The 57,671-nt window shown below is 42.5% G+C and carries 52 protein-coding genes, 1 pseudogene and 1 other annotated feature (2 of these 54 only partly in view); of the genes and pseudogenes, 50 read left to right on the top strand and 3 right to left on the bottom strand.

Translation table 11 applies throughout. From position 1 onward, the window contains the following. A protein-coding gene (locus H8R94_RS05945) for a class I SAM-dependent rRNA methyltransferase (RefSeq protein WP_118280408.1) crosses the window boundary here: on the top strand, positions 1-762 show its 3' portion. Its footprint begins 441 nt before the window's first position; only the last 762 of its 1,203 coding nucleotides appear in the window; its start codon lies beyond the left edge, outside the window; its stop codon occupies positions 760-762. Between the two features lie 54 nt (positions 763-816). Here the strand turns inward: H8R94_RS05945 and H8R94_RS05940 are convergent, their stop codons facing one another. Next, positions 817-2,136 carry a methyl-accepting chemotaxis protein gene (locus tag H8R94_RS05940; protein WP_186854144.1) on the bottom strand — a complete coding sequence of 440 codons (1,320 nt, stop codon included), beginning with the start codon at positions 2,134-2,136 and terminating at the stop codon, positions 817-819. Positions 2,137-2,258: 122 nt separating this feature from the next. Here H8R94_RS05940 and H8R94_RS05935 point away from each other — a divergent pair, with 122 nt between their 5' ends. The 7 genes from H8R94_RS05935 to sdaAA all read left to right on the top strand — a co-directional run bounded on the left by H8R94_RS05935 (position 2,259) and on the right by sdaAA (position 7,936). Continuing rightward, a complete protein-coding gene (locus H8R94_RS05935; protein WP_118535080.1) occupies positions 2,259-3,035 on the top strand; it encodes an SDR family NAD(P)-dependent oxidoreductase in 777 nt (258 codons plus the stop codon). A 105-nt stretch (positions 3,036-3,140) separates the two neighbouring features. After that, positions 3,141-3,812: a YoaK family protein gene (locus H8R94_RS05930; RefSeq protein ID WP_118280405.1), complete on the top strand. Its 672-nt coding sequence runs from the start codon at positions 3,141-3,143 to the stop codon at positions 3,810-3,812. Positions 3,813-3,922: 110 nt separating this feature from the next. Then, complete coding sequence (locus H8R94_RS05925) at positions 3,923-5,449, top strand: Y-family DNA polymerase (RefSeq protein WP_186854143.1); 1,527 nt, start codon at positions 3,923-3,925, stop codon at positions 5,447-5,449. After that, entirely contained in the window at positions 5,446-5,880 is a 435-nt protein-coding gene (locus H8R94_RS05920; protein WP_118535083.1) for a hypothetical protein, read from the top strand. Before H8R94_RS05925 ends, H8R94_RS05920 begins: the two co-directional genes overlap by 4 nt. A 77-nt stretch (positions 5,881-5,957) precedes the next feature. After that, the gene (locus H8R94_RS05915; RefSeq protein WP_186854142.1) at positions 5,958-6,398 is read left to right on the top strand and encodes a GatB/YqeY domain-containing protein; all 441 of its coding nucleotides are present in this window, start codon (positions 5,958-5,960) and stop codon (positions 6,396-6,398) included. 10 nt (positions 6,399-6,408) lie between these two features. Continuing rightward, positions 6,409-7,074: an L-serine ammonia-lyase, iron-sulfur-dependent subunit beta gene (sdaAB, locus tag H8R94_RS05910; RefSeq protein WP_118280401.1), complete on the top strand. Its 666-nt coding sequence runs from the start codon at positions 6,409-6,411 to the stop codon at positions 7,072-7,074. Between the two features lie 4 nt (positions 7,075-7,078). After that, a complete protein-coding gene (sdaAA, locus tag H8R94_RS05905) occupies positions 7,079-7,936 on the top strand; it encodes an L-serine ammonia-lyase, iron-sulfur-dependent, subunit alpha (RefSeq protein WP_178009565.1) in 858 nt (285 codons plus the stop codon). A gap of 7 nt (positions 7,937-7,943) precedes the next feature. On the opposite strand, the gene H8R94_RS05900 is transcribed toward sdaAA, so the two are convergent. Beyond that, positions 7,944-9,164, bottom strand: coding sequence for a helix-turn-helix transcriptional regulator (locus H8R94_RS05900; RefSeq protein ID WP_186854141.1), 1,221 nt, complete (start codon positions 9,162-9,164; stop codon positions 7,944-7,946). 226 nt (positions 9,165-9,390) lie between these two features. Here H8R94_RS05900 and H8R94_RS05895 point away from each other — a divergent pair, with 226 nt between their 5' ends. The 33 genes and pseudogenes from H8R94_RS05895 to H8R94_RS12490 all read left to right on the top strand — a co-directional run. Next, positions 9,391-11,658 carry a glycoside hydrolase family 2 protein gene (locus tag H8R94_RS05895; protein WP_186854140.1) on the top strand — a complete coding sequence of 756 codons (2,268 nt, stop codon included), beginning with the start codon at positions 9,391-9,393 and terminating at the stop codon, positions 11,656-11,658. A gap of 29 nt (positions 11,659-11,687) precedes the next feature. Beyond that, the gene (locus H8R94_RS05890) at positions 11,688-13,088 is read left to right on the top strand and encodes an MFS transporter (RefSeq protein WP_118280397.1); all 1,401 of its coding nucleotides are present in this window, start codon (positions 11,688-11,690) and stop codon (positions 13,086-13,088) included. A gap of 195 nt (positions 13,089-13,283) precedes the next feature. After that, entirely contained in the window at positions 13,284-14,816 is a 1,533-nt protein-coding gene (locus H8R94_RS05885; RefSeq protein WP_158572995.1) for a methyl-accepting chemotaxis protein, read from the top strand. Positions 14,817-14,935: 119 nt separating this feature from the next. Continuing rightward, positions 14,936-15,214, top strand: coding sequence for a flagellar biosynthesis anti-sigma factor FlgM (locus tag H8R94_RS05880; protein WP_118280395.1), 279 nt, complete (start codon positions 14,936-14,938; stop codon positions 15,212-15,214). A 12-nt stretch (positions 15,215-15,226) separates the two neighbouring features. Then, complete coding sequence (locus H8R94_RS05875) at positions 15,227-15,739, top strand: flagellar protein FlgN (RefSeq protein WP_118280394.1); 513 nt, start codon at positions 15,227-15,229, stop codon at positions 15,737-15,739. Positions 15,740-15,784: 45 nt separating this feature from the next. Continuing rightward, positions 15,785-17,521, top strand: a complete 1,737-nt coding sequence (gene flgK / locus H8R94_RS05870) for a flagellar hook-associated protein FlgK (RefSeq protein ID WP_118280393.1) — start codon at positions 15,785-15,787, stop codon at positions 17,519-17,521. Positions 17,522-17,540: 19 nt separating this feature from the next. Continuing rightward, on the top strand, positions 17,541-19,406 hold the full coding sequence (gene flgK / locus H8R94_RS05865; RefSeq protein WP_118280392.1) for a flagellar hook-associated protein FlgK: 1,866 nt from the start codon (positions 17,541-17,543) through the stop codon (positions 19,404-19,406). 42 nt (positions 19,407-19,448) lie between these two features. After that, a complete protein-coding gene (gene flgL, locus H8R94_RS05860) occupies positions 19,449-21,077 on the top strand; it encodes a flagellar hook-associated protein FlgL (protein ID WP_186854139.1) in 1,629 nt (542 codons plus the stop codon). Positions 21,078-21,110: 33 nt separating this feature from the next. Further along, the gene (fliW, locus tag H8R94_RS05855) at positions 21,111-21,566 is read left to right on the top strand and encodes a flagellar assembly protein FliW (protein ID WP_118280390.1); all 456 of its coding nucleotides are present in this window, start codon (positions 21,111-21,113) and stop codon (positions 21,564-21,566) included. Between the two features lie 3 nt (positions 21,567-21,569). Continuing rightward, positions 21,570-21,785, top strand: coding sequence for a carbon storage regulator CsrA (gene csrA / locus H8R94_RS05850; protein ID WP_118280389.1), 216 nt, complete (start codon positions 21,570-21,572; stop codon positions 21,783-21,785). Between the two features lie 139 nt (positions 21,786-21,924). Beyond that, the gene (locus H8R94_RS05845; RefSeq protein WP_118280388.1) at positions 21,925-22,341 is read left to right on the top strand and encodes a flagellar protein FlaG; all 417 of its coding nucleotides are present in this window, start codon (positions 21,925-21,927) and stop codon (positions 22,339-22,341) included. Between the two features lie 10 nt (positions 22,342-22,351). After that, positions 22,352-24,823 carry a flagellar filament capping protein FliD gene (gene fliD / locus H8R94_RS05840; protein ID WP_186854138.1) on the top strand — a complete coding sequence of 824 codons (2,472 nt, stop codon included), beginning with the start codon at positions 22,352-22,354 and terminating at the stop codon, positions 24,821-24,823. Between the two features lie 22 nt (positions 24,824-24,845). Next, entirely contained in the window at positions 24,846-25,235 is a 390-nt protein-coding gene (fliS, locus tag H8R94_RS05835) for a flagellar export chaperone FliS (protein WP_118280386.1), read from the top strand. Between the two features lie 11 nt (positions 25,236-25,246). Then, a complete protein-coding gene (flgN, locus tag H8R94_RS05830; RefSeq protein ID WP_186854137.1) occupies positions 25,247-25,726 on the top strand; it encodes a flagellar export chaperone FlgN in 480 nt (159 codons plus the stop codon). Between the two features lie 170 nt (positions 25,727-25,896). Next, the gene (locus tag H8R94_RS05825; RefSeq protein WP_186854136.1) at positions 25,897-26,703 is read left to right on the top strand and encodes a flagellin N-terminal helical domain-containing protein; all 807 of its coding nucleotides are present in this window, start codon (positions 25,897-25,899) and stop codon (positions 26,701-26,703) included. Positions 26,704-26,822: 119 nt separating this feature from the next. Next, positions 26,823-29,177 carry a LicD family protein gene (locus H8R94_RS05820; RefSeq protein ID WP_186854135.1) on the top strand — a complete coding sequence of 785 codons (2,355 nt, stop codon included), beginning with the start codon at positions 26,823-26,825 and terminating at the stop codon, positions 29,175-29,177. Positions 29,178-29,179: 2 nt separating this feature from the next. After that, a complete protein-coding gene (locus tag H8R94_RS05815; protein ID WP_118280382.1) occupies positions 29,180-30,160 on the top strand; it encodes a LicD family protein in 981 nt (326 codons plus the stop codon). Between the two features lie 42 nt (positions 30,161-30,202). Next, positions 30,203-31,555, top strand: a complete 1,353-nt coding sequence (locus H8R94_RS05810) for a Gfo/Idh/MocA family oxidoreductase (RefSeq protein WP_118280381.1) — start codon at positions 30,203-30,205, stop codon at positions 31,553-31,555. Positions 31,556-31,560: 5 nt separating this feature from the next. Beyond that, on the top strand, positions 31,561-32,529 hold the full coding sequence (locus H8R94_RS05805) for a Gfo/Idh/MocA family protein (RefSeq protein WP_186854134.1): 969 nt from the start codon (positions 31,561-31,563) through the stop codon (positions 32,527-32,529). 19 nt (positions 32,530-32,548) lie between these two features. After that, positions 32,549-33,373, top strand: a complete 825-nt coding sequence (locus tag H8R94_RS05800; protein WP_186854133.1) for a LicD family protein — start codon at positions 32,549-32,551, stop codon at positions 33,371-33,373. Between the two features lie 30 nt (positions 33,374-33,403). Further along, on the top strand, positions 33,404-34,477 hold the full coding sequence (locus tag H8R94_RS05795) for a pyridoxal-phosphate-dependent aminotransferase family protein (RefSeq protein WP_118280695.1): 1,074 nt from the start codon (positions 33,404-33,406) through the stop codon (positions 34,475-34,477). 43 nt (positions 34,478-34,520) lie between these two features. Continuing rightward, entirely contained in the window at positions 34,521-35,738 is a 1,218-nt protein-coding gene (locus tag H8R94_RS05790; protein ID WP_186854132.1) for a LicD family protein, read from the top strand. Between the two features lie 27 nt (positions 35,739-35,765). Further along, positions 35,766-36,602 carry a GNAT family N-acetyltransferase gene (locus H8R94_RS05785; protein WP_186854131.1) on the top strand — a complete coding sequence of 279 codons (837 nt, stop codon included), beginning with the start codon at positions 35,766-35,768 and terminating at the stop codon, positions 36,600-36,602. Positions 36,603-36,638: 36 nt separating this feature from the next. Then, positions 36,639-37,406: a formyltransferase family protein gene (locus H8R94_RS05780; RefSeq protein ID WP_186854130.1), complete on the top strand. Its 768-nt coding sequence runs from the start codon at positions 36,639-36,641 to the stop codon at positions 37,404-37,406. 25 nt (positions 37,407-37,431) lie between these two features. Then, entirely contained in the window at positions 37,432-38,622 is a 1,191-nt protein-coding gene (locus H8R94_RS05775; protein WP_118280375.1) for a LicD family protein, read from the top strand. A gap of 61 nt (positions 38,623-38,683) precedes the next feature. Beyond that, a complete protein-coding gene (locus H8R94_RS05770; protein ID WP_186854129.1) occupies positions 38,684-39,868 on the top strand; it encodes an aminotransferase class I/II-fold pyridoxal phosphate-dependent enzyme in 1,185 nt (394 codons plus the stop codon). Positions 39,869-39,879: 11 nt separating this feature from the next. Next, on the top strand, positions 39,880-40,635 hold the full coding sequence (locus H8R94_RS05765) for a phosphocholine cytidylyltransferase family protein (RefSeq protein ID WP_118280373.1): 756 nt from the start codon (positions 39,880-39,882) through the stop codon (positions 40,633-40,635). 17 nt (positions 40,636-40,652) lie between these two features. Beyond that, a complete protein-coding gene (locus H8R94_RS05760; protein WP_186854128.1) occupies positions 40,653-41,711 on the top strand; it encodes an asparagine synthase-related protein in 1,059 nt (352 codons plus the stop codon). After that, positions 41,708-43,003: a phosphoenolpyruvate mutase gene (gene aepX, locus H8R94_RS05755; RefSeq protein ID WP_186854127.1), complete on the top strand. Its 1,296-nt coding sequence runs from the start codon at positions 41,708-41,710 to the stop codon at positions 43,001-43,003. Before H8R94_RS05760 ends, aepX begins: the two co-directional genes overlap by 4 nt. A gap of 72 nt (positions 43,004-43,075) precedes the next feature. Then, complete coding sequence (locus H8R94_RS05750) at positions 43,076-43,834, top strand: flagellin (protein ID WP_186854126.1); 759 nt, start codon at positions 43,076-43,078, stop codon at positions 43,832-43,834. A gap of 199 nt (positions 43,835-44,033) precedes the next feature. Further along, positions 44,034-44,342, top strand: coding sequence for a hypothetical protein (locus tag H8R94_RS05745; protein ID WP_186854125.1), 309 nt, complete (start codon positions 44,034-44,036; stop codon positions 44,340-44,342). Between the two features lie 122 nt (positions 44,343-44,464). Next, positions 44,465-45,091 carry a tetratricopeptide repeat protein gene (locus H8R94_RS05740; protein ID WP_186854124.1) on the top strand — a complete coding sequence of 209 codons (627 nt, stop codon included), beginning with the start codon at positions 44,465-44,467 and terminating at the stop codon, positions 45,089-45,091. Positions 45,092-45,117: 26 nt separating this feature from the next. Next, a pseudogene (locus H8R94_RS12490) lies at positions 45,118-45,234 on the top strand (glycosyltransferase family protein); the annotation flags it as partial. Here H8R94_RS12490 and H8R94_RS05730 read toward each other — a convergent pair. Then, a complete protein-coding gene (locus tag H8R94_RS05730; RefSeq protein WP_186854123.1) occupies positions 45,229-46,515 on the bottom strand; it encodes a flagellar capping protein in 1,287 nt (428 codons plus the stop codon). The pseudogene H8R94_RS12490 and the gene H8R94_RS05730 sit on opposite strands and share 6 nt — an antisense overlap. Before the next feature lie 396 nt (positions 46,516-46,911). Here H8R94_RS05730 and rpmG point away from each other — a divergent pair, with 396 nt between their 5' ends. The 9 genes from rpmG to rpoC form a co-directional block, all read left to right on the top strand. Next, positions 46,912-47,061: a 50S ribosomal protein L33 gene (gene rpmG / locus H8R94_RS05725; protein ID WP_118280366.1), complete on the top strand. Its 150-nt coding sequence runs from the start codon at positions 46,912-46,914 to the stop codon at positions 47,059-47,061. 21 nt (positions 47,062-47,082) lie between these two features. Then, entirely contained in the window at positions 47,083-47,283 is a 201-nt protein-coding gene (gene secE, locus H8R94_RS05720) for a preprotein translocase subunit SecE (protein WP_118535124.1), read from the top strand. Between the two features lie 16 nt (positions 47,284-47,299). Then, positions 47,300-47,818 carry a transcription termination/antitermination protein NusG gene (gene nusG / locus H8R94_RS05715; RefSeq protein WP_118280364.1) on the top strand — a complete coding sequence of 173 codons (519 nt, stop codon included), beginning with the start codon at positions 47,300-47,302 and terminating at the stop codon, positions 47,816-47,818. 14 nt (positions 47,819-47,832) lie between these two features. Beyond that, complete coding sequence (gene rplK, locus H8R94_RS05710) at positions 47,833-48,258, top strand: 50S ribosomal protein L11 (RefSeq protein ID WP_118280363.1); 426 nt, start codon at positions 47,833-47,835, stop codon at positions 48,256-48,258. Between the two features lie 192 nt (positions 48,259-48,450). Further along, complete coding sequence (rplA, locus tag H8R94_RS05705) at positions 48,451-49,146, top strand: 50S ribosomal protein L1 (RefSeq protein WP_186854122.1); 696 nt, start codon at positions 48,451-48,453, stop codon at positions 49,144-49,146. A 28-nt stretch (positions 49,147-49,174) separates the two neighbouring features. Next, positions 49,175-49,321, top strand: a sequence feature (ribosomal protein L10 leader region). A 68-nt stretch (positions 49,322-49,389) separates the two neighbouring features. Further along, on the top strand, positions 49,390-49,896 hold the full coding sequence (rplJ, locus tag H8R94_RS05700; RefSeq protein ID WP_118280361.1) for a 50S ribosomal protein L10: 507 nt from the start codon (positions 49,390-49,392) through the stop codon (positions 49,894-49,896). A gap of 53 nt (positions 49,897-49,949) precedes the next feature. Beyond that, positions 49,950-50,324 carry a 50S ribosomal protein L7/L12 gene (gene rplL, locus H8R94_RS05695; RefSeq protein ID WP_118280360.1) on the top strand — a complete coding sequence of 125 codons (375 nt, stop codon included), beginning with the start codon at positions 49,950-49,952 and terminating at the stop codon, positions 50,322-50,324. Between the two features lie 296 nt (positions 50,325-50,620). Beyond that, positions 50,621-54,502, top strand: coding sequence for a DNA-directed RNA polymerase subunit beta (rpoB, locus tag H8R94_RS05690; RefSeq protein WP_118535125.1), 3,882 nt, complete (start codon positions 50,621-50,623; stop codon positions 54,500-54,502). A gap of 18 nt (positions 54,503-54,520) precedes the next feature. Next, positions 54,521-57,671, top strand: the 5' portion of a protein-coding gene (gene rpoC / locus H8R94_RS05685; RefSeq protein WP_186854121.1) for a DNA-directed RNA polymerase subunit beta'. The gene runs 683 nt beyond the window's last position; only the first 3,151 of its 3,834 coding nucleotides appear in the window; the start codon lies at positions 54,521-54,523; the stop codon falls past the right edge of the window.

Raw genomic sequence — 57,671 nt, 5'->3', positions numbered from 1 at the left:
AAAGACGGAATCATGATCCGCGGTGTCTATGAACGAAGCGATGCCAAGGTGCGGCTCAAAGAAGGGCTTCCGCGTGTCAAGGGCTTTATCGGGGAGCCTTTTGCCACCAATGTGGAAATTGTGGAAAATGGTGTACACTACATGGTGGACCTTGTGGACGGACAAAAGACGGGCTTCTTTTTGGATCAGAAGTACAACCGTCTTGCTATGCAGCGCATCTGTCAGGGCAAGACCGTCTTAGACTGCTTTACCCATATGGGAACTTTTGCCCTGAATGCCGGGATAGCCGGAGCCAAGGAAGTCACAGGGCTGGATATTTCCGAGTTTGCCATAGAACAGGCAAGAGCCAATGCAGTTCTCAATCATCTGGAAGATCGTGTAAAGTTTCGCTGTGCCAATGTCCTGGATGAATTGCCGCGTCTGGCAAATGAGGGGGCAAAGTATGATGTGGTGATCTTGGATCCGCCTGCCTTTACCAAGTCAAGAGAGGCGACAAAGAATGCCATCAAGGGCTATCGTGAGATCAACATGAAAGGCATGAAACTGGTCAAAAATGGCGGTTATCTGGCAACTTGTTCCTGCTCCCACTTTATGACACAGGAACTTCTGGCAAAGACCATCAAGGAGGCAGCCAAGGCAACCCACAAGCGTCTGCGGCAGGTGGAATTTCGCACCCAGAGCCCGGATCATCCGATCCTGTGGGCGGCAGATGAATCTTATTATCTGAAGTTCTTCATCTTCCAAGTTGTAGATGAGAGATAGACATAAAAAGAGTAGGCAATCAAATGCCTACTCTTTTATGGTTCTAAAATAAATTTACTGCTGACCTCTGACACTCTTGATGAGGTTGACGCCTTCTTCCTTTCCCTTGCTGATCTGTGTAGCAAAGGATACCAGTTCGTCGGATACCTTGATGATGCGGTCCGTCTCGCGCTCATTGGCAAGAGCGATATTGTGAAAGTGTTCCATATTCTTGCCGGTAATCTCGGCATTGTTGGCATTTTCCTCTGCGGAGGATGCCAGATTGTTTACAGTGTTTTCGATACGGTTCTTGTGATCGCCTAACTCAGTGATCTCGGTATCAATATCAGAGATAGACTGGGTTACCAGATTGATCTCCTCGTTCAACTGACCAAAGATATCCTTTGTCTCGTTGATCTTTTCGTTTTGCTTTGCAAAGGAATCGGTAACTTTCTCGGTAATCTCTACACTGACATTGGCATTGCTCAAAAGTTCATTGACAATCGTATTGATCTGCTCGGTAGAAGACTTGGATTGATCGGCAAGCGCGCGGATCTCGTCAGCAACAACGGCAAAGCCCTTGCCTGCATCGCCCGCTCTGGCAGCCTCGATACTGGCATTCAGCGCCAAAAGGTTGGTCTGTGCGGAAATATCTGCGATCAGTTCTGTAGCGGTACGAATCTGCTGGGTGGACTGGTTGGTAAGTTCTGTCTGCTGGCGCACCTGCTCAATGGCCTGACCGCTTTCCTCACTGTTGAGGATCAGTTCGCGGATGATGGTCTCTGCGGCTTCGTTGCAGGAACGAACCTTGTCAGCAGAAGCATTGAGGGCAGCGACATTGGCTACGATCTTGTCGATCGCATCGCCGATCGCGTTGATCTTGTCCTGCATATCCAGTGTGCTGTCTGCCTGTGCGCCGGTATTGTCAATGATGGATGTGATGGCTGACTCGGTATCGGTCATGGCATCGGACATCTCACCGGAGATCTGTTTGAAACTCTCGGAAACAGCGGCAAGTTCTTGTGTTGCACTGGAGATCTGTGTTACCATAGTAGCAAGACCAAGGGTATTGCTCTGGATGGTACGGACAGCCTCGCCGAGTGCATCGTCGCGCTGTGCAAATTTTTTAAATTTCTCTTTTTGCTTTTCGGATTCTGCCGGTGCTTCCTTACCATGGATAGCGGCTAAGAAAGGGTGCAGGAGCGAAAGGATAAAAGAGGTCAGCAGTCCGAAGATAGCGGCGATGACGATGATCTGTATGATCATGGCAACCAGTGTATTCAGGAAACCATGAGATAAGAGTTCAAATAAAATAATCTCAAAGGCAAGCATCAGTACTAAAAAGCCTATGAGGGGTTTGAGTAGTTTGGCTATAAGATTTTTTTTGTTGTCCATAGGGAATACTCCTTCATATATAAATATCCATTATTTTAGTTCCTATTATTATAGCGTGAAAAATGTCATTTTTCAACGGAATTGTGATAATAGACAGATGTGGAAAAGAAAGGTGGCTAGGTATGAAAAAAAAGCAGAAAACAGTGTGGATCACGGGTGCAAGTTCCGGTATTGGACTGGCATTTGCCAAAGCATATGCGAAAAAGGGATATCGCCTGATCTTAACAGCAAGAAGACAGGGGCGTCTGGAAAAATTAGCAGAAAATTTAGGGGTTCCCTGTCGGATTGAGACGGCAGATCTTTTCAAAGAGAAAGAGTGCTATCGTGTCTGTGAAATTTTAAAAGAGGAGACCATAGATATTTTTATCAATAATGCCGGATTTGGAAACTGCGGCGATTTTGCAAGGACAGATCTTTCCAAGGATATGGATATGATCCGTGTCAATGTCGAGGCTATGCATATCTTATGTAAGGAAGTCCTGCGCCAGATGCAGGTCAAGGGCAAGGGAACCATCCTCAATGTGGCATCGTCTGCCGGACTTTTGCCGGGGGGCCCTTATATGGCAACCTATTATGCGACCAAGGCATATGTTGTCAGTCTGACAAAAAGTATTGCAGAGGAACAGCGGGAGAAAAAAAGCGGTGTTTATGTCTGCGCGCTCTGTCCGGGACCTGTCGATACAGAGTTTAATGCGCGGGCGAATGTTGTTTTTGCCCTGCCCGGTATCACGGCAGACCAGTGTGTAGCGGAAGCCCTGCGGGGGATGCGCCTGCGCCGTACCATCATCGTGCCGACCTTTATGATACGCATAGGTGCAGTCTTGCAGCGTCTGGTGCCTGATTTTATCATGCTGCCACTGGTGGCAAGCCGACAGAAGTCAAAAATACGCATTCGTTGAGATGGACATCGATGTGGCATTGCAAAAAAAGAAAAAAGGGGTACAATTCTTAGCGAGAAGTATTGTAGAGGGCATATATTTATTTAAAATAGAAGAGGCAGGATGATGGAAGAAAAAAAGAAACAAAAGATGCAGACGTCGGAGACCTTTCTTTTGAGTGCGATCTTAGCGGTGTCGGGAGGCTTTCAGGATGCTTATACCTACAATGTGCGCGGGGAGGTCTTTTCCAATGCACAAACCGGAAACGTGGTACTCATGAGCCAGCACTTTTTGATGGGAGATTGGTATAAGGCACTGCATTATCTATTCCCGATCGTGGCATTTGCCTTTGGTGTGCTGGTGGCAGAGCAGATCGGGCATAAATACAAATATGCCAAACACATCCACTGGCGTCAGATCATTGTTGTGATCGAAATGACCCTGCTTTTTGTTGTGGGATTTATCCCGGCAAAATATAATATGGCGGCGAATATGATCGTTTCCTTTGCCTGCTCCATGCAGGTGCAGACCTTCCGTAAGGTGCACGGATACGGCTATGCCAGCACCATGTGTATTGGTAATCTGCGCAGTGGAACCGAGAGTCTGTCTGTCTATCTGCGTGACCACCAGAAGGGAGCCTTGAAAAAGGCGGCGCATTATTATGGAATCATCCTGATCTTTGCGCTGGGCGCAGGATTGGGCGGTATCTGCTCCCTGCATTGGGGCATGAAAGCCATCTGGGTATCCAGTGCGCTTTTGCTTGGTACCTTCCTTATGATGGTAAAGGAACGTCGATAAAGATATTGAACATATGTTCGAAATGTGTTATCATACATAAAACAAAGAAATTAGGGCATTTGCTATAACAAGTGCCTTTTTTCGTATCAAATTATAAAGGGGGGATAGGCTTGGCTGAGGATAGAATCTATATTGCGATCGATCTGAAATCCTTCTTTGCATCGGTGGAGTGCAGGGAGCGGGATCTGGATCCTTTGAATACCAATCTGGTCGTGGCAGATGCTGCCCGCACGGAAAAGACCATCTGCCTGGCGGTCACACCCTCACTCAAGTCCTATGGTATTCCCGGCAGAGCCCGCCTTTTTGAAGTCGTACAGCGTGTGCGGCAGGAAAATCAAAAGCGGGCAGCGGCAGCACCGGGGCACCGCTTGGAGGGCACTTCCTATTCACATGACGATCTGCAAAAGGATCCATCCCTTGCGATTGATTATCTGATCGCCCCGCCACGGATGGCACTCTACATGGAATACAGCACCCGGATCTACCATATCTATCTGCAATATGTCGCCCCGGAGGATATTCATGTCTACTCCATTGATGAGGTCATGATGGATGTGACTGCCTATCTGCGCACTTATGGCATGAGTGCCAGAGATCTGGCACGCAAGATGATACAGGATGTCTTGGAGGAGACCGGCATTACGGCGACCGCCGGGATCGGCACCAATCTCTATCTCTGCAAGATCGCTATGGATATTGTGGCAAAGCATGTGGAGGCAGATGCGGACGGTGTGCGCATGGCGGAATTGGATGAGATGTCTTACCGCAGGCTTTTATGGGATCACAGACCCCTGACAGACTTCTGGCGGGTCGGCGCGGGTTATGCGCGCAAACTGGAGGCGAGCGGCATCTACACCATGGGGGATGTGGCACGCTGTTCCATCGGGCGGGAGGATAACTTTTATAATGAAGACCTCTTGTACCGGATGTTCGGTATCAATGCGGAACTTCTGATCGACCATGCCTGGGGCTATGAACCCTGCACGATGGACATGATCAAGTCCTACCGTCCGACCACCAACAGCCTTTGTTCGGGACAGGTTCTGCAGTGTCCTTATGATTTTACCAAGACCCGTCTGGTCGTACAGGAAATGATCGATCTGCAGGTCTTGGATCTGGTAGATAAGGGACTGGTGACAGATCAGGTCGTCCTCACGATCGGCTATGATATCGAAAACCTGACAGATCCCAAGCGGCGCAAGGCATATCGCGGAGAGGTCACCATTGACCGCTATGGCAGATTTGTGCCCAAACACGCACACGGTACTGCCAATCTGGGCAGGCACACATCCTCGACCCGGCTGGTGACAGAAAAGGTTTTAGCACTTTATGACCGCATTGTGGATCCGGCACTCCTGGTACGCCGGATCAATCTCTCGGTCAATCATCTGATACCGGAGGCGGATGCCCGGGAAGATCAGACCTACGAGCAGTTGGATCTCTTTACCGATTACCGGCAGAAGGAAGCCGAAGATCAGCAGGAAAAAAAGGATCTGGAACGTGAGAAAAATATCCAGCATGCCATGATCGATATTAAGAAAAAATATGGCAAAAACGCCATCTTAAAAGGCATGAATCTGCGAGAGGGCGCGACGGCAAAAGACCGCAACCGCCAGATCGGAGGGCATAGGGCATGATGCAGAGAAAAAGTAAGGACTACAGTGATATCATAAATCTGCCACATCCGGTATCAAAGAAGCATCCGCAGATGTCTTTATATGATCGGGCGGCACAGTTTTCGCCTTTTTCTGCCCTGACCGGACATGAGGCGGCGATTGCGGAGACCGGGCGTTTGACAGAGGAGAGAACTGAACTTGACGAGGATGCTAAGGAACGTCTGGATGAGAAATTGCAATATCTTTTGTCCCGTTTACAGGTGTGTGGATCTGAGGGACTGCCCATCCGTGTGACCTATTTTGTACCGGATGAGAAGAAAGAGGGTGGCGCTTATCAGGAATATACCGGCAGTCTCAAACGTCTGGATGCCTACGCGCGTGCTCTGATCTTTAGCGATGCTACAGAGATTTCTTTAGACGCCGTCTATGATATTGCCGAAGATACAAAATAAGCATTTGCATGCAGACAGGCTGTGCTATAATAGGTAGCAGTAATGTTTTTATAAAAGCAGGAAAGAAGGAATACAGCATGAGTAAAATGAAAGAATTACAGGACGCGATGATCGCAGCAATGAAAGCAAAGGATAAGTTTCGTAAGGATGCGATCTCTGTTTTGGTATCCGCTGCAAAAAAGAGCGGTATTGATGCAGGATGCCGTGAGGATATCCCGGATGACATGGTAAATACAGCCATCTTAAAAGAGTTAAAGTCTTGCAAGGAACAGATCGACACCTGCCCGGAGAGCAGAGAAGACCTCTTGGAAGAATATAAGAAGCGCTATGAGATCATGAGTGAATTTGCACCAAAGCAGATGGATGCAGAGGAGATCAAGGCATACTTGCAGGAGAAGTTTGCAGACGTGATCGCCACAGGCAACAAGGGACAGATCATGAAGGCGGTCATGGCTGACTTAAGAGGCAAGGCAGATGGCAAGATCATAAATGGCATTGTCGCAGAATTGATGAAGTAGAGGATTGCGTATGAACATCTTTGAGGTGGTGGGACCGGTCATGGTAGGACCGTCAAGTTCTCATACAGCGGGAGCCGTCAAGATCGGCTATATTTCCGGGCGCTTGCTGGGGGAGCCTTTGGTGCGGGCAGAGATCAACCTGCATGGCTCCTTTCTTGCGACCGGGGACGGACATGGTACGAAAAAAGCGCTGGTGGCAGGACTTTTAGGTATGCAGACAGACGATATCCGCATCCCACAGGCACTGGAGATCGCTGAGGAGCGGGGAATTGTCGTCAGTTTTGGACAGGCCATCCTGCGTGAGGCACATCCCAATACCGCGCAGTTGATCTTACATGGCAGATCCGGGCAACGTCTGGAGATCATCGGACAGTCGCTGGGCGGCAGCCGGATCAATATTGCACAGTTGGATGGCATTGAGACCAACTTTTCGGGAGAGTCACCGACGCTTGTGGTCTATAATGAGGATCGTCCGGGGCATGTATCCGAAGTGACGACCATGCTTTCTAACCAGAATATCAATATCGCATCCATGCGCCTGTATCGCTCCAGCCGTGGCGGCGAGGCTGTCATGGTGGTTGAGTGTGATCAGGAAGTGCCAGAGAGCGGCATTGACTGGCTGCGTGGATTTGACGGTATCCGTAAGGTAACCTATCTTGGAATGACGGGAGAATAGATAGATGTATCATTCGATAGCAGATATTATCAGACAAAGTGAAGAGAAATCATGCCCTTTCTGGCAGATCGTCCTGCAGGCGGATATGGAGGAGAGAGGTGTTTCCTATGAGACATCTTTTGCGACCATGCGCCATATGTATCAGGCGATGAAAGATGCGGATGCGGGCTATGATCCGACTATACATTCCGCATCCGGTATGGCTGGCGGTGCAGGGGAGAAACTGCATGTCTACAATGCCAAGGGTGCCAATCTCTGTGGAGGGCTTGTAGGACAGGTCATGGAAAAAGCCATCAAGATGGGCGAGTCCAATGCCTGCATGCATCGTATCGTTGCAGCGCCTACGGCGGGCTCTTGCGGTGTGATCCCGGCAGTTTTTCTGGTGGTAGAGGAGAGGCTTTCTCTGCCTGAGGAGAAAATGGTTGAGGCTATGTTTGTCTCTGCCGGTATCGGTGCTGTCATTGCAGAGAATGCCTCACTTGCCGGAGCATCCGGCGGTTGTCAGGCGGAGATCGGTTCTGCCAGTGCCATGGCGGCAGGCGGACTAGCTTATTTACAGGGAGGTTCTGCCGAGCAGATTGCAGATGCAGCAGCCTTTGCCCTCAAGAATATGTTAGGACTTGCTTGTGATCCGGTCGGGGGACTGGTAGAAGTTCCCTGCATCAAGCGCAACGTGGCAGGCGCAGTGAATGCATTGACTTCAGCCCAACTGGCGATGGCAGGGATCACGTCTGCCATTCCGGTAGATGAGGTCATTGATGCCATGCGCAGGATTGGCAATGAGATGCCGTCTGCGATCAAGGAGACCAGTCTGGGCGGACTTGCCACTTCTCCTACGGCAGTCAGACTGACAGAAAAGTAATGCCGGACTATTTGTCCAGCATTTTCTTGTATTCACGCGGGCTGACGCCGACGTGCTTTTTAAAGAGTTTAGAAAAATAACCGAAATCAGGAATACCGACCGCCTCAGCGACCTCAGCGACGCTCATGTTGGTCGTATTAAAGTAGCGCAGGGAGGATTGGATGCGCTGTTTGCCGATATAAGAAGTCAGCGTCTCGCCGACTTCTTTTTTAAATGCATTTGACAGATAGGAAGGATTTTTGTCAAATTCCTCTGCCAGTACAGAAAGGCTCAAGTCGGTAGCTAAATGTTGGTCGATATAGTTGACGACATTGCGAATCAGATAGGAGTATTTTTCATAGGTGTAGTTTTTGGCAAGCAGGGCATATTTTCTGGTCATCTCAAAAGGCAGATGTGTCAGAGCGCGTTGGGAGTTGAGTTCTGCAATCTTGAGGTCAAAGTTCTGCATTTGGTTAAAGACGTAGTAAGGATGAACTGCGGTCTCCAAAAGCCTTGCCGCGAGAAAGGTATTCATTGCAAATAATTCATGTCTTATCTGTGGCAGAGGACTGGACTGAAAAGGAGCCGCATAGTCTAACAGGGATTTCATATGATCGAGAGCCTGCGACTGATTTCCACTGGTTACAGCCTTGCTGCATGCCTCGATACGCTTGTGCATTTCCTCAATATAATCAGAAGAAAACTTATGAAAGCGTTCTTCGCTGGGATTGAGGGCGTGCTTTTCTGATTTGTAATTGACATATTCTACACGGTGATCCGCGAAGGCAGGAAAAAAGAACGTTATCAGATGCTCTATGGTCAAGATCAGATCGTTCAACTCTACGACCGGCAGGGACAGATAAAAGTGGGACATGGTCGAGGTATGCTGGGGAGCAATGCCGTTTTCTTTCATGATGCGGTTGATATTTGCCTGGTTGATCGGTTCCGTCCGAAATGGCATGATACCGATCAGATCCGGTTCTTCATCTGCGGTCAGGGAAATGATCATATTGTAAAAGCCCAGCGTGCTTTCCAAGACAACGATACGATAGGGAGAGTCCTCTGCTATAGAGAAGATGGGCGAATTGGTAGAGTATTCACCCCAGACCATGCGCCTAAGTCCCATATCCATTTTTTCAAAATCGTGGTAGGGCGCATGCATGAAAAAGGAATCGACCTTAAAACTGTCCGCTAGTGTCTGCTTAAATAATGGGAAAAAATCATCCGTACTGATATTCTCAAATGCCATAAGTGCTCCTTTCGTATATGTTTTTTCTATGTTTGACATATTTTGTTTCTATATATTTCCAGGTATCTGTAATTTTTTTGTCAAGAATACAATTCATGTAAAAATTTTACCAAAATAGCAAAAGTAAGACAAGAGCAATTTATCCTGGATTGCTATACTGGTTTCACAAAGCAAGTGAGAAAGAAAAGAGCCGTGTGCTCATTTTCGAAAAAGGAGGGTAAATGTTATGGCAACAAAGAAGAACATCAATGCATCTTGGAACTTCACAAAAGATGCAGTTTCTGTTGCAGAAGGCACATCCGTTTTATCTCAGGGCAACTGGGAGACATTGGATCTGCCTCACACATGGAATGGTGATGACGGACAGGACGGTGGTAACGATTACTATCGTGGAACATGCTATTATGCAAAGAGCATGAAGCGTGACGAGTTTGGCTCAGATCCGATCGTTTATATGGAATTTGAGGGAGCAAACTCAAGTGCATGGCTTTATGTCAACGGCAAAGAGGCAGGACACCATGACGGTGGTTACTCTACCTGGAGAGTCAATGTCACAGATCTTCTGGCAGAGGACAATGAGATCGTCGTTGCAGTAGACAATGCACCAAACGACCATGTATATCCACAGATGGCAGACTTCACATTCTATGGCGGTCTCTATCGTGATGTTAATGTGATCAGTGTATCTGATGCACACTTTGATCTGGACTATTACGGAACACCGGGCATTGCCGTAACACCGACGGTAGAGGGTGCTAACGCTGAGGTCGAGGTTGAGGTATTTGTTACCGATGCTGCAGAAGGCGACACTTTAGAGTATGTTATCAAAGACGGTGACGCTGTGGTGGCAACCAAGACTACTTCTGCTGATGAGACAAAGGCAACTTTTGAGATTGAAAACGTGCATCTTTGGAACGGACGCAAGGATCCACATCTTTACACCGCAGAAGTTTCTTTAAAGAGAAATGATGCAGTATTAGATGAAAGAAGCACGCGCTTCGGCTGCAGAACGTTCGCTATCGATCCGGAAAAAGGATTTATCTTAAACGGAGAGCGCTATCCACTGCACGGTGTATCCCGTCATCAGGACAGACCACACATTGGTAACGCTTTGACACATAAAGAACACAAAGAGGATATCGACCTTATCCTTGAAATGGGTGCCAATACCATCCGTCTTGCTCATTATCAGCACAATCAGTATTTCTACGATCTGTGCGATGAAGCAGGACTTGTGATCTGGGCAGAGATTCCATATATCTCTAAACATTTACCAAACGGACGTGAAAATACCGTTTCACAGATGAAAGAACTGATTACACAGAATTACAATCATCCATGTATCGTTGTCTGGGGACTTTCAAACGAAATCACTATGGGTGGAGCAGAAGATGCTGATCTGATTGAAAATCACAACATCTTAAATGATTTGTGCCACCAGATGGATCCAACAAGACTTACGACAATGGCTGTTGTATCTATGTGCAGTATTGATGCAAAATATGTACAGATTCCAGATGTGATTTCATACAACCACTATTATGGATGGTACGGTGGAACAACGGATATGAACGGAGAGTTCATGGATGACTTCCACAAGAAATATCCAAATATTCCAATTGGTATGAGTGAGTATGGATGTGAAGCTTTAAACTGGCATACATCAAATCCTGTTCAGGGTGATTATACTGAGGAATATCAGGCATACTATCATGAAGAACTGATTAAGCAGCTCTTTACAAGAGATTTTATCTGGGCTACACATGTATGGAATATGTATGACTTCGCCGCTGATGCAAGAGCAGAAGGTGGAGAGAACGGCATGAACCATAAGGGCTTGGTTACATTTGATAGAAAGTACAAGAAGGATGCTTTTTATGCATATAAGGCATGGTTATCAGATGATCCATTCGTGCATATCTGTGGTAAGCGCTATGTAGACCGTGTAGAAGATACAACAAAGGTTACGGTATACTCTAATCAGCCAGAAGTAGAATTGTTTGTAAATGGTGAAAGCCTTGGCAAGCAGACAAGTGATGTGCATTTCTTCTACTTTGATGTACCAAATGCAGGCGAAAGCACACTTGTTGCAAAAGCAGGTGATTGCAGCGATGAAAGCAAGATTCGCAAGGTAGATACCTTCAATGAAGAATATCGTTTGAAGGAAGAAGGCGAAGTTCTTAACTGGTTTGATATTGATATGCCAGAAGGATACTTCAACATCAATGATCAGATTGGTGATATCATGAAGACCATCAAGGGTAAGATGTTCATTGGCGAATTGATGCTTAAGATTATGAAAGACGCTGATGGCGGCGCAGCAGGAGCAGCAGCTGGTGTTGACCGTGAAGGCATGATGAAGATGCTTGGTGGTTTCTCTGTTAAGCGTATGCTCAACCTTATGGGAACTGCAGGCGGTGGCAAGCAGTTTACAAAAGAAGAACTTCTTGAACTGAACAGAAAACTCAATAAGATTAAGAGAAAAGACAAATAATAAAAAGTGTTTTTTAGGAGGAGTTTATTATGAGTAAAACAAAAGAAGTAAGACCTTTTGGCTTACGAGACAAAATCGGCTACATGTGTGGCGATTTGGCAAATGATTTCTCATTTATCTTTGCAAGTAGTTATGTAATGGTATTTTACACAAAGGTTATGGGTATTTCAGCAGGTATGGTAGGAACGATGTTCCTTGTTGCAAGATGTCTGGATGCATTTACAGATATCGGCATGGGACGTATTGTTGATAATTCAAAGCCGACAAAGAACGGACGTATCCGTCCATGGATTCTTCGTATGTGTGCTTTCGTAGCACTGGCATCCTTTATGATGTATCAGTCATTCCTGGTTGATGCTTCTTATGGTGCTAAAGTAGCATATATGTTTATCACATATATCCTTTGGGGATCTATCTTCTATACATCCATCAATATTCCTTACGGATCTATGGCATCTGTTATTTCAGCAGAGCCTAAGGACAGAAGTTCTCTTTCTGTATTCCGTTCTATGGGTGGTGGTGTTGCCGGTATTATGATTGGTATTATGGCACCGATGCTTGTATATCATACCGATGCACAGGGTAACCAGGTTGTATCTGCATCTCGTATTTCTGTGGTTGCAGGCGTATTCTCTGTCATCGCTATTATTTGTTACTTACTTTGCTATACACTCACAACAGAACGTGTTGCATATGTGCCAAAGCCAGCAAGCGAAAAGAAATCAACAGCAGAGACATTAAAGACTCTTTTTACAAGCAGAGCTTTGTTAGGACTTGTACTTTCAGCTGTATTACTTCTGTTAGCATCTCTTATGGGACAGGGTATTAACACATACTTATTTGCTGATTACTTTAAGAACACAAAGGCGTTGTCTGTATTTGCATTATTGATGCTTCCATGTATGATCGTACTTGCAGGTATTTCTACAAAACTTGCTACAAAATTTGGTAAGAGAGAATGTAGTATGGTTGGTATGTTCGTATCTGGTATTCTCTACTTTATCATTGGATGCTTACACATCAAGAATGTATGGGCATTCGTAGGAATGGTATTCGTAGCTATGCTTGGTATGTACTTCTTCCAGATGCAGTGTTGGGCACTTGTTACAGACGTTATCGATGATATGGAAGTACAGACAAGAAATCGTGACGATGGTACGATTTATGGTATCTACTCATTCTCAAGAAAGATTGGACAGGCAATCGCTGGTGGTCTTTCCGGATGGGCACTTGGATGGATTGGATACGATGAACTTGCAGCAGGACAGACAGAGGCAGTTGCAAATGGTATTTATAACTTGGCTACTTTCTTCCCAGCAGTTATCTATATTCTTTGTGGATTAGTACTTATGTTCATTTTCCCTCTGAATAAGGCAAGAGTAGATGCAAACGTTGCAGAACTCAAGAAGAGAAGAGAAGCAGCAAACTAGTCATATATTAAGAAAAACTCAATTACGAATGAAAATCCACATGTCAGATCAAGGCATGTGGATTTTTTCCTGTGTTTTATTAGGAGTTTCGTAAATTTTCGGTAAAAATGCCGAAAAAGCGTAGATTTTGCAGGGACTCTATGTATATAATAGAAATATGTTTACAAAATGCTGATGAAGGGGGATTTCAATATCATGACAGAGACACAAAAATATCTTTATGCGGATAGTGATCGTCAGACCGAGCATGTGAACCGGTTGGAATGGCAGGTCTTTACGATTTTTTCTATCTGTAATTTTATGATCGTATTTGTTGCTTTTTTGAGGGGATACAGGACAGCGGCATTTACAGGGACGACTTTTCTTATTTCGGCGGTCACGGTGGTGGCTATGCTGATCGCATATCTGCGCAAGCGCGACAGCAGCAAGATCCGTTGGATATCACTGGTGGCACTGGTGCTTTTGACACTGTTTACGACCACTGCCTTTGACAGTTATTATATGCGCTTTGCAGTTGTTGCACCGATGGCAGTCTATATCCTGTATTATGACTCCAAGTTCATGGTCAGTTCCGCGGTAGCGATCATGCTGACAGAGATCGCAACAACTGTGCAAAAGTTCTTTAAACCGGATTGCACGGTAGACCGTATTGACATCTGTACGGCAACGGCGATCGTTATCTTCTACCTGATCGTAGTCTGCTTTATCGAAGGGACCGGCAAGAAGTTCCGTCTGGATATGCTGGGCAGCCTACAGGATGAGAAAGACCAGCAGGAAAAGATGATGCAGGATGTCATCTATGTGGCAAGTGAAGTACGAAAGGGTACGGCGGGTGCCATGGATATCATGAACCAGTTGAATGAATCCACCAGCGTTGTGACAGGGGCAGTCAAGGATATTTCCGACAGTACCCAGTCGACCGCAGAGAATATACAGAACCAGACCGTGATGACCCAGAGCATCCAGGATGCGATCGAAAAGACCCTTCATCACTCTGAGAGCATGGTTACGATCGCGGAAAAGGCAAAGGAGTTAAACGAGGAAAACTTATCCATCGTCAAGGAGATCCAGAACCAGTCTGAAACGATCGCAGAGACCAATGATGAGGTGGCAGTAACCATGCAGACTTTGCAGGAACGTGCCAATGCCGTTAAGGGTATCGCTGATACCATTTTTGATATTTCCAGCCAGACCAACCTGTTAGCGCTTAATGCATCCATCGAAAGTGCCAGAGCAGGCGAAGCGGGCAAGGGCTTTGCAGTCGTTGCAGATGAGATCCGTCAACTGGCAGAAAAGACCCGTGTGGAGACGGAAAACATTGCATCGATTCTGGGTCAACTTTCCGAAAATGCAGCAGATGCCGTGAATGTCGTTGCCAAATCTGCAAGCGCCGCCGGACAGCAGAATGAACTGATCGGCAGAGCAGTAGAGACCTTTGATGAAATGAATACTAATGTAGGACAACTGACACAGGATATCTCAGATATCGACACTATGCTGACAGATCTTTCCGAAGCCAACAATCATATCGTGGACAGCATTACCCACCTGTCAGCAACCTCGGAAGAAGTTACGGCAGCGTCGGCGCAGGCGGAGGGCTTGAGCAGCAAGAACCTGACCAATGCCGACCAGACCAAGAGTATTCTGGATCAGGTACTACATGTTTCCAAGCAATTAGACAAATATGTCGGCACAGAAGAAAGCGATGTGTCGGAGATTATTCTTTAAACACTACCCCGGAAGAAAAATTTTCCTCCGGGGTATAATATTTTTTTTCAGAATACCGATAATCATTGTGTAAAAGCAAAAAGAGCTTCATGTTTCAAGGAAGAAAGGAGAGTGCCATTATGCGTATAGAAGCATATAATCAGGTAGCACAACTCTATAAGACGAATAAGACTTCAAGCACCCGCCCGGCGTCAGCAAGTGCTATGGGAAGAGACGAAGTGCAGATTTCATCTTTTGGACGTGACTATCAGATCGCAAAGAAGGCAGTCGCAGAAGCTTCGGATATCAGGGAAGATAAAGTTGCTGAAATGAAATCAAAGTATGAGTCAAATGATTATCAGGTAGATACCGGAGATTTTGCAAGCAAATTGCTTGAAAAATATCAGATGGGACTGTAAGGAGAATCGTAAGTGGCTAGTTTAGTAGAAGAATTACTCGTAGGAATGAAAAAAGAAGATGCATGTTATACCAGATTACTGGAACTGTCCGAGAACAAGAGACAGGCGATCATTGCAGGTGCAGTGGCTGATCTGGAAGAGGTGACTGCTACAGAAGAAAGTATCAGTAGTGACTTGAAAAATCTGGAAAACAAGCGCGTGAGTATTCTTCGCGATATGGCTGTAGTTTTAGGACATGACGGTGAGCAGTTGACTGTGACCAATGTCATCGAGCAGTTAGACGGACAGCCAAAAGAGCAGGGCGATCTGACGGCAGCCAGAGACGCACTTGTAGACGTTGCCACACGTTTACAGACAGCAAATGCACAAAACAGTGTACTTCTCCAGCAGGCATTAGAGATGGTTGAGTTTGACCTGACTTTGTTCAAGAGTCTGAAGCAGGCACCCGAAACAGCGAATTATGACAAGAACGCTTACAACACGGGAGAACTGCTTGGCAGCAGTAGCTTTGATACATCCCAATAAAAGGATAACCGGGGCTTTTGAATTAGAGTTAGAGGAGGATATACCATGGCTAATGGATTCGGAAGCTTGTACGTGGGAGCGTCAGGATTACAGACACAACAAAATGCACTGAATGTTGTTGCCAACAATTTAGCAAACGTAAATACGAAGGGCTATGTACGCCAGCAGGTCGTATTTGCAGATAGAAATTATACATCTTTTGCATCAGCATCTATCAGTACACAGCGGGCAGGACTCGGTGTGGATATCGGTGATGTGGTTCATGCGAGAGATCTTTTTTTAGATAAAGCATATCGGTCCGCAACAGGACGTCAGGCATTCTATGCCGCCAGTTATGATGCGGTCTCCGAGGTAGAGACATATTTACAGGAAACGCAGGGACAGGCTTTTCAGACCTCGCTTGCCGATCTGTATGAAGCATTTTCTGAATTTGCAAAGGATCCGTCCGATGCAGTCAACCAGAATCTGGTCATGCAGAAGGCATCCCTTTTTGTCAGCCGTGTAAGTAGTCTGAATCAGGGACTTCAAAGTTATCAGTCAACGATCAATCGTAAGATTTCCGATGATGTTGACCGCATCAACGAACTGGGCACCAAAATCCAGGAATTAAATTTACAAATACAGAGAGTGGAAGCAGGCAAAGTGGAGACAGCCATGGATCTGCGCGATCAGAGAGACCTCTATTTAGATGAACTCTCCAGTCTTGCAAAGGTATCTTATTCCGAAAATGTTGATGGTATTGTCAAGGTACAGATCGACAATGTGGAATTTGTTACCGAGAATAACGTCTACCAGATGGCGATGCACGAGGATAAACTGACAGGTTTCCAGACCCCATACTGGCCGCAGTTATCTGATACCGAGAATGAAGACTACTATTATGTATTCGATACGGACAATGCCAATGCCACCAACGGCACGGATGTGGGAGAGGTCAAGGCGCTTCTTTTGGCAAGAGGTAGCGGTCATGCCAATTATCTGGATATGGCAGGGCTTAGCGCATACGACTATAGTACCGGGCTTTCCAATTCCATCATGATGAATACAGAGGCGGAACTGGACACTCTTTTCCATAGCATCGTGACCGCCATCAATGATACCCTCTGTCCGAATACGACCTATGGGGCAGTTAATTCCAATCTTGGCGGAGGTAGCATAACCGGTGTGGATGCGACAGGAAAGACTTGGACGATCACGGCGGATACCAAGATCTTAGATGAGGCAAATGCTTCGGTCGGCAGTGATGGAGAATTGCCGCCACACGAACTTTTCTCCCGCATCGGTTGCGACCGTTACACCAAGGTATCCCTTGCGGATGGCAGTACAGTTTATGTATATAACGAAGAAGATCCGAGCGATGAATCGACCTGCTATACCATCGAGGATACCGTCATCAACCCGGACATCATCGATGAAAAGAGTCTGATTCCCTATAAAAAACAGACAGGAGAAATCGATTATACTTTGGGCGCCAATCTGGAGCGTATCTGGGATCAGGAAAATTATCTGCTCAATCCTACCGATACGACGCCATGTACCTTTACCGATTTTTACATCAAATGGATCGGCGAGGTTGGAACCGTCGGTTCCGTCTACAGTACGACTTCTGACAGTTTGCAGGGGACAGCAGATACCATCGACAACAACAGGCAGATGGTAGTAGGGGTTTCTTCCGACGAGGAACTGACCAACATGATCCGTTATCAATCAGCATACAACGCATCCAGCCGATATATTAATGTGGTGAGTACCATGATCGATTATCTGCTGAACTCATTATAGAAGGGAGGGCAAAGACGCTATGCCATCTTCATTTTTTGGACTTACCGTTGCCTACTCGGGCTTAAATGCCTCACAGGCATCCATCAATACAACGGCAAACAATATCTCCAATGTGCAGACCAAGGGATACAGCAAGCAGGTCGTCAATCTGACCGCATCTTCTGCCCTTCGCTGCTATCAGAGATACGGCAGCACAGGAACCGGTGTTACGGCGGATTCCGTTACTCAATTACGTGATGAATATTACGACGAGAAATACTGGAACAATCAGGCGACACTGGGGCTTTACGAAAAGAAACTCTACTATATGGAGCAGATCCAGAACTATTATACCGACGGAACGTTTTCGACCACAACAAGTTCCGGTTTCTCTACCATTTATGCCAAGATGTTCAATGCCTTAGATGCTGTCAAGACTAATGCCGGATCAAGTGCATCCCGCAATGAGTTCTTAAGCACCGCCGGAGAACTCTGCACTTATTTTAACAGTACGGCACAGCAGTTACAGAGTTTACAGACTTCCATCAATGATGAGATCAAGACGACGGTCGACAATGTCAATTCCATCGCCAAGAAGATCTCCATGCTCAACAAGCAGATCAATATCATTGAGATGGAGGGGGGACATGCCAACGAACTCCGCGACCAGCGTGCAACGCTGGTAGATGAACTTTCCAAGATCGTACCGACCAAGGTCGAGGAAAAGAAAGTAACCAACAGTAATTACGAGGATCAATATACAGGGGCTACCTATTATACAGTCAAGATCAACGGACAGACCCTGGTAGACAACTACGAATACAATGCCCTTGCCTGCAAGTCCAGAGATTACAAATACAATCAGTCCGATGTGGAAGGACTTTACGATCTGGTCTGGGCGTCCACAGGAGCAAGTTTTGATGCGACTGCGACCAACATGAGCGGCGAATTGCGTGCCATGTTTGAGATCCGCGATGGCAACAACAGCGAGAATCTGACCGGACGTGTGACGAAGACGAGCAGCACTTCCATGACGATCACGGGAGCCAATATTACAGATATCGACAAGATGAACATGCCGGCATCCGGCTCTATCTGGGTCAACAATAAGCAGTATTTCTATGATTCCTTTGAATGTGAAACGGATGCCGATGGCAACATCACTTCCTATACCTTTGATCTGAACAAGCCGCTCACGACGGATGAACAGACCAAACTTGCCAACAAGAAACTGGTAGTCGGGGAGAGCGTTAGTTTCATGGGGGTTCCGTATTACATGAACCAGATGAACACTTTCCTGCGATCTTTCTGTGAGGCGTTTAACAGCATTGAAAGAACCGGCGTGGATGCCGATGGCAATGACATGGGATCTGTCTTTGTGGCACAGAACAAAGCGCTGGGGACAGAGTATGATATGTCCGATGCCTTAAATGAGACCGATGCCAACGGCAATGTCTCTGGAACGACATTTACTTCTTCGGCAAATAATTACTATCAACTGACTGCGGGCAATGTCAAGATCGCAGAGGAATGCAGCGACCCGGATCGTTTTGCGACCCATACCAAGTCAGATACAGAGGATGGCGTAGATGCCTATGATCTGATCGAGCAATTAAAAAATCTGCAGAGCAAGACAGAACTCTTCCGCGGTGGCGGTGGCGATACTTTTTTACAATGTATCTATGCAGATGTTACGGTAGATACGCAGGAATGTGATGTTTTTACCGATAACTATACCAGCATAAGTACAACGATCAACAACCAGAGAATGTCCGTATCCGGCGTGGACGAGGACGAGGAGGCATTGGATCTGATGAAATTCCAGAATGCCTACAATTTGGCATCCAAGTGCATTTCCGTATTGGCAGATATGTACGACCAGTTGATCTTAAACACAGGTGTGTAGTTTAGAACGTGTGATTTATAAGAAAAGGAAAAGGTGACGAGTATGCGTGTTACGAACAATATGATTTTGAGGAACTCTTCCTATAATATCAATGGAACGAAAGGCAGTGTCAATTCATCCATGAACCAGATGACGACACAAAAGAAGATCAATAAGCCATCCGAAGATCCGGTGGTTGCTATTCGCTCCCTTCGTCTGAGCACCAGCCTGAGCCGTGTTGATCAGTATTACAAGAAGAATATCCCGGATGCAGAGTCCTGGCTGGATGTAACTGAGACAGCCCTCAACAACATGAAGTCATTGATGACGGATGTGCGTACCCAGTGTGTCAACGGATCCACGGATACCCTGAATCAGGAAGACCGCAATACCATCCTCAAGCAGTTGAAGTCTTTGCAGAGCCAGTTGTATGCAGAAGGTAATGCAGACTATGCGGGAAGAACGGTATTTACCGGCTATCGTACCGATCAGGATCTGGTATTTACGGAGAATGAAACCAAGACCTCTTATCAGATCGATCAGACCTTTACCTATGAAGATCTGGAGAGTTTTCGCTATTATACCGGCAATGTCAAGGTGCCGGCAACTAAGGATGAGGTCTTAAACAGCGATATTTCCGATACCTTGCAGTCTAATTATTACAGACTGCGTACCTCTTATAACAAGATCGATGACATGCAGGCATTTTCTTACACGACCAAGGATGCCAACGGTCAGGAACAGACCATGACCATCGATCTGGCAAATGCAACAGATCAGACCGGCACCAATGCCGATGGCTCTAATTTTACCTACAAGACGGCTACCGCAGTAGATGCAGGCGGTGCGGCAGTCAATCCGGCAAGAACCATGTATGTCTTTGATACTGAGGAGGACTGGGCGGCTGCTATGGGACAGAAGCAGGTCGGCGACAATGATATTGTCCTGATCAAGGAAAACGGAAACATTGTACTTGGCGAGCAGGTTTCCTCGGAGTTCCGTACCAACAAGGCGACCATTTCTACGACCTATGACAAGACCGGATTTGACAAAGGGGAACTGCGGCCGGAGTATTATTTCAACTGTACCAACAAGACGGATGCCAACAATCCGATCAGTTATAAAAAGTATGATGAAAATGGCAAGGAAATCGGCTACGATATCAATTATACCGTTGCCAACAATCAGGAACTGACGGTAAATACCGAGGCATCCGATGCTTTCAACAGTGATATCCAAAGAGATATTGACGATATGATCACATCTGTGACCAATGCGATCAGAGCGCATGACAAACTGACCGAGTTAAAGGCAATGAAGGGGGAAGCCCAGTATGCCGAGAAAGAGTACCAGACCAAACTGGATGAATGGATCACGGCAGCCCAGAAAGAGGCTGATTACGCAGACGACCATCTGCAAAAGTTGTTCAGTTCCGAGATTGGCAAGGTTGACGGCTATCTGAGCAATATTAACCTGTCTATCACCCAGGTGGGGTGTACAGGGGACCAGTTGCAGTTGACCGAGACCAGAATGAGCAACCAGCAGGAGACTTTGCAGGAATTGCAGTCTGACAATGACGATCTGGAACTTTCAGAGATCATCATCAATTATACAGCCATGTATAATGCCTACCAGTCATCATTGACGGCGGCAGGAAAACTGAGTGGCATGACACTTTTGAACTATTTATAAAATGTGCCATAACAAAGGCAAAAGGAGAGGAATATGCGAGTAGAAACAAGACTATTTGGGGAAATTGATATAGCAGAGGAAAAGATCATCACCTTGGGCAGAGGCTTGATCGGTTATCCGGATATGAAACGTTTTACCCTGATCTTTGATGAGGAAAAGCAGGGCAAGATCATGTGGCTGCAATCACTGGATGAGCCACAGTTTGCTATGCCGGTCGTAGATCCGGCGGGCATCTGCGCGGACTACAATCCGACCGTCAATGATGAACTTTTAACACCACTGGGTCAGTTTAGTGAGGAATCTTTGTTTGTGCTGGTGACGATCCGTGTGCCATCGGACATTACCCGGATGACGATCAATCTCAAAGGACCGATCATCATCAACACCGATAATCTCCGTGGCGAGCAGATCATCGTGGAAGATGAAGTGCAGACACGTTTCCCGATCTATGACATTTTAAAGAGCAGAAAAGAGAAGGCAGGTGAGTAAGAGATGCTGGCATTAACGAGAAAAAAAGGCGAATCCATCGTCATCAACAATAATATTGAGATCAGCGTATTGGAGATCCGCGGAGATCAGATCAAGATCGGTATCTCTGCACCAAAGGATGTGCCGATCTATCGCAAGGAAGTATATTTGCAGATCCAGGAAGAGACCAAGGAAGCCATGAATGTGGAAGGTCTGGAAGCACTGGAAAACCTGTTTTAAAAAGAATGGATAGGAAGAGATTTGTGGGAGAAGATCCGCAAATCTCTTTTTGCATGTGGGGTTAAGAATTCCAGCGCACAGTCGATATAAGATGTAGAAGAATTGATGTCGTTTATATTTTGCACACGGAGGTGTAAGGATGAAAGTAGAATCAATGCAACAGGTAAACAGCAGTTACCAGAGTCAGGGAAGTGCTAATGTGGCTGCGCAGGCTGTACCGGCAAAGAGTGGTACAGCGTCTACCAATGACATGAGCATGCAGCAAAAGGCAAAGGATGCTGTTACGATCACGGAAGATGGTGTCAAGACAGGAAATGTTCGGGAAGACGGACAGGCGAGCAACGAACAGATCCGTCAGGCTGTAGATACGATCAATAAGAATGCACACAATGAGGAGGCTGTCTTTGGCATCCATGAGGCAACCAACCGTGTGACGATCAAGATTGTGGACAAGGAGACAAAGGAAGTCATCAAGGAATTTCCACCGGAAAAGACATTGGATATGATCGCCAAGGTCTGGGAAATGGCGGGGATCATGGTAGACGAGAGAAGATAGGAGGCAGCATATGACAATTCGTATGTCAGGTATGGTATCAGGTATGGATACAGAATCATTAGTATCCGCTATGGTATCTACTTATGTATCAAAGAAAGAAAAATATCAGAAAGCCCAGACCAAGTTGTCCTACAAGCAGGATGCATGGAAGGCTTTGAATACCAAAGTATATAGTTTATATTCATCTATCAGTAGTCTGCGTTTTTCATCTGCTTACAACATGAAAAAGACGACAGTTTCAGATGCAACAAAGGCAACGATCACAGCGGGCAGCAATGCCATCAATGGTACACAGAGTCTGCAGATCAGGCAGTTGGCAAGATCCGGTTATATCACAGGGGCCAAACTTGCCAAAGGCACGACTGAGGATACGACACTGGCTTCTTTGGGCTATACCGGTGCAGATACGACAATCTCTGTCAAGACAGCATCCGGCACCAAGGATATCACGATTGGTAAGGACAGCAAGATCTCTGATGTTGTCAAAGCCATGAATGATGCAGGTGTTAAGGCTAGTTTTGATGCGACCAACTCCAGAATGTTTGTCAGTTCCACAGAGACCGGTACAGCCAATGATTTTGCTCTGACGGCCGCAGATGGCAATGGACTCAAGGTCTTGTCATCCTTGGGAATCCTGGTGAAGTCCGATGCGACAGATGCTGCCTATAAGGCAAATGCTGCTTATGCACTTGGTACCATGGGCACCGATGCAGACGGCAATGTGGTTTCCTATTTTGAATTGGATGATGATGGCAATATCAAGTATGATTCTGACGGAAAGGCGATCGTGCGCGCAGGCGTTACTTACAGTGCTTCTGAGACTCAGAAGGCAATCCAGGAGATCATGGAAAAACTTGCCAATGCCTATGACAGCAACAGCAAGTTAGATGCAGAAAAGAAAGAACTGACTTCAAAGATTGATTATACCGAAGCAAAAAATGCGGTAAATGATGTTCTTGCAAAAGATAAAGGCTCGCGCCTGATTCAACTTTTAAAGACGGCAAATCAGGATAAGGTCTATGTCGGACCGGATGGGCAGACCTACACTGGACGGAGTGAGGTCAAGGACGACGATGGTAATGTAACCGGCTATCACTATTACAATACTAAGACTATCAAGGTCAATGGAACCTATCTGGATGTAGAAGATGAGGACAAGCCGTCTCTGGATGTATCTGCGGATGAGAAGATTGAACTGGCATCCGAAGAGATCAATACCCTTGCAGAGAAGTTGGGTTTGATCACGAAAAAAACTGAGACCGCGGAAGATGGCACAGAGACCGAAAAGACAGATTCTACAGCTTTAAATACCTTGAAATCACAGTTGAAGACGGTAATGGCTGTGGATGATAATGCCATCTATACCGACGAGGATAAGGCGGCATATTATCTGAGCGATGATCAGATGACAGAGGCAAAGGCAAGACTGGAAGAGATCGCGCTGGCAACCAAGACCAACGATGCTACCATTGCGGCTAACAGTTACTGGGATGTCAAGGATTATTCTGCGTACTATGAGAATGGGGTTTTAAGCAGTGATAAACTGGCAGATCTGGCAGCATCCATTACGGATAAGATCACAACGGCAAAAGAGATCGTGACCGGAGAGACAGCGTTTGCTTACAATGAAGGTGCGACCCGTGTAGATGCACAGGATGCGACCATCATCTTAAATGATGCGGAGTTTACGTCATCAACCAATAACTTTAATATCAATGGGCTGACGATCAAGGCGCTTGCAACGACTGCTGCGGGTGAGACACTCAGCATCAATACCGATACGGACACCCAGGGGCTTTATGACAAGATCAAGGATTTTCTGACTCAGTATAATGAGATCATCAATGAGATTACCAGTCTTTACAATGCAGATTCCGCTAAGGGTTACGATCCATTGACAGATGATGAAAAGTCTTCTATGAGCGATTCCGAGATCGAAAAGTGGGAGACCAAGATCAAGGATGCCATCCTGCGAAAGGATTCCACGCTGGGAACCATTCAGAATGCTATGACGAGTGCCATGATGCAGTCTTATACAGTTAATGGTAAGTCCTATTCTCTGGCAAGTTTTGGTATCTCTACCTTGGGATATCTGAATGCTTCCAAGAATGAGAACTATGCATATCATATCGATGGGGATTCTGAGGATACTGCTACCTCCGGCAAGACCGACAAACTCATGACGGCACTGGAAAACGATCCGGATTCTGTTATTGACTTTATGAAGCAGTTGACTTCCGGTCTGTATACAGCACTGGATAAGCAGATGAAGGGTACCAATTTAAGAAGTACCTATACCATCTACAATGACAAGCAGATGGCTTCTGAGTATAGCAACTACACCACCTTGATCAAGCAGTGGGAAGAAAAGATCCAGGATTATGAAGATCGTTACTATAACCAGTTTTCAAAGATGGAGTCCTCTCTTGCAAAACTGCAGAGTTCGACATCATCCTTGTCATCCTTGTTTGGAAATTCATAATTGAGTAGGAAGGGGAAAACCAATGGTACCTAATAATGGGTATAATGCGTATGCAAAGAATAAGATCATGACGGCTTCACCGGCAGAACTGACACTTATGCTCTATGAGGGGGCAATCAAGTTTTGCAATATTGCGGTCGTTGCGATCGAAAATAAAGATTATGCCAAGGCGAATACCAATATCCAGAAGGCAGAACGGATTATCGGTGAGTTTAAGGCAACCTTGAATCATAAATATGCAACGGCAAAAGATTTCGATGCTGTCTATGATTATCTTCTGGATCGCCTGATTCAGGCGAATATGAAAAAAGATCCGGAGATTTTAGAAGAGGTCTTAAAACATCTGCGCACGATGCGTGATACATGGAAAGAAGTCATGAAGATCACAAAGAACGGCACAGTGGTAGCATAAGAGGAGCAAGGATGGACGAGAAAAATTATATTCAGATTTTAGAAGACAGTCTGGAGTCTAAGATCGATCTTTTGCGCCGCTTGCAGGTGCTGTGTCAGGAACAGACAGAGATCTTAAAGGATCCCAATGCGTCGCCGGAGGCTTTTGAAGAGAATATCGAAGAAAAAGGAAAACTGATCGATCGGCTTTCGGCTCTGGATCAGGGCTTTGATGCTTTCTTTGCAAAGGTCAAGGATCAGTTGGAAAACAATCGGGATCAGTACCGTGATTCCATCGCTCACATGCAGGAGATGATCCGGGAGATCACACAGCGCAGTTCCAACCTACAGGTCTTGGAGAAGCAGAACTCTGAATTGGCAAAGGCAAAGTTCAGCCAGATCCGCACCCAGACCAAGGAGATCCGTCAGAGCCGTAAGGTTGTCAATTCTTATTACCAGAATATGATGAAGATGAATACGGTTGATCCGCAGTTTATGGATCGGAAAAAATAAAAAATTTCCATTTAGGTATTAAGTATTGGAAAATGTCTCCGATATAGAAAGTACAAGGGCAAGAAACACTTGCTCGTGAGGAAGCCGGAGCGTGTACGGCGAAGGTGGAATCACTGATTATTAATCACATCTGTCATGGAAGACAGATTATATTCAAGGAGGAATGAATTATGGTAGTACAACACAACATGCAGGCAGCTAACGCTAGCCGAGTTCTTAACATTACAGCTGGACAGCAGGCAAAGAGCACAGAGAAGTTATCTTCTGGTTACAGAATTAACCGTGCAGCAGATGATGCAGCTGGTCTTTCAATTTCTGAAAAGATGCGTAAGCAGATCAGAGGTCTTGACAGAGCTTCTACAAATGCACAGGATGGTGTATCTGCAGTACAGACAGCTGAAGGTGCTTTAACAGAAGTACATTCAATGCTTCAGAGAATGAATGAATTGGCAGTTCAGGCAGTTAACGGAACAAACTCTACAAAAGATATCAAGGCTATCAATGATGAAGTTCAGCAGTTGAAGAAGGAAATCGGTCGTATCGGTTCTACAACAGACTTCAATGGCAAGTTCATGTTAAAGGGATCTGCAGTAGAAATTTTCGTTGGTTATACAGCAGCTTCAGCTAACACAATTAAGATTTCTGGAGTTAAGTTAGCTACGATTGCTAATTTAGTAGGATCTATTAAGGATACAACAACAGCAAAGAATCAGTTAGCTAAGATTGCATCTGCAATCGAGCAGGTTTCAACTGCAAGATCTACATTTGGTGCTTTACAGAACAGACTTGAGCATACAATCGACAACTTGGATAACGTTGTTGAAAATGTAACAGCAGCAGAATCACGTATTCGTGATACAGATATGGCTGATGAGATGGTTAAGTACTCTAAGAATAATATTCTTCAGCAGGCTGGCCAGTCAATGCTTGCTCAGGCAAATCAGTCAACACAGGGTGTATTATCACTTCTTCAGTAATTGAAGTTACGAAGAAATTTTTGAAAAAGTATTCGTACACAATACTTCCGGGAGTCATGGGAGACCATGGCTCCCTTTTTAAAATAAATATTTGATGAAATGATATTGTAGGTAACAGTATGGAAAAGATGGATAAAACAAACTCAAAAGTAGAAAGACTTGAAAAAAAAATATCAGCATTTTGGAAAGAAGAGAATTACATCGAAATTTGTAATCTAGCAGAGGAAACGCTGGATGAAGTACAGGCATCGTATAGAACTTATGGAGAAAACCAGAAATTCTATGCGGCAAAAATTTGCGCTTATGTTATGGTATCTGCAATTATGATTAGCGAAGGTACTGTAATTGATATTATAGAAAGTAAGAAAAATGAGAGTTGTGTGACGTGTATTTTTGAAAACGAAGAAATTTGTCAATGGACATTACAAGCGTTACAAATTTTGAATATAGATTATGTGCGCTGTGCGTATATTAAGAGAATTGTTCCCGATAGATATGCAGAACAATTTGATTTTGATAAATTTGATTTTGAATCAACCGATTACGATGAAATAAATTTACTGACGCAGGAGATAGAAGAAAGAAAGAATGCAGAGTGGAATGTATTCTTAGAAAGATGTCAAGAAGTTGGAATGCTTGATTTAAAATCTGTTGTCCTTGATTTTCCAAAAGAATTTTTTGAAGGGGAAACAAGAAATGGATTTTATATTGAGCCACTTATGAAGCACGCGTGGGCTGCGAATATAGAAGTACTGCATAAAGTAGATATTTTATGTCAGGCATTGTATATCCCATATTTTGTGGATTGGGGCACATTGCTTGGAACGATACGTCATAAGGGATATATTCCCTGGGATGATGATATTGATATAGGGGTGCTACGAGAAGATTATGATAAGTTGAAGTATGCTATTCAATACTGCCAAAATGAATTGGAGTTCTATGATGTGTATGAGGAGGCTGACTGGGGAGCACATGCGTCAAAAATAGTCAATTCGCTCACCATTTTGACAGACCGTTTTGATTTGAAGCGTTATCATGGATTTCCATTTCCGTCCAGCGTGGATGTTTTTGTTATAGATGCTGTTCCTAGAGATAAAAAATTAGAAAAGGAGCAGTATGATGCATTGAAAGTGATTTCCGAAATTGTGCATTTACGTGAACAAATGAAATCATATGCTCCAGACGGCAATGAATATTATTATGCAAAGAAAAATGAAAAAAACCTTTTGGAAACAATTTGTGGAATGTGTCATGTTGATTTTTCGCAGGAAGAACCTACAAATCAAGAATTGTTCATTTTGAAAGATGAAATATTGAATTTGTATTCAAAGGAACAAGCAGATTTTTATACAGTGCCACATCGATTAGCGAATGGACAAGATTATTATATTCCAAAAGAGGTTTTTGAAGGCAGAATTCGTATGCCTTTTGAAAATATTGAAGTGTCGGTTCCTAGCGGCTATGAATTTATTTTGACAAAGAATTATGGAGATAATTATATGACACCAATCAATCGAGGAGGGGGTCATGGATATCCATTTTATGGAATCTTTATAGATAGTCTACAGGAAAAAAGACAGGACAAGACAAAAGAGGATACATTAAGATATATTGAACAGGTTGCCAGTGGTTATTACGACAATTTTTTGGCACAGGAGAATACACCGACATATGAGTATTGTGCTGATGATTTTTGTGCAGATATGGTAGATGGATGCATGGTTTCGGAGGAAACAAAGAGAAATCGTGCTGCTGAAATGGAGATTTTGACTGAAATTCAGCGCATTTGTGATAAGAAAAAGATCAAATACTTTGCCGTAGGAGATACCATTTTGGGAGCTGTTCACAAAGCAGGGTATTTAGCACAGGCAGAAGGTATTCATCTTGGTATGCTTCGAAAAGATTATGTGGAATTTATGAACTGTTTAGGGCAGGAATTGGATACTTGGTTTACTTTTCAAAGTATTTATATGAATGAGCAATATACAGATATTCGATCATTGATTACGACCGACGCGTATCTGGTGGCGGATACTAATTATATGGAACGTTTCCATGGCTGTAGGGAAATTGTAGGAATTGATCTTACACCAGTGGACATGGTAGATCCAGATGAGATCATGGATCAGACGCGATTAGATATTATAAATGCTATGTTGCGTACAATGGCTATTGTGCCATGCATGCCACCTTATGATGAAGATACACTATCGTTAGTAGATGAATGGACGAAGCAGCTAAATATTGAAATAAGCAAGGATGGAAATTTGCAAAGAAATTTTGCTCGCGCAATTGATACTGTGGCATCCGGTTATAATGAGCAGGGAGAGAAAGTAAGAATTACTTCAGATTTGCAAATAGGAAAAAATACTGTTTATACAAGAGAATGGTTTGATGATACAATAGAATTGCCATTTGAAAAAGGTACAATTGCTGTTCCAAAGGGATATCTTGAGATAATAGGAGAATAGGGATGCTTAATCCGAAAGAAAAATTTTTTGAAGGTGAAAAACGAGAAGGTTTTTTCATTGATTCGCGCATGAAGCGATATTGGGCATCGCAAATAGAGGTGCTTGAAGAAATCAAGAGGATTTGCGAAAAATATAAAATTAAATATTTTGCTGAATGGGGTACGCTTTTGGGAGCAGTACGTCATAAAGGTATTATTCCGTGGGATGATGATATCGATATAGGAATGTTGCGTGACGATTGGAATCGTTTCGCACAAATCGCTCCACAGGAGTTGGATGCGTGGTTTGAGATGAAAAATATTTATAATGATACAGAGCAGGATAATTGTATTATGCGTGTCATTAATAGCCGCCATATGAATTTTGATACGGAATTTTTGGAACGATTTCATATGTGTCCGTTTTCTACAGGAATTGATATTTTCCCAATTGATTATATTCCAAGAGATCCCAAAAAGGATGAGGAGTTAGTGCATTTAATACATACACTGATGGTTACAGCAGCAACGGTATCAGAAGAACCACCATATACTGCAGACGATAAAGAAATTGTGGAAATGTGGGAAAAAGCACTGGGAATAAAGATTGACTGGAATAATAGATTACACCATGAAATTAAAAAAATGGTGGATATGGCAATGCAGCAATGTGCACCGGAAGAGGCAGACGAAGTATGCTCTATGATGCGACGTCAAAATGGACAGGACTATCATGTGCCAAAAGAATATTATGATGAATGGATTGACATGCCGTTTGAGTATACGACAATACCTGTACCAAAAAATTTTGATTATATTTTGAAATTAAAATATGGAGAAGATTACATGACACCAAAACAAATACGAGGTGGGCATGATTATCCGAACTATAAGGAACAGGAATTGGCGTTAAAGGTAGTAATGGAACAGACTTTTCAAACGCAGATATCTTATGAACAGATGCAAAGTTTAATAGATATGAAGGTGTTTGGGGAAACAAAATAGCAAGCAATGCATGGATGCATTGATAATATCATGGAGGAGCATATGAAAAAAGTTATAACGTATGGAACCTATGATTTGTTTCATGAGGGGCATTACAAACTGTTGCAACGAGCAAAAGCATTAGGAGATTATTTGATTGTAGGAGTGACTACAGAGCACTTTGATGAGGCTAGAGGTAAGGTTAATGTAGTGGATTCTCTTTTGGAGCGCGTAGAAAACGTGCGCAAAACAGGATTTGCTGATGAAATTATCGTTGAGGACCATGAAGGACAAAAAATAGAAGATATCCAAAAATATGGGGTAGATATTTTTACGGTTGGTTCTGATTGGGAAGGTCACTTTGATTATTTGAAAGCGTATTGTGAAGTGGTTTATTTGGAGCGTACGAAGAATGTATCCTCTACCATGATACGAAAAGAAAAATTTCCGATTGTAAGAATGGGTATTGTTGGAACAGGACGTATTGCCCCTCGTTTTATGTCGGAATCGAAGTACGTTAGTGGTATTGAAGTGGAATGTGCGTATAATCCTGAAATGGTAAGTGCAATTCAATTTGAAAATGAAGAAAATATACCAGTATATACAGAAAAATATGCTGATTTTTTACAGCATGTGGACGCCGTGTATATTGCATCTCCAAATGAAACGCATTATCAGTATGCAAGAGAAGCATTATTGAATGGTAAACATGTTTTGAGTGAGAAACCACTAGCATTTACATATAATGAAACCTTTGAATTATATGAACTTGCAAAGAAAATGCATGTTGTTTTGATGGAAGGAATCAAAACAGCGTATTGTCCAGGATTTCAGCAACTTATGAATGTGGCAAAAAGCGGGAAAATAGGGAATATACGAGACGTGGAAGCATGTTTTTCCCGGCTTGCAAATCCAGTATCAAGAGAACGCACCGATGCAAGATATGGTGGAGCGTTTCTGGAGTTTGCTGGATACACACTACTACCTATTTTTAAATTATATGGAACAGACTATTCGGAAGTGACCATTGACAGTATTTGCGATGAGAACGGAGTGGATATTTATACAAAGATACAATTGCGTTATCCGAATGGCATGGCAACAGCTAAGATGGGGGTAGGTGTCAAATCAGAAGGAAGCCTTGTTATTGCTGGAACAGAAGGCTATATTCTAGCACCATCACCATGGTGGTTGACGCATAAATTTGATGTTCGATATGAAGATCCAAATGTAATTGAACATTTTGAACCAAACTTTCAAGGGGATGGTTTGCGATATGAAATTAGCGAATTTATAGGAAAAATCAATGGTACTGGTCGAAGAGATTATAAATTGACGGAAGAAGAATCTGTTACAATGTCACGTATTGTTGAAAAATTTATGATGGAACGAAAAAAAAATAAAGCCTTGGAGTAGGATGAATGATAAGGTTAGGAATTATTGGGACAGGAAGAATTGCAAAACGATTTGTATATGATGCATGGCAAGGGTTGGATGTAGAGATTGTAGGTGTATACAATCCACATATGGAAAGTGCAGAAAAATTCTGTGCAGAAAATCATGTGAAGGCTGCATATTCTGATTGGAATCTATTTATACATGCAATAGAAGCTGTATATGTCGCATCTCCATTAGGGACGCATGCAGAATATGCCAAAAAGGCACTGGAAGCGGGTATCCATGTGTTGTGCGAAAAACCAATGGTAGTATCAGGCGCTCAAGCAGAGGAACTTTTTGCATTGGCGGATGAACAGCAATGTGTTCTAATGGAAGGAATCAAGACAGCATATAGCCCGGGATATAAGAAATTAAGGGAGTTGTTAGAGGAAAAGCCTATTGGTGAGATTAGGGATGTCGAAGCGTGTTTTACTAAATTAGTAAAACCGGGCTTGAGAGAGTGGACGCATCTGGAGGATTGCGGCAGCATGACCGAATTGGGAAGTTATGGCTGCTTTGCTGTCCTAAGTATTTTGGGAGAAGATTATGTGGAATCACATCACGTGTCTCTTCGAAATGAAAATGGAGTAGACATTTTTACCAAAGTGTTCTTTTCCTACCATTCTTATGCCACGGGATTAGTGAAATCGGGTATTGGCGTGAAATCAGAAGGTGAGTTATTGATTTCTGGAACAAAAGGATACATTTTGGTGAAGGCGCCATGGTGGATGCCAAAATGCATAGAAGTCCATTTTGAAGATGCTAATAAAACGCAAAAATATACGTGCGAATATGTGGGGAATGGACTGCAATATGAATTAGAGCATTTCGTAAAGAGAATAAAAGGTACGCAGATGGCATCAGGAGTTACGAAAGAACAAAGTATAAAGATTGCATATATTATGGAAGAATTCTTGCGGCAAGAAAAGGATTACAGAATAGTAAGAAAATGATTTAGGTATGGTGAGAAAGATGGGATTTGAATATACGCAGGAAATCATCAGAAAAATGCAGATGGTTGAATTGGATATGCTCAAGGAATTGGATCGCATATGTAGAGAAAACAATATAACGTATGTGTTAGATGCAGGAACATTACTTGGCGCATATCGTCATAAGGGATTTATTCCGTGGGATGATGATGTCGATGTCAGAATGTTAAGAAGTGAATATGAGCGATTTTGTGAAGTATGTAAAACGCAGTTGAATACAAAAAAGTATTTTCTGCAAAATCATAAAACAGATGCAGGATATCGATGGGGATATGCGAGAATGCTTCGAAATGGTACAAACTTTCAGAGAGCAGGACAGGATATGCTTACCATGCGAAGAGGTATTTTTATTGATATTTTTCCGGTGGATGATTTGCCTGAAAAAAAGATCTCAAAGGATATCTATAATGCAAAATGCTGGATTGCAAGAAAAATGTTGTATTCAGAGGTGGCACTTGGAAATTATAAACCAGGAATGAATAAGTTTGGTTTTTGGATTTTGAATTTATTCCCAAAAGAAAAAGCTTTTAAAATATTTGAAAAATTAAGTAAAAAGTATAATGACAAAGGTTTCAGTAAGGTAAGAATCCAAGGGTGGGGAGATCCGGTTGATACCGCTGGATTTAAAAAAGAGTGGTTTATTGATACAGATAAAATATGGTTCGAAGATGCGTGGTTTACATGCCCTAAGGATACAGAAGGATTCTTGGAACATTCTTTTGGTAAGGATTATATGACACTACCACCAGAAGAAAGTAGAAAACCAAGACATACAGCAACAAGTATTTCGTTTCCAGAGGAATAAGGAGCATTAATTATGAGAGAGAAAAAGGATATGTTAAATTTTACAGTTGGTCCAGTGATGGCTTCTGACGAAATATGTAGAATAGGTGCAGAACAAGTACCTTATTTTAGAACGGATGAATTTTCAAAGATAATGAAAGAAAATGAAACTCTTGTAAAAAAATTTTCTGGAGCGGAAGAAGCTGGTAGAGTGGTGTTTCTTACTGGTTCAGGAACAGCGGCTATGGAGGCGGCAGTTATAAATACGCTGACAAAAGATGATAAGGTTCTTGTTGTTAATGGTGGTGGTTTTGGACAACGCTTTGTGGATTTGTGTGAAATACATAAGATACCGTATACGGAGATTAGACTAGAAAAAGGTAAAAAACTTACAGAACAGGATTTATATGTGCATAATCATAAAGATTTTACAGCATTTGTGGTGAACGTACATGAAACATCAACAGGTGTTTATTATGATATGAACATTATTAGTGAGTTTTGTAAAAACAATGATTTGTTTCTTATTGTGGATGCAATCAGTTCATTTTTGGCAGATCCGTTCGATATGAAAGCATTGGGCGTAGATGTGATGATTGCAGGTTCACAGAAAGCGTTAGCATGTCCTCCGGGAGTATCTTTTGTTGTTTTATCGGATAAAGCATTAAGAAGAATAGATAGCAATGAACCGAGTTGTTTATATCTTAACTTAAAAGTTGCATTAAAGGATGGAGAAAGAGGTCAAACACCATTTACGCCTGCGGTGGGGATTTTAAGACAAATAAATGCAAGATTGAGGGAAATAGAAAAGAATGGTGGAGTAGAACATGAAATATCAAAAATACAGTTACTAGCAAAAAACTTTAGAGAAAGAATTTTGGAATTGCCATTTGTGTTTTTCTCTGAATCCATGTCAAATGCAATGACGGCATTACATCCGACAACGGCATCTGCTTATGATATTTTTATTACATTAAAGGATGAATATAATATATGGATCTGTCCAAATGGTGGAGAATTAAAGGATTGTGTCTGTCGCGTTGGTCATATCGGAAATTTGACATTAGAGGATAATGATAGGTTAATTGACGCATTAAAGGATATGCGAGGACGAGGTATAATATAGTTAAAACGCAAATTGTCCAACGAAAAGATATAGGAGAAAGATAGTGCTATACGATAACTGTGGTAAATACATTGAAGAGATAATTAACAAAGATGCAGAGAATAGGAAATTATTACATAGGACAATTATCATAGATGGAATGGATAGTATGTCAGAAACAGTAGTGTTTCTTTTGAAAGAAAATAATATAGAGAATATTGTCTTGGTCGATGATGAAAAAAGGGGTGAAGTATGGAACGACATACAAGTTCAGGGAGTAAAAGAAGTACTAGAAACGATTGATGAACCCCAAAATTATTGCATTATAGTAACAGATTATCAAAAAGGAAGTAATATTATAAATGATATCGAAACTTCATTTCCAAATCTAAAGGAATGTATATGGGATTTGAGCTATATTACGATGAACAAATTACCAAATATATATGCGGAGGAAGATTATGGCAGGCAAATTGAATTGAGAAGATGTCAGGAAATACAGTTGGAAGTATTGCAATTTTTCACAAGTTTTTGCGAAGAGAATCATTTGCGCTATTTTTTGGATTATGGAACGCTTTTAGGCGCTGTACGTCATAAGGGATTTATTCCGTGGGATGATGATATCGATATAGCTATGCCGGTGGATGATTATTTACGGTTAGGAAAAATTTTCCCTAAGGATGCAGATTTCTTTTGGGATAGTATGTTTAACGAAGGTGTCCAGGACTATACGATAAGTACATTATCTAAAATTAAATCGAAAAAAATGTTGACAGAATTCAGGTCGTTTCCTATAAGAACGATGACTGGGATTGGAATAGATATTTTTCCACTGTGTGGATATCCGAAAGATTATGATGACCAGATGCGCTATATGGATGAATTTGGTTATTGGACGCGATGCTGGAAAGAAAAAATAGTAATCCCGTATGGAACCGAGAAGTATTCCAAGAAAGAACATATGAATATGTTTCAAAAAATGAATGAGATTATGCTGCGATATCCATATGATGAGTCTGAGTATATAGGGGTAGGATATTTTGGTTATGATAAACCAAAGGCTACAGATGATACACGTGTAATGTTAAAAAAATGGTATGATGAATATATATTGTGCGATTTTGAGACTATGAAGTGTAGAGTTCCAATAGGGTATCATGAAGTGTTGCGCAAATGGTATGGAGATTATACTGTGTTGCCGCCAAGAGAACAGCAGAAACCACACGGAATATTTAAGGTTTATATGAATGAAAACAAAAATATCAATAGAGTTTGGAACTGACAAAGCAGAAGGTAGGGCAAGGGACGTATGATAAGGTTTGCTCAGAAAAAAGATTTAAAAGAAATTGCAGAAATACATTTGCACAATCGAAAAGTGGCATATCAAGGAATCATGAATGAATGCTATTTAAATGGATTGACGCAAGAATCTGTTTATGAACAGTGGATTATATATTATAGGAAAGCGGATAGAAAAATACTTGTATATGATTTGGACGGAAAGGTTGTGGGATTTGCAGGTGTTAAGTTCTTTGAGGGGAAAATGAATTGCGGATTGCTAGACTATTTTCATACAAAAGAGGGGTATCGAAACAGGGGCATAGGGAGTGCGTTATGGACAGCCGCATGTTCATTGTTGCTTTCTGAAGGGATACAGAACATGGAAATATTTTGTGTTGAAGGAAATGATAGTGCGAAGAAATATTATAAAAAAAGAGGGGCAACATTTAATGGTTTCAAGATAAGAACATATACGTCAACAGAAACGATATCAAATAGATATATTGTAAACAATATTGATAAGGTATGTCCTGAGAAAGAAAGACAAAAATATAGTTTAAATAATAATTATGATTTGCTTTTGAAATGCATAGAAAAAGATTTCGTTTTATTTGGAGCAGGTGGATATGCGGAAGAATTTTTTGGACAATTTGGAGGAGTTTATAAGCCAAAAATGATTTTTGAAAACAATGAAAGACTGCATCACTTGCGAATCAATGGGATAGAAATAGTTGCTCCAAGATTGACGGATTACAATGTTGTTTTCGCAAGTCCGTATACGGCTGACATAGAAGAACAATTACAAGAGATGGGATATCAACAGATTGAATTTTTCTGCCCGTGGCATCAATATTTGCCGTTATAAAACGTTATTTTAGAATTTTAAGGAGAAAAAGGAAAAATGAAGCAAGTATTATATGCGTGTAGAGATTCGAAGAATTCAGTTCGAGGATTAAATTTTTTATTGTCAAACGAGAATATTGAATTGAGAGGATGTTTAATACCAGATAGATGTGAAAACGTTAGAGAAATTTGCGAAAAAAATGATATTAACATCTATGATGACAAAACGCGGGATAAAATAAATGAAGATTTTGAAGAATCATCTATCGACTTGCTGATTTCTTTTTCTTATCCTAAAAAAATAGACGACTATATTTTGGGAAAAACAAAATGTGCAATAAATTATCATCCTGCGCCACTCCCTGAATACAAAGGAAATGCATGTGCTTGTCATGGACTTTATAATGGAGAAACCTATTGGGGAGGTACTTTTCATATTATGACAAGTGAATTTGATAGGGGACCAATTATTGAAAAGAGATATTTTGAAATCACACCGGATTTACAATACGGAATATTGCTTAGTAATGCAACGTGGGATTTGGGATATGAAATGTTGAAACATTTGGTAAATGAGTATGTGAAAATTGGAAGTTTGACATCTGTAGAGCAACAGCAAACGGGAAAATTTTATAAAAGAAAAGATTTGAATAGAGCTAGAAAAATTTATGAAACAGATTCGCCAGAGGAAATCGAAAGAAAAATAAAAGCTTTTTGGTTTCCACCATATGAAGGCGCTTATATAGAAAAAGATGGAGAACACTTTAGTGTTATAACAAATGAAATGCTCATGGAAATTGCAGAAAAAATGAATAACAATAAATAACTGAAAATCATGGAGACAAGAAAATATGATATATGATAATTGCGAAAAATACATAAAAGAAGTTGCGATGGAAGAAATTGCAACATGTGATTTACGTAATAAAAAAATAATTGTGAATGGGTTTGATGTATTATCAAAAACTTTTATCTATTTCTTTTTGCGGGAAGGAATTCAAAACATTGAAATATTTGATGACCGAAGAATAGGAGAAATCTGGTGTGGATTAAAAATTAGGTCAGAAAAAGAAATCGGTGCGTATATTGCGGATGCAGGTGAACAATATATTTTGATTACTCCATTACGAGATTACCAACAGAGAGTGGATTCGTTGTTAAATATAGATGCAGGGTTAAAAAATGATATACATGTGTTTAATAATATTACAATGAATACGATGCCTAATAATTTGGTGCTACCAGGAGGTGCGAGGGAGATTTCATTAAGAGAAGCACAATTGTTGCAGTTGAAGATATTAAAGTGGTTTCATGAATTCTGTGAAGAGCATAATTTAAGATATTATCTTCATTTTGGTACTCTCATAGGTGCTGTACGACATAAAGGATTTATACCTTGGGATGAAGATATTGATATTACCATGCCTGCCCCAGATTATATTAAACTTGGAAAATTGTTTCCAAAAGAATGTGAATTCCTCTGGAACAGTGTATTTAATGAACAGCTTGAGGACCTTCCAATAAGCACGCTGTCAAAAATAGAAAATGAAGATATTTTTACGGAATACCGATTTTTTCCAATGCGTGCATGGACTGGGATGGGTATAGATATTTTCCCATTATGTGGATATCCGAAAGAGGCGAAAGAACAGGTCACCTTTAGACAGGAGTTTATGTATTGGGAAAATGTATGGAGCGAACAGGTGGTGCTTCCGTATGGAACAGATAGATATTCTTTAAAAACACACAAGAAATTATTTGAAAAAATGAATGAAATGCTTATGCGATATGATTATGATGCATCAGAAAACATTGGTATTGGTTATTTTGGCCGATTTTATCCACAACCTAGGGATGGTTCCGTGGTTATGCCCAAAAAATGGTATGAACAGAGTGTTTTAATGGAATTTGAGGGTGAGAAGTATCGAATACCAATAGGGTATGATGAAGTGCTAAAAAAATGGTATGGCAATTATATGCAATTGCCACCAGTGGAGGATAGAGTGTCAAAAGGGCATTCTCCAATTTATTCACATCACTAGATGCTGTAATAGAGGAGATTGAGAAAATCAATAAAGTGCATGGAAATTCGTGAGGTAAAAGATGAGCGTAGAAATGATGAATGTAAATTTGAATATGGAAAGAGGATGGCCTTGCAAAGAACAATTAAATTTGTCCTTGCCTATGCTAGATCTAGTAAGATCAGATACTGTCTTAGAATACGAAACTGATTATAGGGGCTATGCGGGAACCGGTGGAATTACCCCATTAAAGAACATTTTTTCTGAGATACTAGATGTTTCCAATGAACAAATTTATTTGGGATCAACCATGAGCACTACAATTATGTATGATGTGGTGGCCAAGGCTATGTTTTTGGGACTTGATGGAGAAAAACCTTGGAAAGAATCTGGAAATGTAAAATTCATATGTCCATCACCTGGATACGAGAAGCATTTTAAAATATGTGAAACATTTGGAATTGAGATGATTCCAGTAAAAATGAACGATGATGGTCCGGATATGGATATCGTAGAGGAACTAGTGAAAAATGATACTTGTATAAAGGGTATGTGGTGCGTGCCATTGTATTCAAATCCAACCGGTGCAATCTATTCGGATGAAGTTGTTCATAGGATTGCAAGTATGGAAGCCACAAGTGATTTTCGAGTTTTTTGGGATAATGCATATATGGTGCATCATTTAACTGACGAGGAAGTTACGATAAGTAATATATTAAAAGACACTTCGGTTCATCCGAACAGGGTATTTGAGTTTTTCTCAACATCCAAAATTACTTTTCCGGGAGGTGGAGTAGCAGGATGCGCATCTAGTATAGAGAATATTAAGTGGCTTGAGAAAACATCGTTGCTACAATTGAAAACTGGAGACAAAATAAACCAGTTGAGACACGCCTTGTTTTTGAAAAATAAACAGGGTGTATTGGAACATATGGCAAAACATAGGACGATTATAAAACCTAAGTTTGATTTGATAGATGATATGTTAACAAATCGAATTGGATATAATGATAATGTAAAATGGAATAATCCAAAAGGAGGTTATTTTATCAATCTAGAATTTGCATCAGGTGGTGCAAAAAGTGTGTATGAGTATTGTAAAGAAAGAGGCCTTAGAATAACGCCAGCAGGGTCTACGTTTCCATATGGGATTGATCCGGAGGATAAGTTTTTGCGCTTGGCACCGACATACTTGTCGTTGGATGAATTAGAAGTTGCTAGCGCTATTTTATGTGAAGCGATTGTAAATGAGCTTGGATTGGAATAGAGAGGTAAAGAATGAGAAAAACAGCAATAATTTTGGCAGCTGGATTGGGAAGCAGATTAAAACCACTGACAGAAACAGAACACAAATGCATGACAAAGGTTGGTGGTATGCCAATTATACAGAGAACTTTAGAAAATCTGGAAAGTTTTGATGTCAAAGAAGTGATAATTGTTGTCGGATATTTGCATGAAAAATTGATGCAGCAAATCAAAGATATGAAGGTTGGGATGGATATACAATTTGTCGTTAATCCGGACTATAAAAATAGCAACACGATACTATCATTAAATTATGGATTGGAAAGTATAAACAGAGAATTTGATTTCCTATATGTCATAGAAGGTGATGTCGTTTTCGAAAAAAAAGTTTTACAGAGGGCAGACGAATCAAGATATAAAAATGTGTCAATATTGGAACCGTATAACGAGAATTTAGAAGGAACATTTGTGACTCTGGGCAAGGATGCAAGGATAATTGATTGGAGGCATAAGAGCGATCAAGAAGATGGATATGTGCTTACGGATAAATATAAGACCGTTAATATCCATAAGTTTAGTGCGGCGTTTGTAAGAAATAGTTTGATGCCGGAAGTGGAAACATATATAGAAAAAAATGGGGTTATGCAACCAATGGAAAAAGTTATGAGAAGTATAGTGACGATGGGAAATACCCCTATATATGGAGAAGTCCTTCGGGGTGAGAAATGGTATGAAGTAGATGATGTGAATGATTTAAAAAAAGCAGAAGAAATTATGGGAAAAATGTGATAGTAGGAGAGAATGCTATGGTGATAGATAAAAAATATTGTATGAGCTCTTTTTTGACATTTAGATATATTGTGGATGAAGAAAAAGTATTTTCAGAGAATTTAAAACATAAAAATATTACATTATATGATGAGGATGAAAAGTTGGCATGTGATTCGGCAGAAGAGATAGATAATGCTATAAAATCACAGCTGTCTGCTATTGATTTATCGGATGCGGGAATTTTGCTTAGCGGAGGTATGGATTCAGCGATACTTGCGTCATACATGCCGAAAGGGACGAAAGCATATACTGCAAAATGCTCTGCACCAAACGCTGTAGATGAGACAGCTCGTGCGAAAAAATATTGCGAAATATATGGACTTGAACACATTGTCGTTGATGTGGGGTGGGATGACTATATAGCTTGTATGGATGAATTGATGCTAAATGATGGTTGCCCTGTATTTGCGAATGAGCCCCAAGTATATGCATTAGTGAAGAGAATGCAACAGGATGGCATTAAAAAGATAATTTATGGTGATAATGCAGATATGGCATTTGGCGGAATGGATCGATTACTCTCTCGGGATTGGACATATGAGGAATGGAAAGAAAGATATACATTTGTACAGCCGCAAAAAGTATTAAAAGAATATGAAGATATGGATGCTGTGTATAGAAGATACCAGGTGGGTGATTATGTAGACTATATAAAGTTTTTAAATGAAGTATTTGCAAGTTCGTCCTCTGCAGCATATATTAATAGTTTTGAATATGCGAATATAAAATATTTTGACCCATATGCAAAATTAAAGATGGGAAAACCATTAGATTTGGAAAGAGTGCGCAATGGAGAGAGTAAGTATTTGATAAGAGCACTTTTTAAAGAGAAGTATCCACAGTTAGAAATTCCGGAAAAAATTGCTATGGCTCGTGCAACGGATTATTGGCTAAGGGATTGGGGTGGACCAAAACGCAGTGAATTTAAGGAAAATTGTATTGAGGGAATGACAGGAGAACAGAAATTCTTGATATATAGTCTAGAACGTTTTTTGAATCTGATAGATAACCACGATGGAGATAGTATGCGATGAAAAAAGTATATACATGTTTTTGCGTAGAAGTAATACATGAAGGACATCTTAATATTATAAACGAAGCTGCTAAATTAGGGGAGGTCACAGTGGGCGTTCTATGTGACGCTGAAATGATCCGATACAATCTATTTCCTATCAAATCGTTGGAAGAAAGAATGGAAATGATTAGTAAAGTTCCTAATGTAAAAAGAGTGATCGTGCAAAAATCCATTATGTATGATGATATATTTGAACAAGAGCGACCGGATATTGTTGTTCATGGAGATGATTGGAGAAAAGAACCCAAAAACTCTATTAGGGAAAACGTGCTTGAGAATATAGAAAAATATGGTGGAGAATTAGTAGAAATACCATATACATACAATGATAGGGTTGCTAAGATTGACAGACAAATTCAACAAAAATTGGCGATGCCAGAATTTAGAAGAGCGCGATTAAAGAAATTGTTGCATTTGGTTCCTGTTGTAAAAACCATAGAGGCACACAGTGGATTAACAGGTCTTATTGCAGAAAAAACGATTGTGGCATCTGAGCAAGGATTAGATCAATTTGATGCAATGTGGGTATCGAGTTTGTGCGATTCAACAGAAAAAGGAAAACCTGATATAGAGGTTGTTGATATAACATCTAGATTGCGTACAATAAATGATATTATGGAGGTGACAACAAAACCAATTATTTTTGATGGTGACACAGGTGGTTTGATTGACCATTTTGTATATACTGTTAGATCACTGGAACGAATGGGTGTATCTGCCATAATTATTGAAGATAAAATAGGTTTGAAGAGAAATTCACTGTTTGGGACTGAAGTGGAACAGGAACAAGATACAATAGAGCATTTTTGCGAAAAAATAAGAGCTGGAAAAAAAGTTCAACTAACATCTGATTTTATGATAATTGCAAGAGTGGAAAGTCTGATACTTGAAAAAGGGATGGAGGATGCGCTGAACAGAGCGAAGGCGTATGTAGAAGCCGGTGCAGATGGTATCATGATTCATAGTAGAAAGAAAGATCCTACAGAGATTCTTGAATTTTGCACGAAGTTTAGAGAGATATATAAGGACATTCCGTTAGTTGTAGTCCCTACATCGTATAACAGTGTAACGGAAAAAGAACTTGGCGAATATGGTGTAAATGTTGTTATTTACGCAAATCAACTAATTAGAAGTGCATTTCCAGCAATGCAGCAGACAGCAATAGACATATTGAAAAACCATAGAGCGTTAGAGGTGGATGAGCGAATTATGCCAATCAAAGAAGTAATATCGCTGATTGATACATTATAGGGCAAAACCAGATAGTGCAAATTGAAATCTTCCCAGAACCATTATATAATGATTACAAAGGAGGTAAGCGATATGAACGGAATTTCAAATATTTCTACACAATCGGATTACAGAAATCTTGCGAGTGGAAAAAGAATAAATACGGCAGCTGATGGTGCAGCTGATTTGAGTATAATTGAAGAGCAGACGAAACAAATCAAGGGCTATGATGCTGGTTCGCGCAATATTGAATCAGGGAAAGATGCACTAAATATTTCTGATGCAGCGCTTGGCAACATCACAGATTATCTCCAGAGAATGCGCGAACTCGCAGTGCAGGCGAAAAATGGCTTTTTGGGTGATAGCGGTCGAAGCGCTATTCAAAAAGAAGTTGATCAATTAAAGCAGGGGATTGCAAATATTGCGGATCAGACGGACTACAATGGCAAAAAATTGCTAGATGGTTCTAATACAGCTTTTTCTATGGTGACAAGTTCAAAGGGGAATGAAGTTTCGATTAGTGCAGGCGATGCGACACTTGCTGCACTTGGCATAAAGGATTTTGATGTTACTGGAAATTTTAATTTGGATACGATAGATCGCGCATTAGATAAAGTAACCGAACAGAGAAGTAAAGGCGGAGCCGAGTATAATAGACTTGATTATGCGGCTAGATACAATGCGAATGTTTCTTATAATACAACAGCGTCAAAGAGCAAACTGGAAGATCTTGACTATGCAAAAGCTGTTTCGGAGCAAAAGAAGAAGCAAGCACTTCAGTCATATCAATTTATGATCCAGAAGAAAAAGCAGGAAAATGAAGCGAAAAGAATAAATAACTTTTTTATTTAATGATGTGTTCATGTTTTTGCCTTGCATTTTTAGAAAAATGAGAGTACAATCAATGGCACATAAGGCGGTGATTCTTCGGAGAGCGTGCTGATGAGCAGTTCACGTTTCAATTTTGTCTTAGAGTAGTGTCATTTAGTTCATGGATTCTTGCCTTATACAATGTTCCCAAAGGAAATATGTATGAAAGGAGGAAGAAGTTATGACGAATGAAGAATTGCTGGTAGCGATGTCTAACATGATGGACCAGAGATTAGATGAAAAACTTGAGCCGTTGAAGAAAGATATGTCGGAAGTGAAAGATCGAGTAACGAACATCGAGCTTAACATCGAAAACGATATTCGACCAGGAATTATTACGTTATGTGATGCATATGGAACGCAGTTTGATAGATATAGCATTTCTATTGAGAGTCATGAAAAAATGAAGACAGATATAGAAGTGTTGAAGTCAATTGTGTCACGACATTTTGATCTTTTGCCGGAAGAACGGCGTGCTATAGGCCAATAGATATGAAATCGAGAGAAATACGCTAGATATGTTAAGCGCTTTTCTCTCGTTTTTTCTATGCTTTATGCTAATTTATGGTAGAATTACAAAGTGGAAAATATAAAACAGAATGGAGCGTATTTATGACATATACATTGGCGAAAGATTTTTTTGTGGAAGATTATATTGGCGATAAAGAAGATGTGTTGCGAAGCATCGAACTGCTGCAAATGGAATTAGACAATTTCGTAAATCAGCATACCGATGAGGATTTGCAGGAGGCAGCACCGGAAGTGCAAAATGAAGTTGGCTATCTGCTCTATACACTTGGAAAAAGTTTCTATATGATAGAGGATTATGCGACGGCTGCACAGTATTTTGAGACGGGCTTAGCATTCAACTTAAATACAGAGGACGAATTTGTTATTGAGATGGTCAAGGGCTACGGCTTATCTTTACTTAACAGTGGTCAGGGGAAGGAAGGCATCGTTCTCGAGGCTGTATATGACGATTTTAGTAAATATGCCGATTTTTGCATGATTATGGGATTGGTTTATTTTGAACAGAACCAATTTGAACAGGCCGTGATCGAGTTTGCAAAGGCCACAAATGAGCGCCCGGATGCGATTGAGGGAAGCAATGCTTTTCTTTCGTATTATTATGCCGGTCAGTGTCGTGAAAAGCAGCACCGTATGGATGAAGCAAAAGAATTTTACAGAAAAGCGGGTCATTATGAGCCGGCGAAGGAGCGATTGGAGCGTATTGGATGATTAGGGTTTGATTTTGTTTAAAACATGAAAAAGAACGTAAAAAAATCGCCCAACGTGGGTATGAACGTGTAAAAACAGATCATACCTACATCGAGCGAATGAGGAAGATGTGTAACATTCTGAAAGAAGAGAATGTTTTATAAAGCCTGATCGATCAACATTCCGGCATAGGCACTTGGGGCGTACGGCGCTACAAAAGTCTTGCCGGGATTTTTGTATTCTACGATCACCTTGTTGATATAGCGCATCGGATCAATAGAGATGCGGTTGACTTCACCGGACAACGCACTCTTAAACTGATTCAACGTGTTAAAATGCTCGGAAGCGTCATTTCCTGAGATGGCAGCAGAAAAATGCTCTGGATTCAGCTGTAAATGTCTGCTTTCATTAGAGGAAATGCCAACAGCAGCAAGTGCATCAGAAAAATGATTACTGATGGCAGAAACCTCGTTTAACAGGCGGTGGCTGCCATGTAATGTGGCATATTTGCTTCCTACATCATATAACTTATTGTATGCGCTCAGTAAATTGTCAATGCCTTCTGTGATGGCAGCAGTGCTTGCCTGAAAGCCGATATGGACTGGCTTACCTGCATCAGCGGAAGTCTTATGCATTGTTACTTCAAAAGAGCGATTGATGGTAAAGGTATTTGACAAAGATGAGTGCTCCTGTCCGTTCAAACGGAAAACAGAGTTGGTTGCAGGCGTCGTAATATGTGAAATACCAAGGGTATTGATTTCGTTCCAGGAACTTCCGGACTGAATGGAGAAAATGGATGTTTCATCTGCAGAAAGTCCGGTTTGTTTGGATTGGATGCTAAGGGCACTCTCGCCTCGGCGATTTAGCTTTACTTCTGCAATCAGACCGATGTCGGACTGGTTGATCAAACGGGCGATTTTGCTCTGGACGTCAAAGTTGTTATCACCAGGATTGACATTGAACTGGAATTCATAGGAATTCGTTGGCATGTCCAAATCAAAGGAATAAGTTCCCTCTTCAAAGCTATAATCATTGCGGCGCAGATAATGACCTTCGTTGGTCTGTGGTCCGGCCAGAGAAATGACTTCCATATTGAAGCCGTTTTGTTCCTGGTCAGCATCGTTGCCTACAAAATGTACAGAAATGGTATCTTCATCAGAGGATACTGCCACTTTTTTCTTGAGCATAGATGCAATATCATCCCCGTCATCATTTAGCGCAGAAATGGCGTTTTGCAGCTGATGTGCATTTGCTTTGATGTCGATAGCAAATTCTTTGACATCCCCCGTCTGCGTAATCTTATATAGAGGGGATTCCTTGTTTGTCTTTATGATGTTGTTGTAAAGAGAGCGTAATTCACTCTTCTTATGGGAATCATAACGAGAACCTGTGGCCTTGCCATAGGTCGACAATAGATAATTGTAAGCGGCATCAATGCGTGCCATAAGACATCCCCTCCTTTCTTCCTTGAAATACGCTGCAAAACAATAAGAGAAACAATCCATGTTTCTATGGTGTTCTGTAGGCGGGGTATAAAAATCCATTTATTCACTTATATTATAGTACGGAAATGCCGGCTTGTCATCCACAAAATATGGAAACTTCTTATTTATAATGCGGATATAAAGTGTTATGATCACATTACGAAGCCAAAGGAGTGATGGCGCGGATTTTTACGGAAAAAGCTTTCTGTGAAAAAACGCTTATGAAAAACAAAAAATATATTGACGGAAAAGCAAGGGCTATGGTATAGTTGTTAAGCGACGGAAGTAGGTCTTTTTTTTATGCCTAAATTTCTGGCATAGAAAAACACAAGAAAAATTTAAGTGGAGGTGGAAGTTGTGCGCACGAAAATAACATTGGCATGCACAGAATGTCAGCAGCGTAACTACAATACGACAAAAGACAAGAAAACTCATCCAGATCGTATGGAAACGAGCAAGTACTGCAAGTTCTGTAAGAAACACACTTTACACAAAGAAACCAAGTAATTGGGGTAAAGGAGAGTTGATATGGCAGACACAGAAAAGAAAAGCATGTCCCAGCGCTTTGCAGGTCTGAAGACAGAGTTCTCAAAGATCATCTGGCCGGACGGCTCATCGGTTGGGAAGCAGACGGTAGCAGTTGTTGCTACGTCAGTTGTAGTTGCATTTATCATCGTAATCCTGGATTACGTGATTCAGTATGGCGTTGATTTTCTAGTGAAATTATAATGGAGGCAGAAGTATTATGGCAGAGGCACACTGGTATGTAGTCCATACCTACTCAGGTTATGAGAATAAAGTCAAAGCGAATATTGACAAGACCATCGAGAATCGTCATTTGGAAGATCAGATTATTGAGGTTCGTGTTCCTATGCAGGATGTCACAGAATTGAAAGATGGTGTTAGAAAAACATCTTCCAAGAAGATGTTCCCGGGATATGTTCTGATCAATATGGTCATGAACGATGACACATGGTATGTGGTCAGAAATACCAGAGGCGTGACAGGGTTCGTTGGACCAGGAAGCAAGCCTGTACCACTTACAGATGCTGAAATGAGACCACTGGGGATCAAGACAGACAATGTGGTCGTTGACTTTGATGAAGGTGATACCGTTGCTGTTATCGGCGGCGTTTGGAAAGATACCGTTGGTGTTATTCAGACAATGAATCACAACAAGCAGAGCGTGACGATCAATGTAGAACTGTTCGGTCGTGAAACACCGGTCGAGATCAGTTTTGCGGATGTTAAGAAAATGAATTAAGGAGGAACAATCCAATGGCAAAGAAAATCGAAGGATATATTAAGTTGCAGATTCCTGCTGGTAAAGCTACACCTGCACCACCAGTTGGTCCTGCACTTGGACAGCATGGTGTAAACATTGTAGAGTTTACAAAGCAGTTTAACGCAAAGACAGCTGATATGGGAGATACTGTTATCCCTGTTGTTATCACTGTTTATGCAGACAGAAGTTTTAGTTTCATCACTAAGACACCGCCAGCAGCAGTTATGATCAAGAAGGCTGCTAAGATCCAGTCCGGATCAGGCGAACCGAACAAGAAAAAGGTTGCTAAGATCACAAAGGCTCAGGTAAAGGAAATTGCTGAGACAAAACTTCCTGACCTGAACGCAGCAACAGTTGAGGCTGCTATGAGCATGATCGAAGGAACAGCACGCAGCATGGGTGTTGAGGTGACCGAATAGGCCGAAAGCAACTTAATGAGAGCGGGCGTAAGCACAGCTCGAATTTAGTGCGAGGTCGTTCTTTGAGATTAACGAGAGCGAGCGTAAGCGATGCTCGAGTTTAGCGAAAAGAACTTCCTTATTTGCGCGATTTAAAACAAGTTGAAACAGTGGGAGGGACCTCTCCCGATACTACCACAGGAGGTAAATAGAATGAAAAGAGGAAAGAAATACGTTGAGGCTGCAAAGTCATACGACAAGTCAGCTCAATTTGAAACAGCAGAAGCAATCGCTCAGGTAAAGAAGAATGCTACTGCTAAGTTTGATGAGACAATCGAGGCTCATATCAGAACCGGTTGTGACGGACGTCATGCAGAACAGCAGATCCGTGGTGCTGTAGTTTTACCACATGGTACAGGTAAGGCTGTCAAGGTTTTAGTATTCGCTAAGGGTGCTAAGGCTGATGAGGCTACTGCAGCAGGCGCAGATTTCGTTGGAGCAGATGAACTGATCCCAAGAATCCAGAACGATGGATGGTTGGACTTTGATGTAGTTGTTGCTACACCTGACATGATGGGTGTTGTAGGTCGTTTGGGACGTGTACTTGGACCTAAGGGCTTAATGCCAAACCCAAAGGCAGGAACAGTTACTATGGATGTAACCAAGGCTGTCAACGATATCAAGGCTGGTAAGATTGAGTACAGATTGGATAAGACCAATATTATCCATGTGCTAATTGGAAAAGCTTCCTTTACAGAGGAACAATTAGCGGACAACTTCCAGACCCTTATGGATGCCATTAACAAGGCTAAGCCAAGCAGTCTTAAGGGCCAGTACATTAAGAGCATTTCTTTGGCTCCTACAATGGGACCTGGCGTTAAGGTAAATGTTGCAAAAGTTGCACAGTAGTTATTGACATTCGTATAATACAATGATATAATGCGAAAGCATGTTGCCGAAGACAGTAGGTGCCGCAAGGCATAACGTATACGACCTACCGAGGACAGTCGATCGTTTTTAAACGATGTGATTATGATTTTTTGAGCCTCTTTGTCTAGCGCAGAGAGGCTTTTGTTTTGCCTGTTGGCAGGACATCAGATAAAATCTCCAAAGTCTAAGCAAGATGAAATAAAATAAGGAGGTACACGAAACGTGGCAAAAGTTGAATTAAAGCAGCCGGTCATTGACGAGATTTCAGCAAACATCAAAGACGCACAGTCTGTAGTTGTTGTTGATTATCGTGGATTGACGGTAGCAGAAGACACACAGTTACGTAAGGAATTAAGAGAAGCAGGCGTTACTTACAAGGTATACAAGAACACAATGATGAACTTTGCTTTCAAGGGAACTGACTATGAAAGCCTGGCTCCAGTGTTAGAAGGACCTAGCGCTATTGCTATTTCTACAGAAGATGCGACAGCTCCTGCACGTATCCTTGCTAAGTTTGCAAAGACAGCACCTGCACTTGAAATCAAGGCTGGTGTCGTAGAAGGTACATTCTATGATGCAAACGGAATGCAGGCAGTAGCAGCAGTTCCGTCAAGAGACGAATTGTTGTCCAAGTTACTTGGAAGTTTGCAGTCACCTATCACAAATCTGGCTAGAGTTCTTAACCAGATCGCTGAGCAGGGCGGCGAAGCACCGGCAACAGAAGAGTAATCACTTCATTAAAAAGAAATTATTAAATCAAATTTAAAACGGAGGAAATTATCATGGCAAAGATGACAACAGAAGAATTTATCGAAGCTATCAAAGAGTTAAGCGTATTAGAGTTAAATGACTTAGTAAAGGCTTGTGAAGAAGAGTTTGGCGTATCTGCAGCAGCAGGCGTTGTAGTAGCAGCAGCAGGCGGAGACGCAGCAGCTGCTGAAGAGAAGGACGAGTTCGATGTAGAACTTACAGAAGTAGGTCCTAACAAGGTTAAGGTTATCAAGGTTGTTCGTGAAGCAACTGGTCTTGGCTTGAAGGAAGCTAAGGAATTAGTTGATGGCGCTCCTAAGATCGTTAAGGAAGCAGCTGACAAGGCTACAGCAGAAGACATCAAGACTAAGTTAGAAGCAGAAGGCGCTAAGGTTACATTAAAGTAATTCCCGCCTGATGGCATAATTAGTATTGCAAGCAGAGACACCAGGGTTATTCGTGATCCTGGTGTCTTTTTGTGTGATGGGATTTTTCTGTGGGATTCCCTATTACACGAAAGGCCCTAACGTGCCAAAAATCCGCACAATGCAAAAAAATGGCAATTTGTCAAGTGAAAAGTGAAAAAAGTTCTTGCATCCTGAGAGAAATTGTTGTATAGTATAGGATGCTTTATTGTGGTGCAATGGGAATTTTATGCCCATTTTTCAATAGACTTAAAATATAAACGAGAGGTGAAACGTCAATGGAGAAAAACAGAATACGTCCAGTCAAGTCTGGAAAAAGCATGCGTATGAGTTACTCGAGACAAAAAGAGGTATTGGAGATGCCTAACCTGATTGAGATCCAAAGGGATTCTTATCAGTGGTTCCTCGATGAGGGATTAAAAGAAGTCTTCGATGATATCTCTCCGATCGCTGATTACAGCGGTCAGTTAAGCTTGGAGTTTGTTGATTTTACATTATGCAAAGATGATGTGAAATATACAATTCCACAGTGTAAGGAAAGAGACGCGACATATGCTGCTCCTTTGAAAGTAAAGGTTCGTCTTTACAACAAAGAGACCGACGAGATCAACGAGCACGAGATCTTTATGGGAGATCTGCCTTTGATGACAGAGACAGGTACCTTTGTGATCAATGGTGCAGAGCGTGTCATCGTCAGCCAGTTAGTTCGTTCCCCGGGAATCTATTATGCAATCGGACACGACAAGGTAGGTAAAGAATTGTATTCTTGTACCGTGATCCCGAATCGTGGTGCTTGGCTCGAGTATGAGACAGACTCTAATGACGTTTTCTATGTTCGTGTTGATAGAACCAGAAAAGTGCCGATCTCTGTATTGATCCGTGCACTTGGTGTTGGTACCAACCAGCAGATCATCGATCTGTTCGGTGAGGAGCCAAAACTCCTTGCATCTTTTGGCAAGGATCCATCTATTACGGAAAAAGAACCAAACGGTTCTTACGAAGGCGGTCTTTTGGAATTATACCGCAAGATCCGTCCGGGCGAACCGCTTACCGTGGAAAGTGCAGAAAGCCTGATTTCTGCTATGTTCTTTGACCCAAGACGTTATGACCTTGCAAAGGTAGGACGTTACAAGTTCAACAAGAAATTAGCACTCCGCAACCGTATCAACGGACAGATTCTCGCAGAGGACGTAGTGGACGAGACTACAGGCGAGATTCTTGCAGAGGCAGGTAAGGTCGTAAACCGTGAACTGGCAGATGCTATCCAGAATGCAGCCGTACCATATGTATGGGTACAGGCTGAGGAGAGAAATGTCAAAGTTCTTTCCAATATGATGGTAGATATCAGCAATTATGTTGACTTCGATACCAAGGCATTGGGCGTAAACGAACTCGTTTACTATCCGGTTTTGGCACAGATCTTAGAAGAGAATGAGACAGCAGAAGACCTTGCTGATGCAATCAAGAAGAATATCCATGACCTGATCCCGAAGCATATTACAAGAGAGGATATCTTTGCATCCATCAACTACAATATGCACTTAGAGTATGGCGTTGGTCATGATGACGATATCGACCATTTGGGCAACCGTCGTATCCGCGCGGTCGGCGAATTGCTACAGAACCAGTATCGTATCGGTCTTTCCCGTCTGGAAAGAGTGGTACGTGAACGTATGACAACACAGGATCTGGAAGGCATTTCACCACAGAGCCTGATCAACATCAAGCCGGTAACGGCAGCAGTGAAGGAGTTCTTCGGATCTTCCCAGTTGTCACAGTTCATGGATCAGAACAACCCACTTGGCGAGTTGACCCACAAGAGACGTTTATCCGCATTGGGACCTGGTGGTCTGTCAAGAGACCGTGCCGGATTCGAGGTTCGAGACGTACACTATTCTCACTACGGTAGAATGTGCCCTATCGAGACCCCTGAAGGACCAAATATCGGTTTGATCAACTCTCTGGCTAGTTATGCACGTATCAACGAGTATGGTTTCATCGAGGCACCATATCGTAAGATCGACAAGAGCGACCCACAGAATCCGCGTGTTACGGATGAAGTTGTATATATGACAGCAGACGAAGAAGACAATTACCATGTAGCACAGGCGAACGAGAAACTGGATGAGGAAGGACATTTTGTACGTAATTCCGTTTCCGGTCGTTTCCGCGAGGAGACCCAGGAGTACGATAAGCTCATGTTTGATTACATGGACGTATCTCCTAAGATGGTATTCTCTGTCGCTACAGCATTGATCCCGTTCCTGCAGAACGATGATGCTAACCGTGCGCTGATGGGATCTAACATGCAGCGTCAGGCAGTGCCACTTCTTACTACAGAAGCACCTGTTGTCGGAACCGGTATGGAGCCAAAGGCAGCAGTCGATTCCGGTGTCTGCGTTGTTGCAAAGCACGCAGGTGTGGTAGAGCGTTCTGAGTCCAACCGCATCATCATCCGCACAGAAGATGGTGACAAGGATGAGTATATCCTGACAAAGTTCTCTCGAAGCAACCAGTCAAACTGCTACAACCAGCGTCCGATCGTATTCAAGGGCGATCATGTCGAAGAAGGCGAGGTTATCGCAGACGGACCTTCTACATCCAAGGGCGAACTTGCACTTGGTAAGAACCCTCTGATTGGTTTCATGACTTGGGAAGGTTACAACTACGAGGATGCGGTTCTTCTTTCAGAGAGATTGGTACAGGATGATGTTTACACATCTATCCATATGGAAGAATACGAAGTAGAAGCCAGAGATACCAAACTTGGACCGGAAGAGATCACAAGAGACGTTCCGGGTGTCGGTGATGACGCACTCAAGGATCTGGATGAAAATGGTATTATCCGTATCGGTGCAGAAGTCCGTGCCGGAGATATCCTGGTCGGAAAGGTTACTCCAAAGGGAGAGACAGAACTGACCGCAGAGGAAAGATTGCTCCGTGCCATCTTTGGTGAAAAAGCAAGAGAAGTCCGTGATACATCCCTTAAGGTGCCACACGGCGAATACGGTATTATCGTAGATGCCAAGGTATTTACCCGTGAAAACGGTGATGAACTGTCACCGGGCGTAAACAAGGCAGTCCGCATCTATATCGCACAGAAGAGAAAGATCTCTGTCGGTGATAAGATGGCTGGTCGTCATGGTAACAAGGGTGTCGTTTCCCGCGTGCTTCCTGTAGAAGATATGCCATTCTTGCCAAACGGTCGTCCGCTTGACATCGTGCTGAACCCACTGGGTGTACCTTCTCGTATGAATATCGGTCAGGTCCTGGAGATCCATCTTAGCCTTGCAGCAAAGGCACTGGGCTTCAATATCGAGACACCGGTATTTGATGGCGCAAAGGAAATCGATATTCAGGATACTTTGGAACTTTCCAACGACTATGTAAACATGGAGTGGGATGAGTTCGAAGCAAAATATAAAGATCAGTTGCGTGATGATGTCATGCAGTATTTATCTGATAACAGAGAACACAGAGAACTGTGGAAGGGCGTTAAGTTAGGACGCGACGGAAAGGTACAGTTGCGTGATGGACGTACAGGTGAGGAATTTGATTCACCGGTAACCATCGGACACATGCATTACCTGAAGTTGCACCACTTGGTAGACGATAAGATCCATGCTCGTTCTACCGGTCCTTACTCACTGGTTACACAGCAGCCACTTGGTGGTAAGGCACAGTTCGGTGGACAGCGTTTCGGAGAAATGGAAGTTTGGGCACTCGAGGCTTATGGTGCTTCTTACACATTGCAGGAGATCCTGACAATGAAGTCCGATGACGTTGTAGGACGTGTTAAGACATATGAAGCCATTATCAAGGGCGAGAATATCCCTGAACCGGGTATTCCAGAGTCATTCAAGGTACTCCTCAAGGAATTACAGGCTCTGGGTCTGGATGTCAAAGTCTTAGACGAAGACAGAAACGAAGTACAGTTGATGGAGACCAGCGAATATGGCAATACAGACATCAATGCTATCATTGCCGGAGATAAGAACTTCGCATTTGAAAGCAGCGAATCTTTTGCAAAGAGTGGATTTACCAAGCAGGAATTCGATGCAGACAGCGAAGAGTTAGTCAACATTGAGGATGAGGAAGAAGAGCCGGATATGGATGCTTTTTCTGATGATTTCGATGGAGACGATCTTGGCGACGAATAGTAAGAAGGGAGATTAGCAATGCCAGAAGCAATGAATAAAGAAGCAACAAATCAGCCAATAGAATTTGATGCAATTCAGATTGGCTTGGCATCACCGGAAAAGATCAGAGAGTGGTCCAGAGGCGAAGTAAAGAAGCCTGAGACGATCAACTACAGAACTTTGAAGCCGGAAAAGGACGGATTATTCTGTGAAAAGATCTTCGGACCGAGCAAGGACTGGGAATGCCATTGTGGTAAATACAAGAAGATTCGCTATAAGGGCGTAGTCTGCGACCGTTGTGGTGTTGAGATCACAAAGGCAAGTGTTCGTAGAGAGCGTATGGGACATATCGAACTGGCAGCTCCTGTATCTCATATCTGGTACTTCAAGGGTATCCCATCCCGTATGGGACTGATCCTTGATCTGTCACCAAGAACACTGGAAAAGGTATTGTATTTTGCATCTTATATCGTACTTGATGCAGGAGACACACCTCTTATGTATAAACAGGTATTGTCAGAGCAGGAATATCAGGATGCCAGAGAGCAGTACGGCTCAACCTTCAAGGTGGGTATGGGGGCTGAGGCGATCCAGAAATTGCTCCGCGATATCGATCTGGAAAAAGATGCGGCTGAACTGAAAGCAGAACTCAAGACTGCTACCGGTCAGAAGCGCGCCAGAGTCATCAAGAGACTGGAAGTTGTAGAAGCATTCCGCGAGTCAGGCAACAAGCCGGAGTGGATGATCCTTACCGTTATCCCGGTTATCCCACCGGATCTTCGTCCGATGGTACAGTTGGATGGTGGACGTTTCGCGACATCCGATCTGAACGACTTGTATCGTCGTATCATTAACCGTAACAACCGTTTGAGAAGACTGCTTGAACTGGGCGCACCAGACATCATCGTTCGTAATGAAAAGCGTATGTTACAGGAAGCGGTTGACGGACTGATCGACAATGGTCGTAGAGGCCGTCCGGTTACAGGCCCTGGAAACAGAGCCCTCAAGTCTTTGTCAGATATGTTAAAGGGTAAATCAGGACGTTTCCGTCAGAACCTGCTCGGAAAGCGTGTTGACTATTCTGGACGTTCCGTTATCGTCGTAGGACCGGAACTTAAGATTTATCAGTGTGGTCTTCCGAAAGAGATGGCGATCGAACTTTTCAAGCCTTTCGTTATGAAAGAGTTGGTTGCTAACGGAACTGCACACAACATCAAGAATGCAAAGAAGATGGTCGAGAAGTTACAGCCAGAGGTCTGGGATGTACTCGAGGAAGTGATCAAAGAGCACCCGGTTATGTTAAACCGTGCTCCTACACTGCATAGACTTGGTATTCAGGCGTTTGAGCCAATCCTTGTAGAAGGCAAGGCAATCAAGTTACATCCACTGGTATGTACTGCATTTAACGCCGATTTCGATGGTGACCAGATGGCTGTCCATCTTCCACTTACTGCAGAGGCACAGGCAGAATGTCGTTTCATGCTCCTGTCTCCGAACAACCTGCTGAAACCATCTGATGGTGGTCCGGTAGCCGTTCCTTCACAGGATATGGTACTTGGTATCTACTATCTGACCATGGATCGTCTGGCAGATCATTCCAAGGAAGAGGGCATTACGACTGTTTCTGATAAGGTATATACTGACGCAGAGGACATCAAGGCAGACATTAATGCAGATGTCATCGACATTGATGATATGATCCATTTTGAGGATGTGACAGATGGTAACCGTCATGTCATCTGTAGAGCAAGAGACATACTTGGACATTATTACCCAAGTATGAACCAGGCACTGTTGGCATATGAAAATAAAGAGATCACATTGCATCAGGTCATTTACGTTCATAAGAGCGTGACACTTGCAGACGGAAGCGTTGTAGAAGGCAATGTAAAGACAACCTTGGGTCGTTTGATCTTTAATGAGATCATTCCACAGGATCTGGGATTTGTTGACCGCAGCAAGCCGGAAAATGCACTCCGTTATGAGATTGAGTTCCATGTTGGTAAGAAGGGATTAAAGCAGATTCTGGAAAAGGTTATCAATACACATGGAGCAACCAAGACGGCAGAAGTATTGGATGATATCAAGGCTATGGGTTACAAGTACTCTACAAGAGCAGCCATGACCGTATCTATTTCCGATATGACCGTGCCGCCACAGAAGCCACAGATGATCGCTGATACAGAAAAGACAGTTGACCGTATCACGATGAAATATAAGAGAGGTCTTTTGACAGAGGAAGAACGTTACAGAGACGTTGTTGAGACATGGAAAAAGACCGATGATGAGTTGACAGAAGCCCTGCTTTCCGGATTGGATAAGTACAACAATATCTTTATGATGGCTGATTCCGGAGCCCGTGGTTCTGACAAGCAGATCAAACAGCTTGCCGGTATGCGTGGTTTGATGGCTGATACAACCGGTCGTACGATCGAACTTCCTATCAAGTCAAACTTCCGTGAAGGTCTGGACGTATTGGAGTACTTCATGTCAGCGCATGGTGCTAGAAAGGGTATGTCCGATACAGCCCTTCGTACCGCCGATTCCGGATACCTGACCAGACGTATGGTTGACGTATCACAGGAACTTATCGTTCGTGAATCTGATTGTAATGCCGGAAAAGATCGTGAGATCCCTGGTACTTACATCACAGCATTCATGGATGGTCGTGAAGAGATCGAGAGTCTGGAAGAACGTATCACAGGCAGATTTTCGTGCGAGACGATCTGCGATGCTGATGGCAATGTGATCGTTAAGGCAAACCACATGATCACACCAAAGCGTGCACATGCGATCGTTACAGTTGGTGTGGATGAGAACGGAAAAGAGATCACACGCGTGAAGATCCGTAACATCCTTACCTGCCGTTCACATGTCGGCGTTTGCGCTAAGTGTTACGGTGCCAACATGGCAACCGGTCAGGCAGTACAGGTCGGTGAAGCAATCGGTATCATCGCAGCACAGTCTATCGGTGAACCTGGTACACAGCTTACCATGAGAACCTTCCATAGTGGTGGTGTTGCCGGAAACGATATCACACAGGGTCTTCCTCGTGTCGAAGAATTGTTTGAGGCAAGAAAGCCAAAGGGACTTGCAATCATCACAGAATTTGCCGGTACAGCAGAGATCAAAGATACGAAGAAGAAGCGTGAAGTTATCGTTACCAATAAGGAAACCGGAGAAAGCAAGG

Origin of the sequence: Roseburia lenta, from assembly GCF_014287435.1 — a bacterium.
GTDB lineage: Bacteria > Bacillota > Clostridia > Lachnospirales > Lachnospiraceae > Pararoseburia > Pararoseburia lenta.
Note: the sequence above shows the minus strand (reverse complement) of the source record. Positions and strands in the feature narration are given on the sequence as shown.

Coding starts and splice junctions, on each gene's coding strand:
- H8R94_RS05940 (WP_186854144.1), bottom strand. CDS start 2,136: ATGGACAACAAAAAAAATCTTATAGCCAAACTACTCAAACCCCTCATA.
- H8R94_RS05935 (WP_118535080.1), top strand. CDS start 2,259: ATGAAAAAAAAGCAGAAAACAGTGTGGATCACGGGTGCAAGTTCCGGT.
- H8R94_RS05930 (WP_118280405.1), top strand. CDS start 3,141: ATGGAAGAAAAAAAGAAACAAAAGATGCAGACGTCGGAGACCTTTCTT.
- H8R94_RS05920 (WP_118535083.1), top strand. CDS start 5,446: ATGATGCAGAGAAAAAGTAAGGACTACAGTGATATCATAAATCTGCCA.
- H8R94_RS05915 (WP_186854142.1), top strand. CDS start 5,958: ATGAGTAAAATGAAAGAATTACAGGACGCGATGATCGCAGCAATGAAA.
- sdaAB (WP_118280401.1), top strand. CDS start 6,409: ATGAACATCTTTGAGGTGGTGGGACCGGTCATGGTAGGACCGTCAAGT.
- sdaAA (WP_178009565.1), top strand. CDS start 7,079: ATGTATCATTCGATAGCAGATATTATCAGACAAAGTGAAGAGAAATCA.
- H8R94_RS05900 (WP_186854141.1), bottom strand. CDS start 9,164: ATGGCATTTGAGAATATCAGTACGGATGATTTTTTCCCATTATTTAAG.
- H8R94_RS05895 (WP_186854140.1), top strand. CDS start 9,391: ATGGCAACAAAGAAGAACATCAATGCATCTTGGAACTTCACAAAAGAT.
- H8R94_RS05890 (WP_118280397.1), top strand. CDS start 11,688: ATGAGTAAAACAAAAGAAGTAAGACCTTTTGGCTTACGAGACAAAATC.
- H8R94_RS05885 (WP_158572995.1), top strand. CDS start 13,284: ATGACAGAGACACAAAAATATCTTTATGCGGATAGTGATCGTCAGACC.
- H8R94_RS05880 (WP_118280395.1), top strand. CDS start 14,936: ATGCGTATAGAAGCATATAATCAGGTAGCACAACTCTATAAGACGAAT.
- flgK (WP_118280393.1), top strand. CDS start 15,785: ATGGCTAATGGATTCGGAAGCTTGTACGTGGGAGCGTCAGGATTACAG.
- flgK (WP_118280392.1), top strand. CDS start 17,541: ATGCCATCTTCATTTTTTGGACTTACCGTTGCCTACTCGGGCTTAAAT.
- flgL (WP_186854139.1), top strand. CDS start 19,449: ATGCGTGTTACGAACAATATGATTTTGAGGAACTCTTCCTATAATATC.
- fliW (WP_118280390.1), top strand. CDS start 21,111: ATGCGAGTAGAAACAAGACTATTTGGGGAAATTGATATAGCAGAGGAA.
- csrA (WP_118280389.1), top strand. CDS start 21,570: ATGCTGGCATTAACGAGAAAAAAAGGCGAATCCATCGTCATCAACAAT.
- H8R94_RS05845 (WP_118280388.1), top strand. CDS start 21,925: ATGAAAGTAGAATCAATGCAACAGGTAAACAGCAGTTACCAGAGTCAG.
- fliD (WP_186854138.1), top strand. CDS start 22,352: ATGACAATTCGTATGTCAGGTATGGTATCAGGTATGGATACAGAATCA.
- fliS (WP_118280386.1), top strand. CDS start 24,846: ATGGTACCTAATAATGGGTATAATGCGTATGCAAAGAATAAGATCATG.
- flgN (WP_186854137.1), top strand. CDS start 25,247: ATGGACGAGAAAAATTATATTCAGATTTTAGAAGACAGTCTGGAGTCT.
- H8R94_RS05825 (WP_186854136.1), top strand. CDS start 25,897: ATGGTAGTACAACACAACATGCAGGCAGCTAACGCTAGCCGAGTTCTT.
- H8R94_RS05820 (WP_186854135.1), top strand. CDS start 26,823: ATGGAAAAGATGGATAAAACAAACTCAAAAGTAGAAAGACTTGAAAAA.
- H8R94_RS05815 (WP_118280382.1), top strand. CDS start 29,180: ATGCTTAATCCGAAAGAAAAATTTTTTGAAGGTGAAAAACGAGAAGGT.
- H8R94_RS05810 (WP_118280381.1), top strand. CDS start 30,203: ATGAAAAAAGTTATAACGTATGGAACCTATGATTTGTTTCATGAGGGG.
- H8R94_RS05805 (WP_186854134.1), top strand. CDS start 31,561: ATGATAAGGTTAGGAATTATTGGGACAGGAAGAATTGCAAAACGATTT.
- H8R94_RS05800 (WP_186854133.1), top strand. CDS start 32,549: ATGGGATTTGAATATACGCAGGAAATCATCAGAAAAATGCAGATGGTT.
- H8R94_RS05795 (WP_118280695.1), top strand. CDS start 33,404: ATGTTAAATTTTACAGTTGGTCCAGTGATGGCTTCTGACGAAATATGT.
- H8R94_RS05785 (WP_186854131.1), top strand. CDS start 35,766: ATGATAAGGTTTGCTCAGAAAAAAGATTTAAAAGAAATTGCAGAAATA.
- H8R94_RS05780 (WP_186854130.1), top strand. CDS start 36,639: ATGAAGCAAGTATTATATGCGTGTAGAGATTCGAAGAATTCAGTTCGA.
- H8R94_RS05775 (WP_118280375.1), top strand. CDS start 37,432: ATGATATATGATAATTGCGAAAAATACATAAAAGAAGTTGCGATGGAA.
- H8R94_RS05770 (WP_186854129.1), top strand. CDS start 38,684: ATGAGCGTAGAAATGATGAATGTAAATTTGAATATGGAAAGAGGATGG.
- H8R94_RS05765 (WP_118280373.1), top strand. CDS start 39,880: ATGAGAAAAACAGCAATAATTTTGGCAGCTGGATTGGGAAGCAGATTA.
- H8R94_RS05760 (WP_186854128.1), top strand. CDS start 40,653: ATGGTGATAGATAAAAAATATTGTATGAGCTCTTTTTTGACATTTAGA.
- aepX (WP_186854127.1), top strand. CDS start 41,708: ATGAAAAAAGTATATACATGTTTTTGCGTAGAAGTAATACATGAAGGA.
- H8R94_RS05750 (WP_186854126.1), top strand. CDS start 43,076: ATGAACGGAATTTCAAATATTTCTACACAATCGGATTACAGAAATCTT.
- H8R94_RS05745 (WP_186854125.1), top strand. CDS start 44,034: ATGACGAATGAAGAATTGCTGGTAGCGATGTCTAACATGATGGACCAG.
- H8R94_RS05740 (WP_186854124.1), top strand. CDS start 44,465: ATGACATATACATTGGCGAAAGATTTTTTTGTGGAAGATTATATTGGC.
- H8R94_RS05730 (WP_186854123.1), bottom strand. CDS start 46,515: ATGGCACGCATTGATGCCGCTTACAATTATCTATTGTCGACCTATGGC.
- secE (WP_118535124.1), top strand. CDS start 47,083: ATGGCAGACACAGAAAAGAAAAGCATGTCCCAGCGCTTTGCAGGTCTG.
- nusG (WP_118280364.1), top strand. CDS start 47,300: ATGGCAGAGGCACACTGGTATGTAGTCCATACCTACTCAGGTTATGAG.
- rplK (WP_118280363.1), top strand. CDS start 47,833: ATGGCAAAGAAAATCGAAGGATATATTAAGTTGCAGATTCCTGCTGGT.
- rplA (WP_186854122.1), top strand. CDS start 48,451: ATGAAAAGAGGAAAGAAATACGTTGAGGCTGCAAAGTCATACGACAAG.
- rplL (WP_118280360.1), top strand. CDS start 49,950: ATGGCAAAGATGACAACAGAAGAATTTATCGAAGCTATCAAAGAGTTA.
- rpoB (WP_118535125.1), top strand. CDS start 50,621: ATGGAGAAAAACAGAATACGTCCAGTCAAGTCTGGAAAAAGCATGCGT.